This window comes from Bacillus sp. FSL K6-3149 (assembly GCF_038630515.1).
GTDB lineage: Bacteria > Bacillota > Bacilli > Bacillales > Bacillaceae > Bacillus > Bacillus pumilus.
In genome coordinates this window covers 1,210,456-1,268,126 of record NZ_CP152034.1, presented here as the reverse complement: position 1 = coordinate 1,268,126, position 57,671 = coordinate 1,210,456, and the positions used below count along the sequence as shown (strand labels likewise).

Genomic DNA, 57,671 nt, shown 5'->3' with positions numbered 1-57,671 from the left:
CATTCATGTGGTCACGATGCACACATGACAATGGCTCTCGGCACCTTCATGGCATTAAAAGAAAAGGAGCTCCCAAACGGCACCATCCGCTTCATTTTTCAGCCTGCTGAGGAAAAAGGCGGCGGTGCGCTGAAAATGATTGAAAAAGGTGTGCTAGCAGACGTTGATTACTTATACGGAGTGCATGTGCGCCCAATTCAAGAAACATTAAACGGACGCTGCGCACCTGCGATCTTACATGGATCGAGTAATCATTACATCGGCACAATTATTGGTGAGGAAGCCCACGGTGCACGCCCGCATCTAGGGGTCAACGTCATTGAAGTCGCTTCTACCCTCGTGCAAAGACTCGCGCATATTCATGTCGACCCAAGAGTTGCACATTCTGTGAAAATGACCAACCTACATGCTGGCGGAGGTAGTTCAAACATCATCCCTGGCAAAGCTTCTTTTACATTAGATGTCAGAGCACAAACAAATGAAGTGATGGATGAACTAGAAAAAGAAATTGAAAGAGCCGTACATGCTGTAGCGGATGCCTTTGGCGCTTCCATTACCCTTTCAACAGATCATCGTCTGCCTGCCGCTACCTTAAATGAGGAAGCCGTTCAGATGATGTCTCAAGCCATTGAAAAGATTTTAGGGAAAGAACAGCTTGATCCTCCGATCGTAACGACAGGCGGAGAGGATTTTCACTTTTATGCAGCAAAGGTTCCGCATATCAAATCCACGATGCTTGGTTTAGGCTGTGATCTAAAGCCGGGTCTACATCATCCGTATATGACATTCGACCGCTCTGCTATTTTTACAGGCATTGAGATTTTGACTGAAGCTGTTTATCAAACCCTTCAGCAGCATTCATCATAAAATCAAAAAACCACCCGTTTTTTCTTTAAACGGGTGGTCTGATTGTTTTACGCATTCAAATCTGTCATGGCTGGGACGTTGATTTCTTTTACACAGGATACCCTTGATAAATGAATCACACATCTCGCAAGCTCTACTATATCCTGTACAGGAATTCTCGTTTCATCATATAGAGCGATGGCTTTTTCGGCACCATCTTCATATGGTACCTCTGCCGCCAGCTCTCCTGGATTAATACAGGTGACAGATATTTTATCTTTTCTCACATGCTCTCTTAGTGCATTCACAATTCCGCGCAGGCCAAATTTAGATGCAACAAAAGAAACTTGCGGTAGGTTTGTATGATCAAGTCCCGCCGTTGAACCAATCACGATGATTTTTCCATTCTCCGATTTTCTTACGTGCGGAAGCAGTGCTTGGATGTAAGTAATCGTAGACGTGACGTTCACATTGATTAAATGAGCGATATCCTCTGGCTGATCGTGATCAAATGAATAATCATCTTCAAAGCCTCGTTTTTCCCATAAGCCGACGTTATAGATCAGGACATCAATGGTTTTGTCCCCCAATGCTTCGATCATGTATGGGATATGAGATTGGCTTGATAAATCAATTTTCAGCCAAATTCTATGTACACCGTCATCTAATTTCAAACTGCTCGGTTCACTTCGAGACACAATCCAAACTGTATCTCCGCTTGAAGGAAGACCTTTAACAAAAGCATCCCCTAATCCTTGACTTGCACCGAATATGATATAGTTTTTACTCATAGCTCCTCCTTCTACGTCTCATGAGCTTTCAGTCAGACAGTAGCTCATCTGTAAGCGTTTTATACCTTTATCATATAGGTTCTAAGATTTGGCTGCCTCTTTTATGCCTGTCTTTACTTTCGGTTACTTGATTTCCTTTAATTCCACTGGTAATGCCCGTTCCTCTATAAAGCATTGAACCATATCCATAAACAGTTCTTTCTTCTCAAACGTAAATGTATGTCCAATAGAGGGAACGACGACACCTGCTGCCTGCGGATGTGAATTCGTTATTTTCTTTGCTGACCGTTTCATGATGCCTTTTTCCTTTTCCCCCACTGTGACAAGAATTCGTGCCTTCGCTTGTTGAAACGTGTCTGGGAGCTTGTAATGGAGATTTTCTTGAAACATCGTCAGAAGGGTTTTCTTCTGCAAATTCTTCGAATCCGCCACATAGTGATTGAGTACATCGTTTGGAAGCCCCATTTTTTCAGCTTGGAGCTCGATAAACCAATCTTTCTTTAATAATGGATACGTAAGAGGTAAAAGAGGTCTCACCATCAAGTAAAGCCATGGCAGCGGCATTACAAGAGCACTATTGATGACGGCTATGTCTACGATGTCAGGCTCTTTTGATAACACCTCAACGGCAACCTGTGCACCTAGAGAGAAGCCAACGAGTATTACTTTATGTCCGTGCGTATGCTGCTTGATCCATGAGATGATTTCAAGAGCACTTTCTCGCATGGAAAAGGACTGTTCATCTGCTCTAGTCCCGTGACCAATGAGGTCAGGCGTATAGCATTCATACGCTTCTTTGAATGTTTTTATCTGCTCCTGCCACATCCAGCTACTTACTCCTCCGCCATGCAGGAAAATCATGATTGGCTTAACCATCATCGACAACTCGTCCACCTTCCTTATATATAAGAAAAAAGCAGCCGCTTTTTGAGCAGACTGCTTTTTCATATGCTCCCTTCTATTATAAGGGAACCTCATCATAATTGGCTATTTTTTCAAATCCTCAATCGAGTTGACGTTCTTCATATATGTCGGAACAACTAGACCCATGCGAAGACCTTTCATACTTGTGCCTAGATCATCATATTTCCCTTTAAACTTCGCTGCATACGTTTTATGCGTATTTGGCAGCCAAGCAGATAACGAGGCATCCGCACTTCCAGTTGCAATTGCTGTCCACATTGGACCTGCTTCCACCTGAGTCAAGGTCACTTTAAATCCGAGCTCACGCAGTACTTCTGCAGCAACATTGGTACTTGCAATCTCACTATCCCACGCAACGTAGGCAAGATTGACTTTGTCACCATCCGACTTTTTCACACCTTTTGTCCATTTCGCTACTTGGTCTTTATGTTTCTTCACATATTTAACGGCGGCATCCTTTGGATTGATACCATCTTGGATATCCATCATGACTTCGCCCATGTCATCTTGAGACCATTTAAACTGACCAAGCATTTTGGCTGCATCCGGCTGATCCTTTGCAAACCCTTTACGTGAAATCGTATGAATCTCTTCCGCTTCACCGTAAGATTTCTTTGGGTCCTCTAAATATTTTAAATCATATCGAGAAAACATCCAGTGTGGATTCCAGCCAGTGATGATGATTGGCTTTTTACGGTCGTAAGATTTCTTGAGTGTTGCAGTCATGGCTGCACTTGATGCAGACACAACCGTCCAATCCTCTAAGCCGTAATCCTTTTTCGCTTGATCCGTTAGCGCCATAATCCCTGAACCGGGATCAATACCGATAATGGTTTTATTCACCTGCTGTGCTGCACTCGCATTTGAGTCCGACTTTGCGCCACAAGCGGCTAGTAAAAAGACAAGCAGGGCGGTCATCCCAATGTAGATAGACTTTTTCCACATTAAGCATTCCCCCTGGTTTTTTTCGTTTTAATGTTTTGTGTAATACGGTCAAGTGTAATCGCCACAATGACAATGGCAATACCTGCTTCAAATCCAATTCCTGTTTTCAGCTGCGTTACCGCACTATATACTTCTGAACCAAGTCCTGGTGCACCTACCATTGCCGCAATGACGACCATTGATAGAGCAAGCATGATACTTTGGTTAATACCAGCTAGGATGGTTTTTGTTGCAAGTGGAAGCTGAACTTTGAACAAACGCTGGAATGTCGTTGAACCAAATGCTTCTGTTGCTTCAATTAAATCAGCTGGTACTTGTTTAATACCGAGAATCGTCATACGAATCGTTGGCGGCATAGAGAAAATAACCGATGCCACAACTCCAGGCACAACGCCAATGTTAAAGAAGAAGATGGCTGGTAATAGATAAACGAATGCAGGCATTGTCTGCATTAAATCTAAAATCGGTGTCACAATTTTACGCACAGTTTCCTTCTGTGATGCCCAAATACCGATCGGAACCCCGATTACGATGGAAATGACCACAGCTGTTAAAACGAGCGCAAGGGTTTGAAGCATTGGATGCCAGTAGCCTAAATAGTCAATCAGCAAGAATCCAATAAGTGTGAAAAGAGCAATTCCTCTTGTACTGATCCACCAAGCAATGCCGGCAAAAATAAGGGTTAAAATAATGGATGGAATCACACCAAGTACTGCCACAATTCCATTTACTGTACCTGCTAATCCATTTGTGATGCCATCAAAGAAACCGCCAAACGTTAATGTTAACCAGTCAACAAATTGATCGATGTAATCCGCGAACGGAATTCTAGGTAAATCACTCATACTAAACATCTTATTCTACCTCCTGTGCAGAAGGCTCTTGTGTTTTAATTTCCTCAAGCTTGTTAGAAGACATGTTGATATACTCATCATTACCTGATAACGCACCAATTAATGCACCTCTGACCACAATACCCTTCATTCTGTTTTTCTCATCGACAACGGCAATTGGAATGTTTGCCGCATCAGACACTGCATCAAAGATTTCTGTCAAATACGTAGATTCCAATACTGTCGTGAATTCTTTATCAAGAACAGTTTCAAGCGATGCTCCCATTTCTGCCGCCTTTTTCGCTGCTTGTGCAGAAATAACACCTAATAAATGCTTTTTCTTATCAACTGCATAGATTGACGAAATTCCAAGGTTTTTCATGAGCGTGAGCGCAACACGTGCCCCTTTGTCGAGCTGGACTGTTTCTGCACGTTTCATAATATGACCAGCGGTTAATACTTTAGAAAGGTCGACATCTTCAACGAAACGTTCAACATATTCATTCGATGGGTTCATCAAAATTTCTTCTGGTGTTCCGATTTGGACGATATTCCCGTCCTTCATGAGCACAATGCGGTCGCCAATCCGAAGCGCCTCATCTAAATCATGGGTAATGAAAATGATCGTTTTTCCTACAGATGTGTGAAGCTCAAGCAATTCATCCTGCATGTCTTTACGAATTAATGGATCGAGTGCGCTGAATGCTTCATCCATTAATAAGATGTCAGGGTCATTTGCTAATGCACGTGCCAATCCAACACGCTGCTGCATCCCACCACTTAATTGGTTTGGATATTGCTCTTCAAAGCCTTCAAGTCCAACAAGCTTTAAAGATTCAAGCGCTTTTGAGTGGCGCTCTTCTTTGTCTACACCTTGTAATTCAAGACCATACTCTGTGTTCTCAAGAATGGTGCGGTGCGGGAACAATGCGAAGTTTTGGAAGACCATGCTGATCTTTTTCCGTCTGACTTCACGCAATTGATCCTTTGACATATTTGTTATCATATCCCCATCAATATATATTTCGCCGGAGGTTGGTTCGATTAACCTATTTAGCAGCCGCACAAGTGTGGACTTTCCGCTCCCTGATAGCCCCATGATGACAAATATCTCGCCGTCATACACATCAAAATTTGCTCGATTGACACCAACTGTTGCGCCGGTCTCTTTTAGGATCTCTCTTTTTGTTTTTCCTTTTTCAAGCATTTGAGTTGCTTTTTTAGCATTTTTACCGAAAATTTTAGATACATTATTTATCTTGATTTTGATATTTCTCTCTTCAGAATTCATATTTTCCCTCCAAATTAGCATCTTTATAACCGTAACATAAGCGTTATGATGCGAACAATCTTTAGAATTCGCTTATTTCTGCACAATATGTATGAATTCCATATAAGAGGTCTAGTGATTAGAGTTTATACGCCGTATTACTCGTAAATCCTATAGAATGCTTCATAAACAACATATTTTACGGGGTATTTCCTCTCATCAGACAATATTTTACTTGAAATTCCTAATTGTGCTAAAAAATAACTCAAATCCTCACCATAGCGGACTTTTTCAAACATGGGTGAACCATTCCCCTGAACAGGATTTACCCGAAAATGGTCACATAGAAACCTTTTTCATTCAAATTTTAATTAAAATATTAAAAAACTGCCTGCAACTTTAGTTACAGACAGCTTATTTTTTAGGACTCTAGTGCAGCTCGCTTAATATTATCTTGCAATTCAAGCATACGCTTTGTTCCATCTTCGCGTAATCGTTTGTTTTCTTCTTCGATCTGTTTTGTCTCTTTCATCCCTTGTACAATCGTATTAAAGGAAGATTCGATCGTTTCAATGTCGATACTTGGACGTCCAGACAATTTGGCAATCTCTACACTTTGGCTTGAGATGTTTTCAGCATTTCGTTTCAGCATTTCATTTGTTCTTCTATCCAGCTCACTCATTGAATCAGCCACAAGCTTTTGTCTTTTCGCTGTCACAGCTTGAATGATGCCATTTTTAAAGATCGGAATCGTGATAATGAACGCTGAGTTGATTTTACCGATTAGTTTCGTATTCCCACGCTGCAGCAAACGAATTTGCGGTGCTGTTTGAAGAGCCACCATCCGTGCCATATCAAGGTCATATACACGCTCTTCCAACGCTTGAATGCCGTTACGAAGTGTATCAAGCTCCATTTGTGCGAGCTGGTTTCCACTAGCTGCTTTTTCTTCATAAGAAGGAACCAATTGCTTTAATTCCTCGATTTTCATTTGACCTGCAACGACATACTTTTCAAGCTCCATATAGTATTGAATGTTATGCTCATACATTTCTTCAAGCGTCACAGTCGATTTGGTCATTTCGTCTTTATATTTACTGATCTCTACATTAATTTTTTCAATCTCTGCACCGAGCGTTTGATATTTACTGAAAATCTTTTCAATCATGCTGCCGCCGCGTTTAAAGATTTTTGACAGTAAACCACCCTTTGGCTCGTCAAAATCATTTTTATCAAAACGATCCATAATTTTTCCAAGCTGCGTCAGCATCGTTCCTGAGTCAGTGACACTAGTTGAACGCATCATCGAAAGAATACGATCAGAGAACTTAGAGATTTCAACGGCCGGCTGTTTTCCGTATTCAAGCAGCTCCAGCTGATTTTTCGCATCGATCTGTCTCGCAATATTTTGCACTTCTGGTTCATTTCGAAGCTGAACGCGAATATCGTCTGCCTTCTCAATGGAGATTTCCTCTTTATCAATTGAAATGATGTCATTTCCGTTTGTATTTGTCATAAGCTTTGATCTCCTTATCTGTTTTTAATGGATTGAAATAATTTTCTAACGATGGACGGCTCTTTAAACTCCTGGTTCATAACCATCTCATCAAGCCAATGGGTATCAAATAATTGGTCATCTATATACCGCTCAATACACTGGTATCCCGCCGGATGATACACGAAGAGATCCACACCCATTTCATTTAGAAAAATCAGGGCAGCCGCATCAGAACGAGTCAGCTCACCATTATATTCCGTATGATATAAAATCACTTTCGGTACGGTTTGTGCATAATCAAAGGTTTGAATGAGTTCAATGAGCTCCTGGCCGATATGCAGTACCTGTTTGAATAAATAAATACGGACATCTAATTCAGTCTCATTGCCTTCTTTTAATAGCTTCGGATGCTGACAGATTCGAGATATCGCCTCTGCTATCGCACGCTGCGTCCCCTCATATAGATGAGAAAACTGCCACACGTTGCTTTTCATTAATAATTCAGGTTCAATCTCTCCAGCAGACGAAAGGGCATGCTGATAATGAAATTGATAATTCGAAGACACTTCTTTCGTAAAAGGAAAATGGCGAATGGTCTTCGTCTCTTTCCATTCCATTAACGTGTGGATACGATCCCAGTATTCACGCTTGTCTCGTGTGACTCCCATCATTTTCGCAAAGAGGTTCGGAATCTGTATCGTGTCGCGGTCTGCTTGAAAATTAGGGCGGATAAAGGAGCGTTCCTTTGCAATTAAAAACAGCTCATCATACGTTGTCTTCAGCGTAATAGAATGAGGAGTATGATCTCTGAATTGCCAAGGCTTATACAGCATTGAATCTTCCGTGTGGAGCACCTCTTCAAGCTCTCTTGTCGAGCGGTACGCCACCGTTGACTTCCTCTCAGGCTTTTCAGTAGGGAACGGTTCCAGCTTTGAAGTCCCCGGATACTGATCAATAAAAGTCAGCTTTTCTTCTGGATCTAGTTCGCGGAATGAATCCTCGCCCTCTGGATGAAATAGCACAACATCACAGCCAATCAGCATGACATAGTAAAGAAAATAAAGCTGACTTTTATTCGCCTCTCCATACCAAATGACAGCCGGCATTTTTTCTTCTATATTGACTTCCTTCAGCCATGGACCTAGATGATTATTTGAAAACTTCACTACATCCAGGAGTACCCGGCGGAAATCGGGATGCTGAAATCCCCCTTCATGCAGCTGTTTGAAATGCTCAAACACCTTGATCAATGAAAGGCGGATATGCCGGTTCATCACAGGGTTTGGATGGCGTACAATCAGCTGTTCACCATCTAAGAAAGCCACAAAGCGATTCACAGATAATCCTTTTTCTTCTTGGTTAATCAAATGAATGCGTTGAAGCGCTTGAAAATGCTCCGGCTCAATATGACGATTGAGCGTTTCACTTAAAATGTGAACGCCATCTGTTTCATATAATTCATGTAAATAAATAAAATAATCGGTTGCATCATGCGGAGTTCCAAGGACCCGGGCGGCGAGACGCGGCAAGGACAATGTATGCTCGTCCTTTACATAACCGTCTCTTTCAGGGAGCGGCTTTTTCAGCACGTTTTTCCAGGCTTCCTGCTCCGCCCGTGTTTGGTTAACATTGATTTCTTTATAACTCACGCCGCTCCTTCCTTTCTCCTATATTTTCTCGAAAGCTACTACTATCATATCATTCACCCTTCTACTTCTGCTATCGAATCGAAGGCTTTTTTGCGGTCGTCATCTGGTTCATGACACAAGCGGTGATTTCATCTGCTGCTGCCATGCCAGATGCTGCTGTCGGCTCAAGCAATGGATCAAAGTCGAGCACTTCTCCATGCCTTGGGGCAAAGCCCATATCTGCCTGACGAATGAGACCTACATCTAAGAGGGAATCACCCGCACCGTATACATATTCAAGCTCCAGCCGCTCCTTTAGAAAAGCAACAGCATCCCACTTATTGAGCGGTGACGGAATAAAGTAAAGCTTCCGTCCTTGTAGAGACACCTGCCAGCCTCTCTCCTCGCCCCACTGCTTCAATTCAGCAAGTGGAATGCGAGACAGATACTCATCTTTCATAATCAAATAAAGAAATCTTCCCTCTGCTGTCCGGGTACGCTTCACCCATGCGGCAACTGGAAGTTCGGAGATGGCTCTTAGCATCTCTCTGACTGACATACACGCTTTGAGCCTCTCATCAACGATGACCTGCCAATTCTCAAGCGGCTTGCCGTGATGAAGGATACAGCCCCCATTTGTCGTGATGGCATACTCCGGTTTGAGCTCTTGCTGAAAGAAGGTGATCCGTTCATACTGAGCGGTCGTTCTTGTCGTCACTGGAATGAACCAGCCTAACTGATGAATCATCTGCAAAGACTTCTTCGTTTCAACCGACATATAGGAAAGCGGACGTTCATCCAGCATCTCAACTAAATCATAATCTCCTTCATACTCATACTGTTCCAGCACTCGGTGTGAGTAAATCAGTGTCCGGTCTAAATCGCTGGCAAACGCACTTGTCTTCATGACGTCTGCTCCAGCGGACGAATGAGTCCACAGCACGTATAGGACATATTGGCATATTCAATGACAGGAACGCCTCTGTCCTCTGCCAAAAGCAAAATATGCTTTAGCTTCTCCTGAGACCCAGGCTGAATCAAGATTTTCCAAGGGATTCTTCTCAGCAGCACACGAGTCGTCTCACCAACACCCGGCTTAATCAAATGGGTGTTTTCAATTTGAAACTCCTGACCGATCGCTTCAATGGACGCCATCCCTCGCCAATCCGCAGGCATTCCGTGCGTGAGGATGGTTTCTGCTTTCTCTTCTACATTCGGTTCGAGGCTAGAAAATGCTTCTTCGATTGTATCCACATACAGATTGGATACATCCTCTTCAAGCAGCTCTTCATAATATTTTGCCCCATGGAAATCATCGGCATTGATCCAGCGGTTGTTTAGTACGGTACGACTAACAAGTCCAGATACAGTCGAATTCAGGCAAGCACTTGGAATGAGAAAGTCCTCTCTCGTTCCGTAGACATGTGTACAATAGCCAGGATCAGCGAGTACAGCTAGTTCACTAGAAAGACGAATACCGTACTTTCTTTCAAAATCAATCACCGCTTTTTGGAGCTCTCTCGAAATCGCACCTTTTCCGGTCCATCCATCAATAAAGGCAATCTCATAGCCCGGATGTTCCTTGAGCATATAATGCAGCGCATTCTCATCTATTCCTCGATCACGAATAATCGAGATGCTGTAATGAGGCAGTTCAAGACCATATGTCTTTCGAATATATCGTTTGATAAGTACCCCGATCGGCGTTCCCGCTCTAGCCAAACTGCAAAGCACCGTTTGGAAGCCTCGCTTTTTCACAATCTGTTCTGCTACAACAGCTACTGCTTCTGCTACCTTCTCCTTACTTTCTTTCAGAGATTCATAGAATAAATCCATATAAGATTCCGTTGGTTTATATTCAATCGGCAGCATTTCTGAATAATGCGCACCACTCTGAATCGAACGTTCCCGCTCCTCTGTACTTTTCTCCATCTCAATGGATGATAAATCTTTGAGTAAGAAGGTTACATCCTGCTCTGGATAGCTTCCCATCTTTGTATACACATTAGCCATTCACCTTCACCTCGTCTGATAAAGTCACAATATGCACATGCTTCACATGCCGCTCGGCAAATAAATGAACAAGCGGAAGCAATGCCTCCTGAGAAACTTTTTTCTCAAAGAAGAGAAATACATCATCGTATTGACCTTTTGGTATGTTGTACACGTAATGCTGGATTCGAGCATCCTCTGGACTCACAAAGGTGAACCCGTTTTGAACAGCGTATCCATCCTTTTCAACGGGATGAATTGGGCTTCTCGTCGTTGAATGAAAGAGAACACCTTCTCCCATATGTGCAGCCACTCTCATCGGCACATACATCAGCTCACCTGTTCCTAAACAAAGTGTCTGTTTTCCTTTGCGCTCCTGCTTTAGTTGAAGCCCAGCCTCTGCAGCTGCTTGGTCGATGACTGCCGTATCTGCTGCGTTTAAACCAAAACGACCCGTTTCATGTATATATGGCGAATGACCAGCCGAATTGGTTGCATGAGAACGTGCATATGGCTCTTGCTGAAAGAAAGATTGAAGGGAGTGAACAGAGAGACTTGGCAGATCCTTTTGCTCAGCTATCTCATACGAATAAGCTGGTTCATCTAGCGTTTTGCCTCGAAAAACCATTTGCCCTTTTAATAAAGACAGTGAGGTGATGTGAATACCAAGCTCCTTTTCAAGCTCACACATGGCTTTCTCGTGCTCCTCTGTCCGCCAGTCTAAAATAGAAAGAATCGTGTAAGAATGCCGTGGGTGCTTTGCATGAAGGTCCCGAATGATATTGATATTCGTACGGCCTGTCGTGACTTCATCATCTACTAGCACGATGGGACGGTTTGTGCGAAGTAATGCTTCGTCTGCATAACAAAGCTGATCCGTTGCATGCGAATGCTCTTCTTCAAATACCAATGAAGGATCAAGATCCAGCAGCTGTTCACGTGTCGTATGAATGTAAGATGCTCCTTCTAATACGTCATACACACCGTGACCAAGAGCTGTGGCTGTTTCTGCAAAGCCGATCACGATCGGCTGTTTTCCTGTTGAAAGCTTCTCTTTTTTGAGCGCTTCGTAGGCTTTAGTTAATACCGTGTGGTCATCCGTCTTGAGTGCTTCTACTAAAAGCTCTTGATATGGAGACGTCTTGCCTGTTTGCTCTTTGGCATACGCCATGGCTAAAAGTCCCGAGACAAGGAGCGGTTTTACTGGATGAACAGGAATGTGCTTACCGAGCACCTTACTAACGAATAAAAAGGCTCTTTTTTTGTTCACCCTTGCAGCCATGTCAAAAAGATGCTCTTTTTCTAGCTGAAGCGCACCTTCTTTGAGAACAAGCTCAACTTCCATATGTTCCAAGATGCTCAGCGTATGCGGCTTCTGTTTCTGTGAGTATGTCGATATAGCTTCTATTTTCATGAAACACCCCGTAAATATCTGACTTCATTAAAATGTGCTCTGCCCACCGGTAATGCGGCTTCGTTTCATTCATTTTATTAGAGAAGGTACTCTTCATTACGCCAACTGTGCCGTCTGCATGTTCCAGAATGCTTAATGCATCCATATACTCTTCCTTCGTCACAACATACATGCTTTGAACCGGCTTGAGATGTGTTGGATGAATGACCGTCTTTCCATGAATGCCGTTAGCCACATCGAGTTTTGTCTCCTTGAGTAAACCTTGTACGTCATCAAATTCAGATGAAGACGATTCGCCACTCTTATGAGAAAGTGCCCGGATGAATGGCTTTTGTTCCTTTCGTGCAGGGCCAAAATGCTCCCACACCGCACCTGATACCACAAAGGAACGGCCAAAATAATTGATGATATCTGTGATCAGATCAGCAATCAAATTAATTTCATAAATGGTCGTGTCACGATCACGGCGAATCCCGTACAAACCGCAAAGATCTGTTGCCCCAATGCGAATATTCAAAATATATTCCTCGTCATTCAGCAAGATCTGCTTTAACTCTGACAACACCGTATATCTTGTTTCTTTTTCTAGTAAATCAGGTGTTTCCAAAATGGGCATCCCATAAAGTGTTGTCTGCGTTTGGGACGATGCCTGTTTCAGACTGTCCAAATAATCCTTCGCATTATGAACCGAGTACTTCGGGAACACAAAACCGGTAAGTAATTGAAGAGAGGAACCGAGCAAGTCTGCCATTTTGAGCAGCTGTTTCGGCGAACGAACGCGAATAAATATAAGAGGCAAATGTTCAGCCGTTTCAGGCGCATGCGTGACTTTCTCTTTGAGACTGGCCAGTTGTGCCACTAGATTCTGTTCAGCCATGTCCACTTCTTGATCACCGATGGCATCCTCCAAGCAAAATACAACAGAGCAAAGCGCTTCATATTTCTGCGACAGCAGCATATCTGCTATATCTTGTCTTGTCGCAGGCATATACAAAGTAGCACCTAATGCATGCGCAAGTACATGCCTCGGTGTCAGTGAATGCATCGCCTCCGGCCGCTTGAAAAAAAGATCGTGCTGCCTCGCCTCTGATAAAAAACGAAAATACCGCATGCTGTGCCACCTCCTGTTGTTTAGAGAAAATCAATAACCTGATGATTCAAAAAAGATGGAGCCGCTAGTCAACTCCATTCCTTTTTGATCGTCCTATTCTATTCTTCTTTTGAAGCCGCAGCTTCGTTTGTCACATCTTGATGTTTCTTCTTATTGATTTTATGAACAATAAACGTTCCGATAAACGCTAGAATAATAATCGCAAAGAATGCAAGATGCGGAATTTCAATATGTGCAGCACTTAAGCCCATTTTGATAGCAATAATCCCGATGAGAATAAACGCGGTATTCTCAAGCTCTGGGATACGGTCAATGAGGACAAGGAATAACTGTGCCACTGTACGCATCATGAGAATGCCAAGCATTCCGCCTAATAGAAGAATCCATACTTCCTCAGATACAGCGAATGCCGCAAGAATACTGTCCACCGAGAAGGCAAGGTCCATAATTTCCACAGAAATAACGGTTGCCCAGAACACGCCAAATACGCGAATCATCCAGCCTTCTTTTTTCAATTCCTTCGCTTCGTCATCGCCGTCACCTAACCAGAAGTGCTTAATGACAAGCCATGCTAAATATGCAGCTCCGAGAACCTTAATCCACCAGAACTTAATAAGCAGCATCCCCACGCCAATGAATAGAAAACGGAAGAAATAAGCGCCAATTAATCCGTAGGTTAATGCCTTTTTACGCTGCTTTTCTGGTAAATGTTTCACCATGACAGCTAATACAAGTGCGTTATCTGCTGATAACAATCCTTCAAGCACAACAAGGGTCCCAATGAGCCCCCAAGAGACAGGGTTTGTTAATACCTCTGCCCACATATGCCAATCAAAAAACGAGGCATACGTGTCCAACATATGTTTCAAAATGTCCAACTGGTTTTCCTCCTATAAGTGTAGAAGCATCAGCAGGCTTTCGCCTGCTGTTATTCTTGATCGCTGTTTCTTTCTCACTTTGGAAAAGGCCCTCATATGAGTCATTGGCAGCGCCTCTTGAATTTTGTTTCTCTCGTTTATACTTCTAACCCATAATTTTGACAAAGAGCTGCAAGTCCGCCAGAGAATCCGCTTCCGATGGCGTTAAACTTCCAATCGCTTTCGTGTCGGTACAATTCACATACCACAACAGCTGTTTCGATTGAGAAGTCTTCCCCTAAATCAAAGCGAATCAATTCTTCCCCGCCCTCTTCATTTACAACACGAACAAACGCATTTGAGACTTGTCCAAAATTCTGGCTGCGCGTCTCTGCATCATGAATCGTCACTGTAATTCCGATACGATCAATGTTAGCAGGAATTTTTGAGAAATCAACGAGAATTTGCTCGTCATCTCCATCTCCTTCACCCGTCCGGTTATCACCTGTATGAGTGACACTGCCGCTTGGGTGCTGAAGGTTATTATAGAAAACAAAGTCTGTGTCTTGCTGACAACGATTGTTTGCATCCACTAAGAATGCCGAAGCGTCCAAATCAAATTCGGCTCCGCCAGAATATTTATTCGTATCCCAGCCAAGACCGATCATCACTTTCGTCAGTCCTGGGTTGGTTTTTGTTAAATCGACACGTTGTCCTTTTGAAAGCTGAATCGCCATATTCGTATCTCTCCTGTCTCCTGAAAATATGAAAACGGGTCGTTACCCGATATCTAAACCGAAGTCTGTTGCAATGCGGGCAAGTCCGCCTTGATAGCCCGATCCAACAGCCGAGAATTTCCATTCTCCGCCATGACGGTATAATTCACCTACAATAATCGCTGTTTCAATTGAAAAGTCCTCCGCCAAATCATAGCGAATGAGCTCTTCATTTGATGCTGCATTTAAAATGCGCACATATGCGTTCGTGACTTGTCCGAAATTTTGACTACGCGCTTCTGCATCATGAATCGTGATGACAAATGAAATCTTCTCAATACTCGCTGGTACAGCTGATAAGTCGATGTTGACCTGCTCGTCATCTCCGTCGCCTTCACCAGTGCGGTTATCGCCTGTATGAACGACACTGCCGCCACCGCCAGTTGTTTGATTGTAAAAGACAAAATCAGATGGTGAGCTTGCCTTACCTGCCGCATCTAAAAGAAATACACTTGCGTCTAGATCAAAGTCTTGTCCGCCGTCATACTTATTGACATCCCAGCCAAGACCAACGACCACTTTTGTTAAACCTGGATTTGTTTTTGTTAAATCAATTTTTTGACCTTTCGCTAAAGAAATTCCCACTAGGAACCTCTCCCTTCTAATTAAATGTAGTTTCTCGTAATATCGGCAAGCTTCGCATCATTTGTACCGTCCCCAACAGCCGCAAACTTCCACTCATTCTCGTGACGATAAAGCTCACCGACGATTAATGATGTTTTCCCTGCATACTCATCTTTTAAATTATACTTCACTAATTCTTGATTGTTTGAACGATCCACGATGCGAATGTACGCATTTTGAATCATACCAAAGTGTTGATTTCTTCTTAGTGCATCATAGATGTTCACAACAAACACCAATTTATTCACATTGCCCGGCACCTTGCTCAAGTTGACGAGGACTTGTTCATCATCTCCGTCTCCTTCACCAGTCAGGTTGTCACCTGTATGCTCGACACTGCCGCATTTGCTTTTCAAGTTGCCAAAATAAATCAAATCTTTATTTTCCGTAAACTTATCATTTTTCAGCATGAGCACTGAAGCATCACAATCAATATCAGCGCCGCCTCCGCCGCCAAACAGCTTTCCTAAAAATCCGCCGCCTTGTGATACAGGGTCCCAGCCAAGTCCAACTAGGATATTCGTTAGTCCTGCCTTCCCTTTTGTTAAATCAATACGTTGACCTTTTTCTAATGTAATCGCCAAATCAATCACTCCTCCAGCATAATAAAAATCTATTTATTAAGCGATGGACCCTATTAAAATCATCATACATGAAAATTCGACAAAATTCATGAAATGACATTGGAGCCTCTTACTCTTTTTTCTATTTACTAGTATATACGATCTACGTTCAAGATAGGTTTCAAACAGATGATATTTTTTTAACGAAAGATCCATGTTGAAAATGGTTCATGTCGTAAATGAAGTGTTTCATGTGAAACATTGTCGAAAATTCTTGTCCACAGCTCTTGCTGATAAATAGCGTATTGATGTGGTTTCATATGTTGATATAGAAAAGATAAAGCATGAGATCAAAGGATAAACCCTTTCGTTTCCTTCCATCCGTGGATTTCTTTATACTTATATCCAACGTATTATCGAAAGGATGTTGATGATGCCATCACTTCACATATTAGATCAAGTCGCTATTCCCAAAGGTCAGACAGCGCAAGAGACATTGATTCACACAACGCAGCTGGCTCAGCTTGCGGAAACGCTTGGGTATGAGCGTTATTGGTTTGCTGAACACCACAGCACAAGAGGGCTCGCTAGTACAGCACCTGAAATATTAATGGCACATATTGCTGCTCATACATCGACCTTACGTACCGGGTCTGGCGGCATTTTACTTCCGCAGTACAGCCCCTTGAAAGTAGCAGAGGTCACGCGGCAGCTTGAGGCTCTGTATCCTGGACGAATTGAAATCGGTGTCGGTAAATCTCCGGGCGGGATTGAAAGGACGAGACTTGCTTTGACAGACGGCGTGCATAAAGACCTGTCTCAGTTTGACCGCCAGCTGAAGGATCTTCTATTTTACTTATCAGACAGCCTGCCTTCTGGGCACCCGCATGCAGGGGTCAAGGCTTCTCCGCTTGTTGATGCTCGTCCGCCAGTTTGGCTGCTTGGTCTAGGAGAAAATAGCGCCATGCAGGCAGCGGAACTTGGGATCAACTATATTTTTGGTCACTTTATCCACCCTGCACGTGGCAAACAAGCATTTGAGACGTATCGGTTTCACTTTTCTCCATCTGTCTTTTCCACACAGCCGCACGCAATGTTTGCCGTGTTTGTCATTTGTGGTGAAACCGATGAAGAGGCCGAACGGATCGCCACCAGTACAGATTTATGGCTGCTGCGTGTTGAAAAAGGACTAGACAGCCGCGTACCTTCTATAGAAGAAGCCAGTACCTATCACTACACCTCGCAGGAAAAGAAAAAAGTGTTACTAAACCGCCAGCGGATGATCGTCGGCTCAAAGGCAACGGTGAAAGAGCAATTACTTAGCTTGATGGACCGCTATCAAACGGATGACATCATGATTTTAAACAATTCATTTGATCCGATCGAAAAACAGCGCTCCTTCAAACGAATTGCCGAATTATTTTGAAGACAAAGGGCTGAAATAAAATCATTTTAGCCCTTTGTCAACGATCTGAAATGTGAAATGTAACATCAAGATGTCAAAATCCTTCCGCCTGTCATCTGATCGCAAATGTGTCTTCTAATCGTTAGCGAACTGTAAACGCATAAGGCGTGTACCTTTTATATAGTAGAGGTACATATGAAAGACACGTTTACGACGCTAGAAGGAAGGAGATGACAGGCCATGAATAAGAGACTCGAATGGGTCGATGCAGCTAAGGGGATTGGTATTCTGCTCGTAGTCATGGCACATGTGCCCATTCTAGATCCGCTCAAGCAATTCATTTACTCTTTTCATATGCCGCTTTTCTTTTTACTATCAGGCATGATGTTTCGATCATCCTCACGCCCTGCTCTGTCATTTATTCAGAAGAAAGCCAAGAGCTTACTCTTGCCCTATCTCTATTTCTCCATCATTACGTATGTTTTCTGGTTCACCGTTACTCGTTTTTTTGCCTTTAAGGGACAAACGGATATTGACCCTTTCGTTCCGTTTACAGGTATTTTTATATCCAATGCAGATGAAGCTAGACTCACGCATAACCCAGCCATCTGGTTTTTAACGACGCTCTTTTTAGTGGAAATGATCTTTTTCTTTATGCACCGTCTGACAAAAGGGAAACCTGCTGTCTTGATTTTACTGACCGTCCTTTGCGGAGGTGCTGGATATGCCTCAACCTTGCTTTTAGACCAAAGTCTGCCGTGGAATGCCAATGTCGCCTTGACGGCTGTTGTGTTTTATTCAATCGGATTTTTGGCAAAGCAATGGTTTGTGGAATTAAAAACAGACCCAACCCTTCTTCTATGTACAGGCCTGCTTGTACTGACGGCTTACATGCAAAGCTTTAATTCACGGATCGATATGCGCGTGAATGACTATGGTGATCTCTTTCTTTTCTATGCATGTGCACTGCTCGGTTCAGCTGCCGTGATTTATTTAAGTTTCAAATTCAAGTCGTCCCCAATTTTGACGTATCTCGGACGAAATTCCATTGTCATTCTTGTCTTGCAGTTTGCCGGCATCGATATCATGAAAGCATTTGTTTATTATGGACTTGGCATCAATATTGCAGATACAGCGCAGCTCTCTTGGACTCTCTTTTACACGATTGGGACATTGCTGCTTATGGTGCCGTGTATCTCCTTCCTGAGCAAGTACCCGATGCTGCTCGGCAAACCAGCCAAAGCCGCACACCGCTACGAACAAAAAACATCCGCCGGCTAATTGGGCGGATGTTTTTTTGGATTAATCATTGATTTGAGAAGGGTAAAGCGTCATTCCTCCATCTACAAATAAAGTGGTGCCTGTGATATACGAAGCTTCCTTAGATACGAGGAATGCAGCAGCGGACCCAATCTCCTTCGGTTCGCCAAATGCTCTCATCGGAATCTTTTCAAGCTGCTTTTGTTTTTTCTGTTCATCCTGCAAATCATCATTTGATTCGGTCGCCATTGTACCTGGTGCAATTGCATTGATCCGAATCCCTGCTTCTGCATAATCAAGAGCCAGCGTTTTTGTCATCATGTTCATTCCGCCTTTGGAAGTGGAATAGTGAACATTGAACGGGCGCGGTATTTCCTGATGGACACTGGATATATTTAAAATAGACCCTTTGATGTCATGCTCCATCATATAGGCAATTGCGACCTTTGCCCCTAAAAAGGCGCCTGTGATATTGACATCAATGACTTTTTGCCATTGCTTGAGCGTCATCTCATGCGGCATCGCTTCTTCACCATTAAAGCCTGAATTATTGACGAACACATCGACTGTTCCGAAATGCTCCAGTGCTGTATCCATGATGGATTGAATTCCTTCCTCTTTGGAGACATCTGCGTGTACTTTCACCGCCCTACCTCCGCGCTGCTGAATGGCTTGGACCGTTTCTTCAGCACCCTCTTCATCACCTTTATAGTTCACAACCACATTCATCTGCTCTTGTCCAAATCGTAATGCGATGGCTTGTCCGATTCCTTTTGAAGAACCTGTGACAATGGCTGTTTTCCCTTTTAAATCTTGATACATCTGTATTTCCTCCTATCACGTGCTTCATCTTGTTGATACACAATGGTTACCCATTTTGAAAAAAAGAAAAACACAATCCTCTACAATCGTTGACTAAGAGGATTGTGCTGTTCATCAAGCTAAAAGGTGTTATAGACATTTTCACAAGTTTCAGCGGTTGGCTGATAAAAGCAATGAGACTTATACCTTGCCACAAACGGCTGATTGTACCATGTCGGTGGACAATTACCAGGCGGCTTAAAATACCAAAGGCTGAATTTTGCTGGCCAAAATCGTTCTCCGTTAATATTCCTCCGTGCAAGTGTTTTTTCTGTTTCTCGTGCTCGTTGATAAAAATAACCATGCGTGACTGCTTCAAATGCATGCTCCTGATAAATCATTTGTGGAATCGTACGCAGCCCTTTAAAGTCAGAGCAGTTGGCACGCAACCGGTTGATGCCCACATTCCCTACAAGCAGCATCCCTTGCTTCCCTTCACCTTCTGCCTCCGCTCTCAGCAGTCTGGCCATGAGATCAATATCAGAGCTTGTCGCTCTTACCACTGCCATACATCCACCTCCATTCGTTTCTCTTTTATTTTATGTAGGGTTTCTGTGTAGATGACTGCCATTTTGAAGGGAAAAGACACATTCCGTGTCGAGAGCCTGTCTAAACACCTCAACATTTTGCTGGACATGTGTCTCTCTGCCAACAACACACAAACCTAGTGATCATGCACATTACAGGAAAAAATATTCATTACTATAGACTCACTTACAAGTCATAAAAATCCTTCTAATTGCGACACCAGCATCAAAAACAGTCATTTGAACCTATTCAACAATCCGACTCAAAACCTTAAAATATAAAATATTGAGTTTTTACAGGAGACATCAAATCATATTTTACAAGTTTCTCCTTTCAACTTAGTGTCATTTTTACTACTTGAAGCTGTGCGACCTTAGAAACGCACTGAAGTATTGACAGTACTTTCGCTTCATTCTACAGTAAAAAACATACAGTATTTTTCTTTTTGTGCAAAAAGAATGATATGAACTAAAGCTTTTCAATAATATTCATCATAAACCCGAGGAGGAAAACACGTCATGTTTAAAAAGAAATTATCCCTGTTTCTTCTGATCTTATGTGTCACTGTTGTCGCTGCTGCTTGCAGTGGTGGAAAAGAAAAGTCAGCTGCAAAGGAAAAAGATACAAAATCTCTTGATGCAGCAGAGGTAAAGGTAGAAAGTGCTGAGTACACATTACCACCTCAATACGATACATCTGTACAGGATGATCAGTATGTACTAAAAGTGAACGTATCTGTAAAAAATATCAGCAAAGAGCCTCTAAATGTTGATAAAAGCAACTTTACGCTTTACCAAGATGACTCACAGGTGTCTACGATCTCTCCAGATGACTACAATGAAGTATTATCTTCAAGCTCTCTAAATGCAGACAAAGTATCAAAAGGCGGTCTTTTCTTTGTTGTTGATAAAGACAAAGACTATCAGCTTGTGTACAATGAGCCAGGTAGTGGTTCTAAAAAAGATGACAAAACACTAGAATTCGATATTAAAGGTAAGGACTTAATGAAAAAAGCAGATACACTTCAAGCATCTGCAAAAGCTCTTTCTTCTTATATTGATGTGATGATTTTCGGTAAGAATAACGACGAGTTTGAAAAACTAACAGGTGATAACAAATCAACTGTAGTCAACCAATTTGATAAATCATTCAAACAAGGCTACATCACGTCATCAGGTATTTCTTCTAGCTCAGCGAAGGACGAAAACCTTGATAAGCTTCTAAAAGCTGTAAAAGAAACATTAGCTGAAAAATCAAAAGTATCAACAAAAACAAAAGCGATCAGTGGTGATAAAGCTGTTGTGACTGTAACTCTTACACCAATTGATGCAAGCCCGCTTGTCGATCGTTTAAAAGAAAAAGCGACTGAGTTCTACAGCAAAAACCGTTCAGCTTCTTACGATGAAGCTCAAAAATACCTACTCTCGATCTACCCAGAAGAGTTCAAAAAATTAGGACCATCATCTTCTGAAGAAACAGTAGAAGTCAACATGAAGAAAAATGACATCGACCAATGGAAACTTGATTTGAACGATTACAAAACAAGCTCATTAGTTGAAAAGTTCATCAAGAACTAATGAAAAACCCCCGATGCCGGGGGTTTTTTCTTATCGTTTTTCGTTTGATAATTACAGCCAAGAAAGTAAGATACGGTCTATTACGAGGGATTTTCTTTTGCTGCTTCATACTCTTTTATCACCTCAACCGGATCAACCGCATCCTCCTCTTGTGCGTATTCCTCTACATAAGGATCCATTAATTTCTCAAACTTTTGCTCATCGTCTACTAAAGCAACATACGTTTCATATCCTTCAAAATCAGATGGATATAAATGTGCAACGGAACTACCCGTTTCTAATGCCTCATCTATCGCTTTTCTTAATTCCAATAACCCTTTCCTGTTTCCCAAAATAAAAGCTTCAAAATGGTGTGTTTGTTGAGCATATATATTACATAGCTCTAGCACATCATCGTCTTCTGTTTGATAAGACATAAACGAATCACCTCTTTAAATAAATTAGGATAATAATGTAAGTTCCCCCTTCCATTATGCCATTCCTTTCACCCGATCGTGAATCTCTTTTATATAAATCTCTGGATATAAAAAACTTGCAGATAAAATCTACAAGTTTTTACTTTCTTTATTTTGCAAGCATCCATTTTTCTTTCATAAACAAGCTTCTCACGATGACAAACAAGATGACGACTGCGAGGGCTGAGGAGCCGAGTGTCAGAGTGACGGCCATCGGATCAATGATCCCAAACATCAATTGCTTACAGAGCGCATGAATATTGAGGAATGGGACAGCAAAGTAATACGTATCTAGCTGCGTAGCACCTGCTCTCATGGTAAAGAACATTGGGATCACACCTAATGTAATGATCATGGACATGTACGATTGCGCTTCTTTCACTGAGCTTGAAACGACACTGAGTAGCAGTTCAATCATCGATACCATGAAGGAGAAGATGATGAGCGCCGCAAACATGACGCCGATAATACTCCACATTTGATCACCAAAGTTCAGTGCTTGTTTTAGCTTTTCTGTAAAGAGCAGCGTGGATAAAAGCAGCATGCCGATCGCCACAATTCCACTTAAAATCCCGAACATGGAGACAGCCAGCCATTTTCCGATGAGAATTTGGAGTCTGCTGGCAGGTGTCAGGAACAACGCTTCAATGGATTTTCGGTCTTTTTCACCCGCTACAATATCAAGCGCAGCTGGCAAAGCACCTGAGATGACGGAGGTCACCAAAATCATTGGAAGAAGAATCGACAAAAGCATAGAGGTCATGCCATTTTCTCCTTCATCGCCCTCTTCTACATCAACAGCCTGCACCTGAAATGGATGAACAACAGATGTATTGATTTGATCAGCGGCTAAACGCTTTTCTACGACTTGGTTTTGATACTGCTCCAGTAAGGATTGCAGCATTTGAACCGTTATCACCGAATCATCATCTGTTGTGTACCCATGAATTTTAATCGCAAATGATTGTTGATGCTGAAGCATGTCGTCTGCCTCTTTCGGCATTTCCAGATAAGCATTCGCCTTTCCATCTTTGACAGCTTGCTGCGGGTCATCAAATGTTTCAAGTGTGAGGTTTTTGACCTCTTTGATCATTTGATTCATTTCAGTTGGAAGCTGTTCATTCACTGCGACCGTATAGGTTTCATTTCCTGGATCTGCAATCATGCTTTCATAAAAGAACACCAATCCAAGCATCGTCAAAAGAGGTATCAGCACTGTTAAGAGTAGCGTTTTTCGGTCTCTTAGCGCATCTGTCATTTCTTTTAAAAATACGGTTTTCCACATTATGAAATCCCCCTAGCGAGCTTCGACATAAAGATATAGTTCAAGTCATCACTTTGTTCTTGTGTATATAATTCTGGAAGTGTCCCTTTATACACAAGCTCTCCTTGATGAATCATCATGACACTGTCACAAAGCTGGCTGACTTCTTCCATGATGTGGCTTGAAAAAAGGATGGTTTTATTTTGCTGCTTGAGCTGATGAATAAAGTCTCTGAAAATATTACTTGATGTAATATCCAAGCCTGTTGTCGGCTCATCAAATAAAATAATGTCAGGATCATGAATCAAGGTTCTGGCAATCGCCACCTTTTGTTTCATTCCTCTTGAGAATCCTTTCACCTTTCGATCCATATATTGTCTCATCCCAAAACGCTTTGCCAAATCCTCTATTCTTGCTTTGATTTCATGCTGATCTAAGCCATACAATTTGCCAAAGTATTCAAGGTTTTCTCGTGCCGTTAAACGATCGTAAAGCCCCGTCTCACCGCCAAACAAGACACCAATTCGCTTTTTCACTTCCGTTGATTCTTTCACCGTATCAAAGCCTGCGACAGTGACTGATCCGTGCGTAGGTTCTAACAATGTAGCTACGGCGCGTAATAATGTGGTTTTCCCTGCACCATTTTCTCCTAGGATGCCAACGACTTCCCCTTCCTTCACGGAGAACGTCATATGTTTCATCGCTTTCACGACTTTTTTCTTATCTTTAAACCAGCAGCTGCAATCGCTGAGAGTAATCATGTGGTTCGCCCCTTTCAACTTTCTAAGTCTATGATAGAAAAAATAACGCTTCCCTGACATAAAAATGTCGCGAAACGTCCTTTTTCTGTCTTGAAATGATCTATTTTAAAAAACAAATGATAAAATAGACAAATAATACGATGAGTCATAGGTGATTTTTATGATAAAAGTAGGTCTCGTTGACGATTACCGAGTAGATTTAGAAAAACTGCATGCCATTGTAGGCAGAATGGAGGCTGTGGAGATTGTCTTTGTCACGCAGTCAGCAGAGGATGCTTACGAGAAGGTCAAAAAAGGAGATATTGATCTGTTGTTCGCAGACATTGAAATGCCCGGAATGTCCGGTTATGAATTAGCGGATCTCATTCACTCTCATGCACTGAATGTCGATGTTGTCTTTGTGACAGGAAACAGCGGATATGCGGTCCATGCGTTTGATTTAAATGTTCACGATTATATTATGAAGCCCTACCAAGCCGATCGAATTGCCAAATCCTTAGAACGCTACATGTCCACCAAGCAGGAGAAAAGCATTCATGGACGGCTTCTCATTAAACAGCAGTCAGATATTCATGTGCTGCAAAAGAAGGATGTCATTTTTGTTGAGCGAACAGGCCGGTCAACCACCATTGTCACAACAACAGGAGATATCCAAACATATCAGACATTAAACGAGTTAAAGGGCGATCTGGCTGAAAAAGATTTTATCCGCTCTCACCGATCGTTCATCATCAATATTCATTACATTAAGAACTTCTCGGCGTATGCCAAAAATTCATTTATCGTGTCTTTTGAAGGTACAGATAAAAAAGCCATGATGACCAAGCAGCAATTAGAATACTTTAAGAAATATTATTTTTAAGGAGAACGAACGTGAACGCTTTCTATCTTGGATTCCGCATGTATGCTCTCATATGGCTAGGTCTTGCGTTTCATGCGGCAGCTGAAGCTTTTCTGCCGCTATCATCAGGAGTGCTGTGGCTCCTCACTTTTTGTGTGATTTGTCTTTATACATTTTTCATATACAAAAGGTTTTTGCCTCATGTGAGTGGTTATGTGATGTTGGGCGCTTTTGTGCTCTTTACCTGTGCAGGTCTATCCCTTATTCTGACGCAAGAAAATGGATTAAGCTTTCTTTTAGTTTTGATCATCCTCATGACAACAGATATCCTTTCATTGAAGATGATGCAGACGGAGAGACGATTAAACGGGCGGCTTCAAGAGCTGATCAATGCAGAATCAAGAACCAATGAATTGCTGCTTGAGCTGCGCAGTAAACATCATGAAACAGCTAGACATTTAAATGCCTTTTCCGCGTCGAACGACGAGCACGAGATCAAGGATTTGATTCAGCAATACGTAAAACATTTCCCTTGGATGAAAGGAGAAAATGCTTATTTGGCCTCAACCCTGCATTCCTTTTTTAAACGGGCTGAAAAAGAGGACATTGACCTTTCTCTAGATTTTCAAGCACCTTTTTCATCGCTTCCCTTTTCTAAGGCGGAGCAGGTTAGTTTTACTGGAAACTTGCTTGATAATGCCCTAGACGCAGCGATTGAAGCTAAGCAAGCCGGGAAAGAGGGCAGCATCTCGATTGCGACCTCTATTCGGAGCGGGCTCTTTTTAATCCATTGTGAGAACAGCACAAAAGGAATGGAAAAACACGTGTTAGACCATTTGTTTAAAAACTTTGGCCGCTCGACAAAAGGCGGGGATCATCAAGGAATGGGGACGTATATCATTCATCAGCTTGTTGAAAAGGCAGACGGTACTCTTGATTTCACTTACCGGTCTCCACATTTGCGGCTTGTCATCAAAATCCCTCTCACGATGTCATAAAAAAAAGGTGCAGCTAAGCACCTTTTTTGATTAAGAGAAAATGTGGTCAATTTGATTGATTTCCTCTTTTGTTAATTGAACTTCGTTTGTTTTTAGGTTTTGCTGAACTTGCTCAGCTCGTTTTGCACCTGGAATAATGGCGTCGATGCCGTCCTGTGCTAAAAGCCAAGCGAGTGCAACGTGTGCCGTTTCGGCGTTCTTTGATTGTGCAATTGCCTTCAGCTTGTCTACTTTTTCGAGGTTTTGAAGGAACGCCTCGCCTTGGAAAAGCGGATCTTTTGCTCGAATATCATCAAATGTCGCATCCTTCGTAAATTTACCAGTCAACAAACCTGACGCCAACGGGAAATACGGAATAAAGGAAATACGATGCTCGACGCAGTATGGGAGAAGATCCTGCTCTGCCTCACGTTTCAGCAAAGAATACTCTGACTGAAGCACATCTAAGTAGCCATCTCGATTAAAGGCTTGAAGCTGTTCAAAATCAAGGTTAGATGCACCAATGGCCCTGATTTTCCCTTCATCCTTCAATTCCTTTAATGTGCCTGCTACTTCTTCCAGCGGCGTCCGGCCGTCCGGGAAATGCATATAGTATAAATCAATATAATCTGTTTGCAGTCGTTTCAGGCTATGTTCGACCTGCTCTCTTAAAAAGTCCCGGCTGTTATCCAATTCAATTTGTCCGTTTACTTCTTTATGAGCCCCCTTTGTCGCAAGGACAAGGTTTTCTCTACCGCCTCTTTTGGCAATAATCTCACCGATCAATTCCTCTGAACGGCCCAGCCCATAAATAAAAGCAGAATCTAAGAAATTGACACCTTGATCAAGAGCTGTCTCCACAAGCTCTCGTCCGGCATCTTCACTCAGGTTCGGGAACAAATTATGTCCACCTACCGCATTCGTACCAAGCCCTATCGGATTCACCTGTAAATTAGTTCGTCCAAGCGTTACCTTTTTCAAAAGCTCATCTCCCTTATCTGCTTAATCATCCTTATTTTCCCATGAATCCTTTCCAACATTCAAGTATCCTGCTCTCTGAAGCACCAACACCCTCACTTCAAGATTTTTACGTAAAAAACATTTAAAACCGATAATAAATCTACAAATTAATTCTTATTAACCGGTATATTAGACTTACGCATTTCCTTTTATTATTGGCTTTTGTGTAAATTCCTTTCAAAGATAGGGACTAAAACCTATTCCTCATCATGATTGAATTTCGATAGAATGAAAAGTGCAAATCGTCATAAGGAGATTTTCCCCTGTAACACCCGAATATACCATCCTATCTGTTTCTTTTTTCATAGTCAGATAGCGGGAATGAAATGACGAAAGAAAAGCAAAGGAGCATCAACTGTGAATCTTAAAAAAATAAGTGCACTCCTCATGATTTCGTTCGTGATGATCATCTCTGCAGCTTGCCAGAGCTCAGCAAAATCAAGTAACGCTGATCAAAAATCAACAAAAACAGCAGAGGTAAAAGTCGATAGCTACGAATATACGTTACCAGAAGACTCAACAACTACGCTAAGAGACAATGAATTGGTGCTAAAAGTCAACCTGACGATTACAAACAAAGGTGACAAAGCTCTATCATTATATAGCTCTGACTTCTCCCTTTATCAGGACGATGCCAAAGTATCTGATTTAAAATTTTACGGCAGTAAAGACCGTCTTGACCTCGGTTCATTGAACAAAGGAAAATCTCAAACAGGTGCTCTTTATTTCCTAGTAGACAAAGGGAAAAAATATCAGTTCGTGTACCAAGACAGCATCAAGAAAAACAGTGATTCGATTGAAATCAACCTAGATGGAAACAAAATATTGGATACAGCGAAAAAGCTGGATAACCCTGCAAAAGCGCTATCCGCTTATACGGATATCATTGTATTTGACAAAAAGAACGATCAATTTGCAGATTTAACAGGTGACAACCAATCCGACGTCGTGAATAAATACCACGATATGTTCGTAAAAGACTTCAAAAGAACTGCCGGCATGTACGGCAATGAAGTAAGTGACCGTGATATTCTGTCGATGTACAAACGGATTCAAGACACCATGAAGGATAAAACCAAAGTAGAAACAAGTGTAAAAACCATCTCTAATGACGAGGCGAAGGTTGTCGCTCAAGTAACAGGTATTGATGCCTCTAACTTAAAAGACAAGCTAGACAAGCAAAGAGATGAGTTTTACAACGGCAAGATCCGCTCTAAAGAAGAATTGTATAAGAAAAGCTTAAACTTGTACGCATCTGAATTCGAAAAGCTTCCCCCAGTCTCCAGCCCGGCTGAATACGAAGTGAAAATGAAACGTAATGGGGATGGTCAGTGGAAAATTGACCTTAACGATTATAATACATCACAGTACATGAGCGGTTTTATTAAAACAAGATAATCTTGAACTAAAAAAAGACGCTGGCCCAATGAAGGTGCCGCGTCTTTTCTTATGCTATACCGTCGCCTCTTGTTCTTCTTTCACCGCTTTTTCAATATCTTTAAAACGGCTCGATACAGTAGACGCACTAATGCCATACTTTTTCGCTATTTGTGCTTGAGAAAGCGGGGCATCGCTTGCAAGTGAATGAATGTAATATTCGATTCCCGCAGCAAATGATGCTGCTTTACGGATCACAGGTGATTTCTGATCACAATAGGCTTTCCACACAGTTAACGCGCCATCAGTCAAGCTTTGGTCCCCGTGTTCCTTCATTCCGTCTTCAATCAGCTTAGCTGTTTCCAGTTGAACGTCATTTGCCCAGTCCATTCGATCTGCTGTTAGACCTGTATCGCCTTCTGTTTCAGCAGATGTTTCTGATTCTTCTACTTCTTGCTTTGCAAACATGCACTTCAACACGTCAGGGAATGATTCTCTCATAAATGTGCTGCGCGTTCCTCCATTTGCCTCATATGCTTCAACAAGCTGACGTACTTGAAGAAGAAGCGTATCTGTAAACTCTTTCGCAAACATCGTATATTGAATGAAAAACTCTGCTTTTTCTTCAAATTGAACAGGGAATCCAAGCACGAGACTTCCCTTTTCAGGCAGCACTGTTTGATCCGGTTTTACATCTACTTCAACCTTTTCAGCTGTCACCATATTCTCAAAGTAAAGAGACTCGTCCGTTTTTTCATTTAATAAAAGCAATGATGGCTCCATGTCTGTCCATGATTGAACCACTTGTTTTGTTTTCGGACGGGTAATATCCTCCGCTTTCTTTGTCAGGAATTCTTGGAAGATGGTTTCTTTCTGATCCGTTAATGGACGGAAGAAGATGCCCCATACACTCAAATGAAAGACTGAGATTTGTTGCGTTTCTTTATCCATATCTGCAAGAAAAGAAAACTCATTAATGAATTGATTGATGGCTTTCTGATGTTTAGAGAATGCGTAATTCATTAAATCCTTTTGAACTTGTACAGCTTCCTTAAACACAAGCTCAGACGTTTGTTCTCCGCCTGACTTTTGACCACAGCAATGTTTATATTTTTTTCCGCTTCCGCAAGGGCAGAGCGCATTTCGTTTAATTTTTCCCAAAATAAAACCTCCGACATTCTAGTCTAACCTCACTATTTTAACAAACGATTGCACAAGAGAGTTTTATTTTCAAGAAAAAAGAAAAATCAGAATGATCAGTTAAATAATAAAGACACTTGAAGATCACGACAGATCATAGGAATAGCGGTCTTTTTCTGTTTATTTTCTCCAATCATTCCAATAGATTTTCTTCAGCTCATTCCCTCAAATAACTGTTTTGCTTCAAAATAAAAGATTTGAACAAACTTCTTCGTATTGACTCTGCCAGTTGATCCTGCGGATGAAGAGGTTTTCTGCATTTCTTTCATTCTTTGGCTGACATCGGTAAAGTCAAAAAACTTCGACGCATAGTGCTCAAACTTAGGATTCGAGAAATCTGTTAATCCTAGTGAAGCAAAATGATTCAAGGAATGATGAATAGCGCGTCTAATCCGCTGCTCTGCCGCTTTCACTTCCCTCATCACTTCTACATCGGTCGCCCCATGATCCAGCTTCCTCTCCGCTGTTTTGATAAAGAGCTGCTTTAGCGGCGGGAAATTGACCTCATGAGAATTGGCTGACTGTGTTTCATGTAAGTAGATCAGGATCTCAAGTAAATCCTTAGAACCACTCTCTCCGACAATTCCTAGTTCGGATAAGAGAAATTCCCCCGCCTCTTTCATCGTCCTTTTCTTCAACCCATTGCCCGTTGTATCATGAGAAATCACAGGCTCTAGTGGCAGCACATGGCGAAGGGAAGCTTGAATATCGTAAATCGATTTCTCGAGTTTGATCCGCTCTATGACTTTTCGAATCACACTGACGATCTCAATTCGATTGACAGGTTTATGAATATAATATTCGATCCCTAATTCATAGGCTTCTGCCATCATCTCTTTCGCCTCTACTTGGGAAATCATCATGATTTTACCTTTGAATTCAGGGTGAATATGACGAATCGTTTGAATGCCATCTCTAGCAGGCATTAAAAGGTCTATCAGAAGGATGTCTATTTTTTTTAGGTTCAATGAATGTGCTTCTAATCCCACTCCGTCATCGGCTTCATCCACGACCTCTCCCAAATCTTCATCTTCTATGATTTGACCTAAAATCGAGCGTATTGCACGATCATCATCTGCAATGAAAAATCGCATACACTCACCCTCTCTGTATTAAATTTTGTATAGGAAGGAGTAGCTGAAAAGCTGTTCCCTTTGTTTCTCTTTGTTCGATTTTAATTGTACCGCCAAGCTCTTTAACCAGCTCTTTCACATAGGATAAGCCAATCCCAGTTGATGGTGTTCCATATGCATCAAATTTAGAAGTATAGCCTGGATCAAATACTATTTCTCTCATTTTTTCAGGAATCCCCGGGCCATCATCTTCAATCCGAATCTCTATTTTATCATGACTTCCTTTCAATACGAGTGAGATCATTCCGTCATCCTTTATGGCTTCAACCGCATTTGCCATTAAATTATTAATGAGCGATAAGAAAATGAACACATGATAATCATGCAAATGAATGCCTCTTATATCAGATGTAAAGGAGATGTTTTTCCCTAGAGAGAGCGCATACTTTTCTTGAATGCGAAGGACAATTTGAACGAGCTCTTCCGCCTTCATATAGTCTTGCATATTTTCCTTAGAAATCAGCTTCGAAAGCCCAGCATAAATACGTTGATTGTCCTTTTTCACCTCATGGATTTCTCCTGCGAGCTTCAACAGCTCCTGACTCACTTTCTTCCCTGCTTCGTGTTCATGCAAGAGACGATAAAGCCTGTATGATTCTTGCGTAATATGCTCTGTATGTTTTAACGTTTTCTTTAAATGAACCGTTTCTTCATATAAATTTGAAATGACCATCATCATATGCTCATTTTGTTTCATGATCTGCTTCTCTCTTGATTGTGCCTCATACAGCTTCATCATATTAAAAAAGCTGATTACGACAAAGCTGTGAGCAAACGCAATGAGAAACATATCACTCAGCTTTGATAGCGTCATCGTCGTATCAAACACTAAAAATTGTACAAACAGCTCAACAAAATCAGCCACTAATTCAATCATGAGACCAATGATCCCAATAAAAATAGAACGCTGTTTAAAACGTCCCGTACGGACGGCAAAGAACAGGAATGCATATGTAAAATAGAAAAAGAAACTTGGGAATTGCTGATAAAATGATGCAGCGAGATCAGCATGATGCTGCATCAGATCTAAACCTACTCGAAAAAGCACAATGGCTGCGCCTGTTAAAAACCCGGGCAAGAACGGTCTAGATTTCCTTAAGAGTAATAAACAAAAGAAAAACGCAGGTGCCCCAAAGCTGATCCGGAACGTTTCATTCACAGGATAAAACTTCAGTTCTCCTGCAAGCGGCACAATAACCACCATAAAAATTAATATGAATGCGTCTTTTTTAACAAGCTGGTTTAAACTCAAATGACTGACATCCCTTCCCCTTTTTGCATAGCCACAGTATACAAGGAGACTCTTTTCTTCACAACGTACAAAAAAATAATTTTCACGGCTCCTTCTTTCCTCAAAATCCTTTTTTATGACTATTCACCGAGGCGCCATGGTGACCTTTCAGCTATTCAGCATTTTGGTGATTGTCTACAATAATGGGAATTGTTTAGACAATGATCGACAAACCGATTTTTATTTGTAAGTTTTTCTGTAGATTTTCGTCAGATTGTGTAGTTTCCAAGATAAATTGAATGAACAATTTTAGTGAAACTATATGTAAGCGTTTTCTGAATTTTCACTAAAAACCCTTTTTGTTTTTTCGCCGCCAAAGCCTTCATTTCAACATATATTTAGGTGTAAAGGAGTGGTACAAGCAGCGCATGACAAGTTCTTTGAAGATGTGTAACATGTTTTCGTGCCTATTTGATCGCATTTTTTGTCATCCGCCAATTCAATAGGGTACTTTTTGATTTTTGATTGGAGGAATCGTATGAAAACAGCAATTTCTAATAATACACAACACGCATGCCAGTCTTCTGTTGATCAATGGGCAGAAGAAATACGTCCGTATTACAAAAATGGACAGAATGCTGGCTACATTCCAGCACTCGGAAAAGTGAATTCCTCTCAACTTGGTATCAGCGTGATAGGCCCAGATGGATCATCTGTACGATATGGTGATTGGGACGTTCCCTTTACCCTGCAAAGTATCTCAAAAGTCATCAGCTTTATAGCTGCCTGTTTAGGAAGAGGCGTACCATACGTCTTGGATCGGGTAGATGTAGAGCCAACTGGTGATGCATTTAATTCCATCTACCGTCTTGAGATGCATAAACCAGGGAAGCCCTTTAATCCAATGATTAATGCTGGAGCTATTACCGTATCCTCCATCCTTCCCGGAAAGACTTCTACAGAAAAGCTAGCATATATTTTCGATTTAATCGAAAACTTAATAGGTAAGCGTCCCTCTGTTAATGAAGAGGTTTATCAATCAGAATGGGCAACTGCGCACCGCAACCGTGCTCTTGCTTATTACTTAAAAGAAACCAATTACTTAGAATCAGATGTCGAGGACACATTAGAAGTGTACTTAAAGCAATGTTCCATCGAGGTTACAACAGAGGACATCGCCTTGATTGGGCTGATTATATCAAGTGATGGCTATCATCCCTTTAAACAGGTCCAAGTCATTCCAAAGGATATCGCAAGACTAACAAAGGCATTGATGCTGACATGCGGCATGTATAATGCGTCTGGTAATTTTGCTGCTTTCGTAGGCGTACCAGCCAAAAGTGGTGTGTCTGGAGGAATTATGGCTTGCGTTCCGCCAAGCGCAAGAAGAGAATTCCCGTTTCAGACAGGCTGTGGAATCGGTATTTATGGTCCCGCCATTGATGATTGTGGTAATAGCATTACCGGTGTCATGATGCTGAAAAAGCTCGCAAAAGAGTGGGATCTCAGTATTTTTTAAAATGAACAGTCATGAATTCGAAGAGGTGATGTTATGAACGAAAAAGCTTTGCTATCTTATTTAACACATACAAATGATTTTATTTGGACTTATATTGTCATTGCTCTGTTACTTGGAGTTGGTGTCTACTTCACATATAGAACACGCTTCCTGCAAGTGAGAATGATTAAAGAAATGGTGCGTGTCCTGAAAGAAGGAAGAAAAGAAAAAGAAGGGATATCACCGTTCCAAGCATTTGCCATCAGTATGGCGGCACGTGTAGGAACAGGGAATATTACAGGGATTGCCATCGCCATTGCAATTGGTGGACCTGGCGCAATCTTCTGGATGTGGATCGTAGCCATTATCGGTTCTGCCTCAAGCTTTGTTGAAAGTACATTAGCCCAAGTGTATAAAGTGAAAGATAAAACAGGATTCCGCGGTGGACCTGCTTATTACATGGAAAAAGGGTTAAACAAGCGCTGGATGGGAATTTTATTTGCGATTCTGATTACAATTTCTTTTGGAATCGTCTTTAATGCGGTGCAATCAAATACAATTACTGTCGCTTTTGAAAACTCCTTTGGATTAGACCGTTTAACAGTCGGTATTGTGATGGCTGTTATTTTTGCAGCAATTATTTTCAAGGGAATCCAAGCCATTGCAAAAGCTTCTGAATACATTGTCGTTGTGCTGGCTCTAGCCTATATCGGAATTGCATTCTTTGTTATTGTGACAAATATCACTGAACTTCCTGGTGTCATCAGTACGATTGTGAAACACGCCTTCGGGTTTGAACAGTTTGCTGGTGGAACATTAGGCGGCGCATTATTACAAGGGATTAAACGCGGTCTTTTCTCGAATGAGGCTGGTATGGGTAGTGCACCTAACGCAGCAGCAACAGCTGTGACAAGTCACCCTGTAAAACAAGGATTAATTCAGGCGTTTGGCGTGTTAACAGATACATTAATTATTTGTACAAGCACAGCCTTCCTTGTCCTGTTCTCTGATGCATACAAAACAACGAACCTGCAAGGAATTGAATTAACACAGGCTTCACTCAGTCAGCACATTGGACCATGGGCCTCTGGATTCCTTGCTATCATGATTTTCCTATTCGCCTTTAGTACATTAATCGGTAACTATTACTACGGCGAAACGAACATTGAATTCCTTGGAGCCAACAAAGTTTGGCTTAACATTTATCGAATTGCCGTTATTGGAATGGTTCTTTTCGGTGCAGTTGCTACTGTTCCTCTCGTGTGGGGTCTAGCCGATCTCTTCATGGGACTCATGGTCATCGTCAACCTCATCGCCATCACCATGCTGTCTAAGGTCGCCTTTGCAGCATTGAAGGATTATACGAGACAGAAAAAAGAAGGCAAGGATCCTGTCTTCTATAAAAATGTCGTTCCAAACAATGAGAAAATTGAATGCTGGGACGACGAACCTGCTTCGTTGAAAAAGAATCGAATCGGTTAAATCAAAAAAGCTCTGGTCCTCTTGGGACTGACCCCATAAGATGAGACAAATAAAAAACACCTTCAAGTTTGAAAACGGATCGTTGTGATCCGAAAAAACATGGAGGTGTTTTTTCTATGGGGACAAGAGTGAGTTTCCCCCTCTGATCAGAGCTTCTTTCTTTAGTTCAAAAATTCGAGTATGAGTTTGTTCACCACTTCTGGTTTTTCATGATTGATCCAATGAGAAGCATCATCAACAAAAATTAGTTGTCCATTTGGGCAAATCTTCATCGTTTCCTTCGCCAGCTTTCTGCTTAAAAACTTGTCCTCCATCCCCCAGATCATGCGAACAGGTACTAAAATGCGCTTTGATATCGGCTTTTCAAAGCCGCCCTTTTTGATGGCGCGGTACCAATTCAGCATTGAGGTCATGGCACCTGGCTGCGTCCAAGCCAGCTTATAGCTTGATACATCTTCCTTCGTGAACAAATGGGGTCTTGCAGTCAGCCCAATGGCTTCATCCAGCTTTTGAAAGTGATTTTCCTGAAGAGCTGCCTCTGGCACATTCGGAAGCTGAAAGAATGCGATATAGGAGCTCTTCTTCCACTGCGGAGGATAAAATGGAAGAACCTTCATCATCACCCGCGGATGCGGCATGTTGACAATGATTAGTTTCTCTACATATTGAGAACGTGTGGATGCCAAATGCCAAGCAACTGCTCCGCCCCAATCATGACCACCCACAATCGCCTTTTGATTCGGACTAAGCGTCTTAATCAGCCCTACGATATCATCTCTCAGTTGATCTAATACATAGGATTCAATTCCTTCTGGCTTATCACTTAGATGGTAGCCCCTTTGATCAGGAACGACGACACGATAACCTGCCTCGGCTAGGGGCATAATTTGATTCTTCCAGCCGTACCAGAACTCAGGAAATCCATGTAGCAGTATAAGCAGCGGGCCATCCTCAGGTCCAGCCATTGCTGTGTGAAGTGTTACACCATTTGTTTGGATTGATTGAAATTCAATTTGCTCCATCCCTTTGCCACCTTTCTCCTTGTTCTTTATTCTTCCAACATAGCATATTTCCCATTTTTCAGAAAATAAAAGCACTCCCAAAAAAACCTTCACGAAGGTGAAGGTCTTGGTTTATTTCATATAATTCAGCACCCAGATCAACCCATTTTTGCGGTCCTGTACTTGCCCGTGAAGGGCGCCAAAGAACGTATCCTGTAATTCGACCAGTACATCTCCATCAGCTTCTAGCGCTTCATATACAGCCTTTAGTTCTTCTTCATTGTCAAACTGCATAATCAATCTGAGATTCTCGGGCTTTGGTGTGCGGTCAAACGTATCTGAAAAGTGAAGCAGCGATTCTCCAAGGTGCAGTTCTGCATGCAGCACACGGTCTTGATGTTCATTTAAAATATGAATATCACCGCCAAAAATCCCTTGATAATATTGAAGAGATTCCTTCACATCGTCTACCACAATATAAGGACTAACACTAATCATACCCCTCATCCTCCTCTTGTTCCGTCCATCTTCTCTTTTATAGCTTATCCCAAATCGTATGAAAAAAGGCACAAATCGTCAACGGATTTGCACCTTTTTCTCATGAAGATTTCGCTAATTCACTATGTTTGTTTGAATACGCTGCGTACATGACAACACCGATTAACAGCCAAACACCAAAGTAAAGCCACGTCCGGCCTGGTAAGTTGAACATAAGGAACAAGCAGCAGCCCATTGAAATAATCGGCAAGACCGGCACAAATGGAACCCGGAATCCCCTCTCAAGCTGCTGATGTGTCTTTCTCAAAATGAGGACAGATAAACTCACCATTGCAAACGTCAATAAAGCACCGATATTCGCTAAATTGGACAAGTCCTTTAAATCAATAAACCCTGAAATAACAGCTGTCATGCCGCCAATCATCCATATGCTTGCAACAGGCGTATCGCTTTTGTTTGTTTTCGAAAACACTTTCGGCAAAAGACCATCTCGTCCCATCGCATAGGCAATTCGAGTTGCTGCATAATTATTGGCGAAAATCACAGCCATCAATCCAATGACCGCACCGACAGAAATAATACCGGCTACACTATTTTGATGTACACTTTGCAAGACATAGGACATCGCCTCTGTGACATTCAGTTTTGTATAGTGCACCATACCTGTCATAATCAAACAAACGACAATGTAAATGATCGTGCAAATGAGTAATGAGCCAATAATGCCAATTGGCAGGTTCCGCTGCGGATTTTTCACCTCTTCTGCAGAAGCAGAAATCGCATCAAACCCTAAGAAGGCAAAAAACACAGCAGCAGCACCAGCAATGACGCCTTCTGCACCAAACGGCATGAACGGCTGCCAATTGGATGGCTGTACATAAAACCCGCCTACTACAATGAAAAGAACAATAATACCGAGTTTCACAAACACCATGATATTATTGAATTTTTTACTTTCCTTCGTTCCTCTAGATAAGATCCACGCAATCAGTAAGGCAATGATAATGGCTGGCAGATTCATATATCCGCCTTGTTCAGGTCCCGCTAAAAATTGATGGGGAATCGAAATTCCAAACCCCTCAAGCAAGCTGTTGAAATAGCTCGACCAGCCACTGGCGACAGCTGAAGCAGTCAGCATATAAACGGACAATAACGTCCATCCCATTAGATGCCCGACAAGCTCACCCATCGTTGTATATGAATAAATGTACGCACTGCCGAATACAGGCAGTGCTGAAGCCATTTCTGCATAGCAAAGTGCTGCCAAACTGCACACAATCGCTGCGATGGCAAAGGAAAAAATGACAGCCGGCCCTGCATCCTTAGCCGCTGTAATTCCGGTTAACACCATGACCCCCGTGCCGATCACTGCCCCTATACCAAGGAGCGTGAGATCGAGCCCGCCTAGCGTTTTCTTTACCTTTTGCTGCCTGCTCTGTTCTAACAAATCGTGAATGTGTTTCTTACGTAGAATATGTCGCAAACCCTTTCCCTCCAAAACGTTAGAAAAACAAAAAATCATTCAAATTTCATTATAGCAGAATAGGTACTACGCATTCACAACCAATTCACGTAAATCTTTCTTCATGATTTTACCAAGCTTGTTTTTTGGCAGCTCCTGTGTGAAATGAATGGAGGGCACTTTGTAATCTGCCAAACGTTCCTGGCAATAGTTCACCACATCTTCTTCGCAAAAATCGACAGAATCGTCTTTTACGATATACGCACTTGGCACTTCACCATATAATTCGTCTGGCACCCCAATGACAGCTGATTCAATCACACCTGGAATTTGATCAATGACCTCTTCTACTTGGTCAGGGTAGATATTATCCCCACCGTACAGAATCACATCTTTGTATCTCCCTGTGATGAAAAGAAAACCGTCTTCATCTAGATAGCCTGCATCTCCCATATGGAACCAGCCATCTTTCAGCACCTTCTCTGTAGCGTCAGGCTGATGATAGTAGCCTAGAAAATAGAATGGGCTTCTCATAACGACTTCGCCAATTTCTCCATCTGGCAATGTCTCCTCTGTCTCAGGGTGCATGATTTTCACTTCTACATCCGGATCCACTTTACCTGCAGAGCCCATTTTATCCTCGCCCATCGCTGGATGCCACGCACTCACAACCCATGCTTCGGTACTTCCATAGCCATGCATCATCTGAATGCCTACTTCTTTGTAATCTTTAATTAAGCGTACCGGTACCTTCGTACCGCCAGAAATCGCAATTTCAAAAGATGAGAGATCGTACGAACCGCGTTTCATTTCTTCTAGCATGTACGTGTAAGCTGATGGGAAAGCCATCATGAACGTAATTCTTTCTTTCTCAATCGTTTCTAAAATGCGCTTCGGTGTTGCATCATGTAAGAAGACAAGCGTATATCCTTCAATTGCAGCTGCGATCAGGTGATTAATCGAACTCATATGATACAGAGGGTGACTCGCCAAGTACCGTTTTCCTTTCAGATCGAATCCTCGATTCCCATGTCTTGTTAAAAATTGATAGATTCGTCCATGTCCGACCATACAGCCCTTTGGATTTCCCGTTGTCCCAGAGGTGAATAAAATCATCGCTAGATCCTCTTCTGATACCTCTTCAGCAAGGTTACTTCCATCATTTGAAGCCAACATGTCTTCAAACAGCTGTGTTGTATTCGCATTGGCACCGGATTCCACCATCAGACAATCTTCTAAAGACACATTCACTGCCGCAATGATGTCACGGAATTCACGGTCAAAAAATAAAGCCTTTGGCTCTGCTTTTTTCAAAATACCTTCCAGCTCAAAAGAAGTAAGCTGCCAGCTAAGCGGAACTGCGACTGCACCTGCTTTAATGGCTGCCAGCATAATTGTTGAAAAGTGATGATGGTTTTGACAAATAAAGCAAACACGGTCCCCTTTTCGAATCCCCTTTTGATGTAAATAATGAGCGAGCTGGTCAATACGCTTTGCATATTCTTCAAATGTATAAGACACACCCCCGCCAGTTACCGCTTCAATTTGTGAAGAGCGTTCCATTCTGTCGTTAAGTAATGCCTGTAATGTATTCAATATCTTCATCTCCAAACGTTTGATTTACAATAGCCAATTTCCAGTGAATGGGTTGGCAGATTTTATCTCATTCACATTCTAAAATAAAACCAGCTGAAAGTAAAATCATTTCAATTTGGAATTGTTCTTTATATTAATTGATAATATAGGTAATTTTATAGCCGTCTTCCATTTTGGTTTAAATGATGATAACTATTATGATAAGATAGACCTAGTAATTGATCGGAAAATGCGAATGCAATAGGAAAAGAGGTATGGAGAATGCAACATTTCGAGCTAGAGGCAAGTTTATTAGACCATGCGCTGACAAAGTATTTAAAGGCGACGAAACAAATAGATGAAGAGAACATTCCGAAAAACGTCACGAATGTGAAAGGGTTTATTTTACGCATCATTTATCGTCATCAATCATGTACTGTGAAAAATATTCTGCAGGAAGTTTCATTATCTCCCTCTGCAACAACAACCGCTCTCAATCACTTAGAAGATGAAGGGATGATTATCCGCTCTCGAAATAATAATGACCGCCGCACTGTATGGATTGAACTCTCTGAATCAGGTGAACAAATTGCAAAACAAATGATCGACAACCGCCAGCTGCTTGTCAATCAGCTGTTCAACCACCTTTCAGAAGAAGATAAAAAAACATTTTTTGAATTAATCGAAAAAATGATGGACGAGCCATTAAAGGCTTAGGAACATTCCTAAGCCTTTGTCCTCTTTTCAACCTTTGCAGTCTAGGAAGGACGAGTACCGGAGCGGAGCGAATTTAGATTCGTGAGCACCGGAACGCAGACCTGACACCGAATGCGAGGGTTTGTCTACACGCTGAGGCTTAGGAGAATTCCTAAGCCTTCTTTTTTATGGCTTTAAGATGACCTTTATACAATCATCCTTCTTATCATTAAATATGTGATACGCATGAGCGGCATCATCTAACGGCAATTGGTGTGTGATGATCGCTTTAGGATCAATTTCACCGGTTGTCACTTTTTGATAGAGCTTTGACATGTAGCCTCTCGCCGGGGCCTGCCCCATTTTCAGGGTGACGTTTCTTGCGAAAAAGGCACCTAATGGGAACATATTATATAGGCCGCCGTACACACCCGTCATCTGCACCGTTCCACATTTACGGACGGCTTTTGTGGCAATTTGAATCGGTCCGATCGTTCCACCTTGTAGCTTAAGTTTCTGCTCAATTTTTTCAAGCGGCGACTTCTTCCCGTCCATTCCCACACAATCGATCACAACATCGGCTCCACCTTTGGTCAGCTCCTTTAACGTTTCTCCCATGTCGGGATCTTCTGTAAAATCAAATACTTCTACGCCGCTCATCCGTTTTGCATGTCGCAGACGGTAATCAATGTAATCGACCGCAATCACACGGTCTGCCCCTTTTTGCCATGCAAATTGCTGTGCCATTAACCCAACAGGTCCACAGCCTAACACAATGACCGTATCACCTTTTTTCACACCGGCGTGCTCCACGCTCCAATAAGCAGTTGGAAGAACATCCGATAAGAACAGCAATTGTTCATCCTCCAGCTCACAATCATCTGGGATCTTAAACGGAGTGTAGTTCCCAAAAGGCACGCGTAAATATTCTGCCTGTCCTCCAGGGTAGTTCCCATATTTCTCACTATATCCAAAAAGTCCACCCGAATCATAGTGCGGGTTTGAGTTGTCGCATTGGCTTTCTAAGTGGTGATGACAATATTGGCATTGACCACATGCAACGGTAAATGGAATAACGACACGGTCTCCCTTTTTTACTGCCGTGACATCCGGGCCAACTTCCTCCACAATCCCCATTGGCTCATGCCCAATCACATAGCCGATTGGAAGCGGGAAATTCCCCTGATACAAATGTAAATCAGATCCACAAATTGCTGTTGATGTAATTCGGATGATCACATCTTCCCGATCTTGAATAGATGGCGCATCTACTTTCTTCACTGCAATGCTATTTTTCCCCTGATAAGTAACAGCTCTCACATGCATTTCCTCCTTTAGCGAAAATCATCTGTAGATAGCTTCACCTTGAATGGATGGTTCATGCATCAGATCAGGATTATTAAAAAACAAAAAAGCCCGTCGATCGGTTCGACAGGCACTTATACAATCATGTGTAACGCGTTACCTATTTATCCTTTTTCAATAAAGACCAAATCATATTGAGAGGAAGTCTCTCGATCAATCATCAAGTTCCCTTCTTGAATAAAATAAGGACATATACTCGGGCTTTGTGATTCTTCAAACTGCTCATACAACTGCTCAATCTTTCCAGGAAGCAGCAATAGCAAAAATTTATTAGAATGGGACACGAGTTCAGAAGAGTGAATTGTATCCGGCGGTATATAGGCAAAGTCACCCGGCATCAGGCATATATCTTCTCCGTTCAATTGCAGATTCATTTTTCCCTCAACGCAATAGAGTGCTTCTGTATGTACTTGATGATAATGCGGAGGAAAATACTTTCCCTTCGCGCCTTCAATCACAAAATGACTGAACCCGCCTCCAGTTGTTTCTGTTGTTGCGATCAGCTCATGAAGCTGACCATCAATAATGTATTGCTTCCCTTCACCAGCCTCTAATACGTAGGGCTGCACCGCCTGAGGGAGCTGACTATGAAATAAAACGGAGGGCTTAGTTGTATTTGACAGCTGCCGGATACCATGCATCAATATGAGATCGCTTTCTTTTTCAGCTTGTTCAAAGCTGTCTGCATCGAAAGCATGATCGGTCATCGGCCATTCGTTCCGCTGAAGCCTTTTCCCAATTTGCTGATAGACATCTGTCATTTGTCCGCCCAACGTATATGAAATAAATCTTGTTTTGTGACTATGCATTCTGTAGCCATGGATCGTTTTGGGTGGGATATGAATATAATCGAAGGCTGTGACCATATATTTTTTACCGTCCAAGATCACTTCAAGCTTTCCTTCCAGCACAAAAATGGTTTCAAATAAGTGCTCATGACAGTGAAGTGGAAAATAAGCTCCTTTCCCACCTGTGATTAAGACAAGCTCAAACAGCTGATTCGTTTGATTTACTTCTGCCAGCACATGAACAAGCTGATTTTCCAGCCCATACAGCTTCCCTGAACCAGACACGGTATAAAAAGAGGTTCCTTCGGATTGCTTGATCGATTGCGGTTGCTCCGACATCCCATCACTCCTCATGACTAATTGACTATCTTTATTATATAGACCAATTGATATAATAGATAGACAATATGCGAGAGATTTTACTCTTCTCGCATAAATAAGTGTCTAAGGTAACATTTCACATGTTCTAACGGGGTCGTTTGTTTGAGTGCGGTGGTCATCGATAGACCCCCAATCACCATTGAATGAAGGAGAGAAGCCAGCTCATCCGCTTTGTTTTCTTCATATCCGCTGTTCATGAGCTTTTCTTTCACAAGCTTTTGCCAGCGGATCATTTCTTGTTTACATGCAGTATGAAGCTGCGTATGTTCTGGCTTGGATTCTGCCGCCAGCAAGACAATCGGAATGCCTCTTTCATTTTCCTGTTCCATAAATCCCTGAATGATGTTTGTCATAAAGCGGTCGATGGCGATATAAGGATCATCCGAATAGGCAAAGCTTTCTTCAATTCGATGGATGACCTTTTGACTAATATATTCAACGGCTGCTATGGCTAGCTCTTCTTTTCCGTTTGGAAAATAATAATAAAGAGATCCTTTAGGCGTGCCGCTCTCTCTAATGATTTGATTCAATCCTGTCGCATGATACCCCTGTTTGCGTAAAAGAAGTGCGGCCGTTTGAATAATTCTATCCTTCGTACTCACGTGTGACACTCCTTTCCCTCCATAGACAAATGTCGTTTCAACGTATGAGTTGATTTGTTCCTTTCCAAATCGAGGATGTCTCCATCTCTGCTGCAAGCCGAAGCAGCCAATCCTCTTTCCCCTTAGGTGCTGTGACCTGTACCCCTAAAGGCATGCCCGCCTTAGTGAGATGAACAGGAACGCTCATAGAAGGCTGACCCGTTAAGTTGGCAAGCTGTGTAAATGGTGTGTAGGTCAGACTCTTTAAGAACATGTCATAAATGAGATCCTGCTGCGCTTGCATTGAGAGAGATGACACACGTAAAAGTTCTGTGATTTCTTCTTTCGAATGCATCAACTCACCAACCTTAGGAGCTGAATAGGCAGTCGCTGGTGTCACAAAGAGATCATAGGTTTGATGAAATGACGCCATTTGTGCAGCCGCCATATCCCATGCATCAAGACTTTCTGTGTAAGCAGCAGCGGTTACATTCTTGCCAGCCTCTGCCAACACCCATGCCACGATGTCTGTTTCCTCCGGATTGACTGGACGTCCTAATGAACGATTCAAGGACGTGAATAGTGCAGACATTTCTCCGCTGTTCATGACGTAGTATTGCTGCATCAGATGAATTCCATCGATTGCAGGCCCTGCTTCTTCTACTTGGTGCCCTTGATCACTCAGCCATTTCACTGTTTGCTGCACCGCCTGCTTCGCTTCCTCACTGACCTTCGTACCAACTGGAGATTCTACACTGTAAGCAATTCGCATAGAAGATGTACGTTTCTCTAGATCTTCTTGATAGCTGCCGTCGTATAATGGCGTTTGGAAAGCCGCTTCAGGCTGAATGACTTGAAGTAGATCAAGAAGGGCTGCACTGTCCCGCACTGTTTTTGTAAGTGTAAAGTCAATGGATGCCCCTTGCCACTGCCTTCCTGCGCCTGGTCCTACCGGCGTTCTTCCTCTTGTTGGTTTGAGACCGAACAAACCTGTAAAGGATGCTGGAATCCGAATGGACCCTCCACCATCACTTGCTCCACCAGCAGGTACGATGCCGCTCGCAACAGCTGCTGCCGTCCCGCCGCTTGAACCGCCAGGAGAATAGTCAGGATGCCAAGGGTTCCTCGTTGGACCATGTAAAGCAGGTTCTGTTACATTTCTTAATCCGAATTCTGGTGTGTTTGTATGTCCCATCATGAGAAATCCAGCCTGCTTCAATCGCTGGACAAAGTGGGAGTCCGTTTTTGCCTTTACATCCTTTAATAATGCAGCTCCTGCTGTCAGCGGTTCATTTTCCAGCCCTTGCGATATATTTTTCAGTACAAATGGAACGCCCGCAAACGGCTGATTCATATGTAATGTCTTGATTTCTTTTAATAATTGATCTTGTCTTGTCTGAATCAACGCATTTAGTTCAGGATTGACCTCATTCAATCTAGCAAATGCAGCTTGTACAAGCTCGTCTGGCGTTACCTGCTTATTCCGTACAAGTGCCGCCAAGCCAATCGCATCATACGTCATATACTCTTTTACGTTCATCAGCATATCCTACTTTCTCTTATTATGTTCTCTCTATTGTCTACTAGATTTGTATGAATTTCAATTTCAGGTTACTTGTAAAAAAAACTTTCTGACAAACAATATGATTCTTCTAACCATCCTTCTCATTTCTCCGATATAATAGAGAAAAAAAGACGGAGGTCATCGTATGCAAGGGGCTATCGCCTTGAAAAAGAAAATATTCGTAGTCATCGCGTTTCTTCTTGCGTTGACAACTGCCTTGCCTTACCATTCGCAGGCAGCTGCACCGCCAAAAGAAACAGATGTCATCATCGTCTATAAAAACCAAAAAGGAAAGCAAACAGCGATTGAAGAAAGTGAAAAAGTGAACGCACAGTACATACATCTTCCCGCTGTCGCTGTGACAGCAGATGAACAAGCGGTCACGTCACTCAAAAAAGACCCTAACATCGCGTATGTCTCAAAAAACATAAAGGTCAAACTCGCTTCTTCTACGATGAAAAAAACCGCTGCCTCTACGAATCAGGATGCATTGGTTCAAAAATCTTACAACTTGCAAAAACTGAATGTAAAGCAAGCGATAAAAGAAGGCGTCACGGGGAAAAATGTGAAGGTAGCCGTTTTGGATACTGGTATTTCTCCACATGAGGATTTAAAGATATCCGGCGGTAAATCATTCGTGAACTACACTTCCTCCTATAAAGATGATGAAGGACACGGCACACATGTCGCAGGAACGATTGGTGCCCTCAATAACGATTACGGCACAGTCGGCGTCGCTTCTGGCGCGAAGCTGTATGCTGTGAAAGTGTTAGATAAAAAGGGAGAAGGCGACTTGTACAGTCTGCTTCGAGGAATTGATTGGGCCATTAGCAACAAGATGGATATTATGAATTTAAGTCTAGGTTTTGAAGACAATATCCCTATTTTGCGTTCAGCAGTGGATGAAGCATACAAAAGAGGACTGCTTGTGGTCGCTGCAAGCGGGAATGATGGGAAGAAGAATCATATCAGCTATCCTGCCGCCTACAATAGCGTCATTGCCGTTTCTGCAACGACGGACAAAGACAAACTCGCTTCTATCTCAAATACAGGGAAAGGTATTGAATTTTCTGCCCCTGGTCAGAACGTCATCAGCACTTATTTAAAAAATGAATATTGGTATGCAACAGGTACATCACAAGCCGCACCGCATGTCACAGGCATGCTGGCACTGTTGAAGCAGCTTCATCCGAAGAAAACAAATGTTCAGCTTCGCACCTTATTGCGCAGCTATACAGTGGATCTTGGCGCAAAAGGAAAAGATCCACAATTCGGCTATGGCCGCGTGCAATATATACCACAATCAAGCTTTTTGAAGGCTGCGACTAGCGCTGTCAAAACAGCCGAAACTTCTAAAAAGCAGGCAGATGTCAATCAAGCCAAAACGAGAATTGGCCGACTCACTGCAAGTAAGCAAAAAACAGCACTCACTGAACGGGTGAAAAAGGTACAAGGAACCATTGATATCCGCTTGGCACGTGCAAAGGTTCAAACAGCCGAAAAAAGCAAAACACAAGGCGCCATTAAAAGCGCACAAGCGGCCATCAAAAAGTTAAACAAAGGCAAAGAAAAAACAAGCCTGCAAAATCGGCTCGACAAAGTCAAAAAACAGGTCGCCTATCAAAAGAAAGTGACAGACGCCAAACAAAAGGTCAAAAAAGCGGAAACCAAACGAACGAAGAAAACAAAAGCAGTAGCGCAAACCGCTGTCAAACAGCTAAAAGCTTCTAAAACGAAAACCAGTTTACAAAAACGATTAAACCGTATCAAGGTATAACAGAAAAAACGATTCCTCGCTGAAAGGAATCGTTTTTTTCTATTTTAACAGCGGTGCAAACAAGCTGTGATGATATTTCCCATCAACATCTGCCCTCACTTGATCAAGTATGTTTTCTAACGAAGCCATCACACTCTCTAATGCTCGGTGCACTGAACCTTGTTCAAAATCCACTAAACTCTCTGGCAACTCATCTTCATCCAATACAAAAAAATCACCATTCGGAAGAACGAGAAGATCAACAATGAGGTCTTCAAACATGACCAGCTGGCCGTTGAACGATGTATTCCCCACAATATTAAAATAAGAACCCAGTTCCTTCCCTTGATCATCTCTCCAGAAATACATATTGTAAGGACGATCCTTCCAATAATAAGCGGTCGTATAGCTCCCTTTTGGAATCGTCAGAGCACGATCACCTGCCCTCATCGTAAACGTGTCTTCAATCTTGTGAAACAGCACAGCCTGCTGTCCCTGTGCGTCTAACAGCTGACAAGTATGTTCCACAATCTTCTGATCGTATTTGATTTTTCTCTCGATTACTTCATCCCACCGATCCGCATGTAGCGAAAACACCATGTCACAACTCCCTCTTGCATCTAGATTCTCTCTTTCCAGTATACACCGATTTTTTTTGAAAAAATAAAGGGTTGCTGCATTCACATATGGAAGACCTATTGATGAGGTGAAATAAATGAACGGAATCACGATTCTTGAAAACCTTACACAGCTTGGACAAATCATCCTCATTTTTTGCGGCTTTGCCCTATATAGGCGGCTGGTGAAAACGAAGAGAGAACGAAGGCTATCTCCTTATGAGCACATGTTAAAATTCTTTGTTATGTTCGGTTTAATCTCGTGGGGGATATCATATTGGGCGCTTATACTGTGGGCGTAAATAAAAAAAGAAGAGCTGTCCATCGAGGACGTGCTCTTCCTTTTATTATGCGTGATGTGATGAACCAGCTGGTTGTTCTTTCTGGATGACATATTGATAGCTTTTAACATGCGTCCCGTTTTGATTCACAAATTCTTTATCTAGTGCACGCTCAAAGCCCATTCTTTCATAAAGACGAATGGCAGCCTGCATTTTATCAGAGGTATGAAGGTACAGAACATTTTCGCCCCATGATTGCGTGAGCTCAATACTTTTACGTAACAATGACTCTGCAATTCCTTTTCCTCTGACATCGGGATCTACTCCTAAAAACCGGACGATGGCTGATGTAATGCCCATTTCGGGTTTGTCATACGCTTGCTCTGATGATCGGAACATTTGAAGCGTCCCTACGACCTGACCTTCAAGCTCCGCCACAAGCATCAGCTCCATGTTTGGATTATCTACAGCTGCTGCAAGCGCAGCAGAATAATTTTGCCAGCCTTCCTCTGTAAATTGAGGCTCATACTGTGAATAGGATTTGATTAGTACGTGTCTAATGGCCTCATGATCTTCTTTGACTGCTTGACGAATGATCAGCTCTTGCTGCTCCATGTCAGCACCTCCTGTTGTTTAATTGCCAGATATACGTATCATGCAAATACTGCATGTCGATGACCTTGTTCTTTTCTCTACTCATTCAATGTAAAGAGTCTCCTTCGAAAGATCAATTATTTTGCACGGAATCCTCTTTGAAAATTTCCATTGAAAAGGGACGCTCGATTCATTATGCTGTTTTGAGGAAGTATACGAGGAGTGTAATGTCATATGAGTTCTTTATCTTATCCCCAAGAATCGAAAAAAAACCGATTTCTCCTTGCTGCATTGCTTGGTTCTTTAACCGCCCTTGCACCGCTTGCAATGGATATGTATTTACCTGCATTGCCTCATATTGCGCGAGATTTTGAAGCAAGCACTGCTTTGTCCCAATTAAGTCTGATGGCTTGTCTGATTGGACTCGCGCTTGGACAACTGATTGCAGGTCCTATTAGTGATACGATCGGCAGAAGAAAACCGCTGATGATCGGCTTAATCATTTTTATCGCCGCATCTCTTTTATGTACAGTGGTCTCGTCGATTTGGATGTTCATCCTCTTAAGATTGATTCAAGGACTCGCTGGTTCAGCAGGCATTGTCATTGCACGAGCCATTGTGCGAGATCATTATGAAGGCTCAGAAATGACGAAATTCTTTGCACTGCTCATGTTGGTCAACGGGGTTGCTCCGGCAGCGGCACCTATTGTGGGCGGACAGATGTTACGCTTCACCACATGGCAGGGTGTATTTGTTCTATTAGGCATCCTCGGGGCCTTGATGCTGCTGAGATCTATTTTTTCACTTCAAGAAAGTTTACCTGCGGAGCGCAGACAGACAGGAGGCTTTCAACAGATTGTAAGTGCCATGAAAATTTTAGCGAGTGATCGTCTCTTTGTTGGGTATGCCCTCTCGCAAGGTCTTGTATTCGCAGCGATGTTTGCTTATATTTCTGGCTCACCGTTTGTGCTTCAGGAGCTTTTTCACCTTTCTCCACAAGGATTCAGTGCTGCCTTTGCAGTGAATAGTCTTGGGATCATCACAGCTGGACAAGTATTTGCCCGCGTCGCTGCTAAAATCGGCGAAGAGAAGGTTCTTCGCATTGGATTGCTGACAGCTGCCTTAGGCGGCATCACCTTATTTTTGATGATCTCCATTGATGCTGGATTATACGGCATTCTCATTCCGCTCTTTTTTGTGGTCTCAAGCGTTGGAATTGTCGGCACCTCTGCCCCGTCTCTTGCGATGCAGCATCACGGCGCACATGCAGGAAGTGCGGCTGCCCTGATCGGTGTGGCACAAATGCTGCTAGGCGCCTGCATGACACCTCTTGTCGGACTAGCCGGAAGCCAAACAGCCTTTCCAATGGGCCTGATCATTATGCTTTGTGAACTAGGTGCACTTTGCTGTTATTTCTTCTTTGTAGCCAGAGCAAAAAAACCCGCATAAGCGGGTTTTTCAGATTGTCGACAAAGGGCTAAAATGATCTTGATTTTAGCCCTTTGTCTTCTTTTCAGCGTGATAGAAAACCTTTGAAGTCTAGGAAGGACGAGTACTGGCGCGGAGCGAATTTGACATTCGTGAGCACCAGCACGCAGGACTGACACCGAATGCGAGGGTTTGTCTACACGCTGAACCCGCATAAGCGGGTTTTTCATTTATGGCTTGCTCCAATTGATAGTGCGGAACACATTGTTCTGGTCATTGTTGTGATATGCATCTAGGTCAAAGCCCGATAGTCCAAAACCAATTGCCATGATCATTCCTCCGGCAACGGTGAAGATGATCCCCCATTTGATGCATTGCTTTTTTAAATCATTCACATTCATATTCTCACGACCTTCTTTTTAAACATTCCCATGAATGCCTTAGTGGTTTGAACAGTCATTTGAACAAATAGCTTTGTCAAATACACCGTGGCCATGCCGCATAATAATCCGACACCTAATAGAAGAATACCAACGCCAATTTGCGTCACCACCACATGCAAACCGTCCTGAAAGATAAATGGAGAACCAATGATGCTCCAAAAACCTCCGAGCAGACCAACTAGCGTCACTGTACCTGTCACGAGCGGAATGCACCAAATCACCATATACACAGAAAGAATCAGTAGGAAGACTGTTGCTAGAATACTGCCCCATAATGGAAAGCCTAAAATGAGGATGGAGAGCCTTGTGGCTTTTTCTCCAAACGTCGGCACCTGAACGGTTTTAATTCCTTGTTCCTTCAAAATCCCTTCAGCGATGATAGCAGGCTGCCCGACTTGATCGACCGCTTCCTGTTCACTGTATCCATCTTCTTGATAATCCTCGATCATTTCATCGTAATACTCGATGAACCGGTCACTTTCTTTTTCGCCTAGACGATGCAGGTGCTTCTCTAAGCTGGCTAAAAATTCTTTTTTATTCATTGCCCTGTCCTCCAGAAATAAAGTCGTAAATCGCCATCACTTGATCCCATTCCGCTAAAAACTGCGCCATATGCTCACGGCCGCTTTTTGTCATCCGGTAGTATTTTCTTAATCGACTATTATGTTCTTGGGAATAGGTCTCCACATAATTGTTTTGCTCTAATCGCTTTAATATCGGATATAATGTCGATTCTGAAATCTCAATACAATGGGACATATCTTTAATCATTTGATAACCATAGGAATCGCCTTTCTTTAATACCGCCAGTACACAGAATTCCAGTAAACCTTTTTTTAATTGTGCATTCATGATTACAACTCCTAACCATTTATACTATACATTACATAGTATCATGTGACAAGAGGTATAAATATAAAAAAAAAGACCCTTTTGGGATCCTTTCGTTTTTATATATTCACAAATCCTTCTCCGAACACATCACGCACGTCATGGACAACAACGAATGCGTCTCGATCAATTTTCTTAATGATTTTCTTTAGACGCATAAGCTCTTGTTTTTGAATGACTGCATAGAGAATTTCCTTCGATTCCTTTGAATAATGACCGCGTCCGTTTAAAATCGTCACGCCTCGATCCAAGGTGTGATTGATTTCTTCGGCAATATCATCTTTGCATGAAGAAATGATCGTCACTGCCTTTTTCGTGTTAAGCCCTTCTATCACGAAGTCCATCACCTTTGTCGCCACGTACAGCATCACAATCGTGAACATTAATTTTTCCGCACCAATAATAAAGTAGGAAGCAAATACGACGATCAGATCAAAGAACAAGATGGCGTAGCTCACGTTCCAGTCTAAATACTTGTTGGCAATTCTTCCGAGTATGGCAGAACCCGCCGTTGTACCGCCTGCTCTTAGCACAAGACCAATCCCAATTCCGATAATGATTCCTGCGAAAATGGCCCCAATGATCAATTCGTGAACATTCACGACCCATGTTGTGGTCAAGTGTAAAAATAGGGAGTTACTTGCGACGGCAACCACAGTATAAATCGTCGTCTTCTTGTCCAAATATTTATACCCCACAAGCAGCAGAATGGCATTAAACACTAGGTTCGTCAGCCATGGTGCAATTTCAAACAAATAATAGAAAATGATGGACAGCCCCGTTACACCGCCTTCACCAAATTCAAGCGGAATGACAAACATGTTCACTGCGGCGGCAAATAAAAAAGAACCAATTAGAATCATTGCGATATCTTTTACACATTTTTTCAATTTCTTCTTTCCTCCTTTTTTAAGCATATAAAAAACCCTCTTTCTGCACGAAAGAAGACAGTCGTTGAACAAAAAAAATCAAAAGACAGCGCCTTTTGACGAAGCTTTCTGAAATGAACCTTTCCATAATATATATCTCTTTTTAGAGGCTGTCAATGACTTGGTTTTCTATTATTTTGACTGCATGTTTATGCATGGAAACCCGCATGTTTTCAGGGTTTTTCCGCGGTCACATGCTTTTTCCTCTCCTTGACAAAAACACTTTAGTCATTTAAACTACTGCCTCATATCATATCCATCATTTCCGACTAAAAAGGAGGGTGTTCCATTCGATGAATCCTATTCAAAGCCGTTTACAGGCTCACGCACCTTTAATTTTAGACGGTGCACTTGCAACAGAGCTTGAACGAAAGGGCTGCAATTTAAACGACAGTTTATGGTCAGCCAAAATACTGATTGAACAGCCAGAATTGATTCAGCAAGTACACTTGGATTACTTCCAAGCCGGAGCTGACTGTGCCACAACAGCGAGCTACCAAACAACGATTGATGGCTTCGCTGAAAAAGGCTATTCAAAAGAAGAAGCCATTGAACTAATGAAACGATCTGTCAATTTAGCAAAAGAGGCACGCGATCTTTTTTGGCAGGATGAAGCGCGTCGCAAAGGGCGGACAAAACCATTTGTCGCAGGATCTGTGGGGCCATTCGGCGCTTATTTGTCTGATGGTTCAGAATATAAAGGAAATTACGGACTCACAGAGCAGGCACTCATTGATTTTCATAGACCAAGGATTCAGGCATTAGTAGAAGCTGGTGCAGATATTCTTGCGTGTGAAACGATCCCTTGTCTCATTGAAGCAACGGCCATTGCAAAGCTGCTGCAAGATGAATTCAGTGGTGTATCTGCTTGGATTACATTCAGCGCGAAGGACGACCTTCATATTAGTGAAGGAGATTTGCTCAGAGAATGTGTACAAGCACTGGAACCTTATGAACAGATCGCTGCTGTGGGTGTAAACTGTACGCCGCCGCAATTTATCTCTTCTCTCATTCAAGAGATGAAAAAGGGGACGAGCAAACCGATTGTCGTGTATCCAAACTCAGGGGAATTATATGATCCTGAAGAAAAGGTATGGAGCGGAGATACGCCTCAGCATACATTTGGTGAATGTGCGCATCAATGGTATCAAGACGGCGCGCATATCATCGGCGGCTGCTGCAGGACAACCCCAGAAGATATCACGGACATCTTAAAACTTACCACAGCATAGCACCATGAATCATCACACATACTTCTAAGCAAAAGGGCGGGAAGACATGGAACAAGCAAAAGATCAGTCACAACAATATCAACGAAAAATGACGAGCCGCCACCTGTTCATGCTTTCTCTAGGCGGCGTCATTGGAACAGGGCTCTTTTTAAGCTCTGGGTATACCATCAATCAAGCAGGACCCGCGGGGACGATCCTTGCCTATCTTGTCGGGGCATTAATTGTGTATCTCGTGATGCTCTGTTTAGGTGAGCTGTCTGTGGCAATGCCGGTTACAGGGGCCTTTCATACGTATGCAACAAAGTATATTGGACCCGGCACAGGCTATACAGTCGCTTGGCTCTACTGGCTGACATGGACAGTCGCGCTCGGATCGGAATTTACAGCGGCAGGGCTTTTAATGCAGCGCTGGTTCCCGGACACATCGGTTTGGATGTGGAGCGGTGTCTTTGCTCTTCTTATCTTTTTACTCAATGCGTTTACAGTGAAATTTTTTGCAGAATCAGAGTTTTGGTTTTCCAGCATTAAAGTAATGGCTATTATTCTCTTTATTATTCTTGGCGGAGCTGCGATGTTTGGCTTGATTCCGTTAAAAGGCGGTGAGGCCGCTCCGTTCCTTTCTAACTTCACCGGGGAAGGCGGTCTTTTCCCAAACGGCTTTTTACCGATTTTAATGACGATGCTTGCCGTCAATTTCGCTTTTTCAGGTACGGAGTTAATTGGGATTGCTGCGGGTGAAAGCGTCAATCCTGACGAGACCATTCCAAGAGCGATTCGCACAACCGTACTGCGTCTTGTCTTGTTTTTCGTTGGAACGATCGTGGTCTTAGCCGGCTTGATCCCAGTGGAAGAAGCCGGGGTGATCAAAAGTCCATTTGTTGTGGTGTTTGATCGCATCGGGATTCCATATGCCGCAGATTTCATGAATTTTGTCATTTTGACAGCGATCTTATCTGCCGCAAACTCTGGACTATACGCGTCATCCCGTATGCTCTGGTCACTTTCTGAGGAACGGACACTGCCTAAGAAACTGGCGAAGCTGACATCTAAAGGAATTCCTTTGAACGCACTGATTTTAAGTATGATCGGTGGGATTCTTTCTTTGTTCTCAAGTGTCATCGCACCAGAAACGGTATACCTTGTCCTTGTTTCGATCTCTGGACTGGCCGTTGTGATCGTGTGGATGGGGATTGCTGCCTCACAATTTATGTTTCGGAAACGTTTTTTACAGGAAGGCGGACAGCTCCATGATCTTTCCTTTCGAACCCCGCTCTATCCAGTGGTTCCGATTGCTGCCTTCTTCCTGTGTCTTGCCTCTGTGATTGGCATTGCCTTTGATCCAAATCAGCGGATTGCCCTTATCTGCGGCATTCCTTTCATCGCGCTCTGCTATGCTGCCTATTATGTGACAGCTTGGATTCAGAAAAAACGTGAAGAACCTGGTGTATAACGCCAGGTTTTTTTCTATCAAAAACAATTTGACAAAAAAGGATATCGCTAGTAAAAGAAGCGCACTTTGGTATATGATAGGAATCTATGATTTTCAGGATGAATCAAGGGAGTTGTCACTAATATGGAAATGACCATTACAAGAGCATTAAGTGAACTGAAAATGTTAGATAAGAGAATCAACCGAACCATTGATGAAGCCGTACTTGGTGGATTGATGATCGGGAAACATATACAGCACGGGTTTCAACATCAAGAAGAAATCGAAAAGAAGGCGAAGGCTGATGACCAATCGATTCAAGCATTAATCAAACGCCGGAATGCCATTAAATCAGCCATCGTTGTGTCGAATGCGACGACAACGATTGATGTAGCGGGTGTCAGCATGACGGTGGCAGAAGCGATTGAACGGAAGACATCGATAGAATACGATATTCGTTATTTACGGAAATTGAAAAAGGTGTACACAGAGCTAGTAGATAAAGCAGAACAGACCAATGAAGAGGTAAAGAAGAGGCTCGACCAGCATTTAGAAACCTTGTTTGGGAAAGACGGAAAAACACAAGCAGCTGCCAACCAAGAGATCGTCAAGTCGTTCCTCGCTGAAAATGAGGCGACGATCATCGATCCGCTTCGTCTTCGAGTGAAGATTGAAAAGCTTTCGACCGAGATTGAGGATTTTCAAATGGAAGTTGATTTTTCCTTGTCAGAGAGCAATACACTAACGAAAATACAGATCGATTAATCAATTTTGTTAGTGAGCCGAAAATCGATAGAACTAAACACCTCCGAGGGAAAGGTCATTCCCTCCTCATCTGATCATCTCTGGATGATCCTTGATAAAAGCTCAAAGCTGAACGTTCAAGGATCAACGTTCAAGTGTAAAAGTTCTTATCCATCAAAGCTCAGAATTAAAAGGTAAACGCTCGATCGAATCTGGGAGTCACGGCTCATGAGTGTTTGTTTATCGACTCTTTCGGTTGCCGCCCAGCAGGTTTGCTAACAAAAAGAAAAGGATGTCACATGAAGACATCCTTTTTTCTATGAAAAAAAACGACAAGGCTTTCGCCAAGTCGCTTCTTCCAGCAGATTAGTAACGGGATGTATATGCCAAATGGTACACACTTGTGACATTTGAAGATAGCTTGATGTCGTTTGAAGTGAACGTCACTGGAACGATATCGTAGTAATGTGTAGACCAGCCTGCATTATTGTATGTTTGGTAGCCTGCACCTGCAGGAACTTGAAACGTCAGTGAAAATTGTCCATTTACGTCTGTTGTGCCTGTCGCTGTTTGAGCATATGATTTAATTGCTGCTTCAAAATAAAGCTGAATCGGCTGATTAGGCATGAGATTTCCACTTGTATCTTTTAGTGTTCCTTTAAACGTAGCTGGATAATAAGAACCCACGCGATATTTACTGCCATAGCCGTAATTCACTAATCCACTATCGGCTGCGGTGACACTTGTTACTTGAACGGAAGCTGGTACTGCCCCTGTTTCCTCTGCATGTGCAAAGGTTGGGAATACGAGAAGCAATGATAGAAAGAAAGCAAACATGATTTTTTTCATCGATAAATCCTCCTTTTTTTTCCTGCTATATTACTATCGACATTAATTGGTATTTTTCCAGTAACAAGCAAAAAAACTTCCCTTTTTTAGAAAGGGAAGTTCCAGATTGTTGACAAAGGGCTAAAATGATCTTCATTTTAGCCCTTTGTCTTCTTTTCAGCGTGATAGAAAACCTTTGAAGTCTAGGAAGGGCGAGCACAGGAGCGGAGCGAATTTGACATTCGTGAGCACCGGAGCACAGTCCTGACAAAGAATGCGAGGGTTTGTCTACACGCTGAAACTTCCCTTTTTTAGAAAGGGAAGCTCTCCTCTTACTTTTTCACAACAACAACCTTCACCGCTTTGCTTTCTCTTTTTCTCACATCTGAAGCAGTCACATACAAGACCGTTTTGGCTTTTTGCGGTTTTATTTGGGCAGTAAATGCGCCCTTGTTATTCGTTTTCACCGTTTGGATGACTTTCTTAGATTTGTTTTTCACTTTAATGGTCAATCCTGCACCCGCAGTCCCTTTGACGGTTTTACTTTTGACCGTTACTTTGCCCACTTTCGGCTTAGCTGGTGCTTTGCCTTTTTTGACGACTGTTTTGAGCGTTGTAGCGGCCTTTCCTTTTGAAATCTTAATGTGAAGGACTTTGTTTTTGTTCTGATGCTTGATCTTCACGCTAAAGGTTCCATTTTTGCCTGCTGTGCCTTTTCCAAGCAGTGTTTTGCCTCTATACACAGAAATAGCAGCGCCAGCCTTTGCTTTACCTGTCACCTTTTGATGCTGATCCTCCACTTTGCTCACAGATGCGTTCAGTTCGACAGCACTTAAAGCAGCAAATGCATTCAGTCTGCCATGTCCTGTCATCCAATCGATCCCTGGAATTTTCGGATCGACAATTGGCTCATCGTTTTCATCATAGAAAACGTCATCTGTTCCATCAACAGAAGTAAAGGAGATGCTATCGGCTGTGCTTTGCAAGATATTCCTTACTTGATTCGGCTTCAAGGTTGGATTTTTAGAAAGAAGTAATCCTGCTGCCGCGGCCACATATGGTGTCGCCATTGATGTCCCGCTCAGGTATGAGACATTCCCATCTGGCATTAAGCTTGGAATATCAGATCCTGGTGCAGACATGCTCAGTCCTTTACCAAAGCTTGAGAATTCAGCGGCAATATCCATACGGTTGCTTGCGCCAATGGCCATTGCGTATTTTGATGTCGCAGGATAGCCCATTTCTGGAACGCCATCATTTCCACTCGCCACGACCACTAGTACATTTCTTTGAGCCGCGTAGTTCATTGCATATTCAATCACTCTGCTGTAGTAGCCGCCAAGGCTCATGTTGATGACCTTTGCGCCTTTGTCCACTGCATGCTTGATTCCAAGTGCAATATGCTCTGTATCGCCAAAGCCATAGGCATCCAGTACCTTCACTGGAATGATGCCCGTATGTTGGTTAAGACCTGCCATCGAGTAATGATTATCGGCTTTTGCGGCAATGATGCCCGCCACATGCGTACCGTGTCCATTATCATCAATCGCATCTTTGTTTCGTCCAATGAGATTCGCACCTAAGTCCGTACGAACAGTCCCGCTTAAATCAGTCAAACGGCTGTCTACACCTGTATCCACAACAGC

Annotated in this window: 56 protein-coding genes (2 of these 56 only partly in view); 16 read left to right on the top strand and 40 right to left on the bottom strand. The window is 42.5% G+C overall.

Annotated elements, in window-relative coordinates:
* On the top strand, positions 1-867 hold the 3' portion of the coding sequence (locus MHB83_RS06665) for a M20 peptidase aminoacylase family protein (protein WP_106032920.1). 261 nt of this gene lie to the left of the window's left edge; the window shows 867 of its 1,128 coding nt (coding positions 262-1,128); its start codon lies off the left edge, out of view; it ends in the stop codon at positions 865-867.
* Between the two features lie 47 nt (positions 868-914).
* Here MHB83_RS06665 and MHB83_RS06660 read toward each other — a convergent pair whose 3' ends face one another.
* The 15 genes from MHB83_RS06660 to MHB83_RS06590 all read right to left on the bottom strand — a co-directional run bounded on the left by MHB83_RS06660 (position 915) and on the right by MHB83_RS06590 (position 16,093).
* Positions 915-1,637 carry an SDR family oxidoreductase gene (locus MHB83_RS06660; protein ID WP_050943293.1) on the bottom strand — a complete coding sequence of 241 codons (723 nt, stop codon included), beginning with the start codon at positions 1,635-1,637 and terminating at the stop codon, positions 915-917.
* Between the two features lie 123 nt (positions 1,638-1,760).
* Positions 1,761-2,585, bottom strand: a complete 825-nt coding sequence (locus MHB83_RS06655) for an alpha/beta hydrolase (RefSeq protein WP_342496743.1) — start codon at positions 2,583-2,585, stop codon at positions 1,761-1,763.
* Between the two features lie 39 nt (positions 2,586-2,624).
* Entirely contained in the window at positions 2,625-3,506 is an 882-nt protein-coding gene (locus tag MHB83_RS06650) for a glycine betaine ABC transporter substrate-binding protein (protein WP_342496742.1), read from the bottom strand.
* Positions 3,506-4,351: a glycine/proline betaine ABC transporter permease subunit OpuAB gene (gene opuAB / locus MHB83_RS06645; RefSeq protein WP_034620780.1), complete on the bottom strand. Its 846-nt coding sequence runs from the start codon at positions 4,349-4,351 to the stop codon at positions 3,506-3,508. The genes MHB83_RS06650 and opuAB overlap by 1 nt, the downstream gene beginning before the upstream one ends.
* A gap of 10 nt (positions 4,352-4,361) precedes the next feature.
* Entirely contained in the window at positions 4,362-5,630 is a 1,269-nt protein-coding gene (gene opuAA, locus MHB83_RS06640) for a glycine/proline betaine ABC transporter ATP-binding protein OpuAA (protein WP_003216978.1), read from the bottom strand.
* 400 nt (positions 5,631-6,030) lie between these two features.
* Positions 6,031-7,125: a toxic anion resistance protein gene (locus tag MHB83_RS06635; RefSeq protein WP_003217200.1), complete on the bottom strand. Its 1,095-nt coding sequence runs from the start codon at positions 7,123-7,125 to the stop codon at positions 6,031-6,033.
* Between the two features lie 14 nt (positions 7,126-7,139).
* Positions 7,140-8,756, bottom strand: coding sequence for a YceG family protein (locus MHB83_RS06630; RefSeq protein ID WP_050943297.1), 1,617 nt, complete (start codon positions 8,754-8,756; stop codon positions 7,140-7,142).
* Between the two features lie 70 nt (positions 8,757-8,826).
* Positions 8,827-9,642, bottom strand: coding sequence for an HAD family hydrolase (locus MHB83_RS06625; RefSeq protein ID WP_342496741.1), 816 nt, complete (start codon positions 9,640-9,642; stop codon positions 8,827-8,829).
* Complete coding sequence (locus MHB83_RS06620; protein ID WP_212046241.1) at positions 9,639-10,748, bottom strand: cysteine protease StiP family protein; 1,110 nt, start codon at positions 10,746-10,748, stop codon at positions 9,639-9,641. The genes MHB83_RS06625 and MHB83_RS06620 overlap by 4 nt, the downstream gene beginning before the upstream one ends.
* On the bottom strand, positions 10,741-12,072 hold the full coding sequence (locus tag MHB83_RS06615) for a phosphoribosyltransferase family protein (RefSeq protein WP_137055285.1): 1,332 nt from the start codon (positions 12,070-12,072) through the stop codon (positions 10,741-10,743). Before MHB83_RS06615 ends, MHB83_RS06620 begins: the two co-directional genes overlap by 8 nt.
* A complete protein-coding gene (locus MHB83_RS06610; RefSeq protein ID WP_322000220.1) occupies positions 12,062-13,252 on the bottom strand; it encodes an HpcH/HpaI aldolase/citrate lyase family protein in 1,191 nt (396 codons plus the stop codon). The genes MHB83_RS06615 and MHB83_RS06610 overlap by 11 nt, the downstream gene beginning before the upstream one ends.
* Positions 13,253-13,350: 98 nt before the next feature.
* Positions 13,351-14,130: a TerC family protein gene (locus MHB83_RS06605; RefSeq protein ID WP_012008834.1), complete on the bottom strand. Its 780-nt coding sequence runs from the start codon at positions 14,128-14,130 to the stop codon at positions 13,351-13,353.
* A gap of 137 nt (positions 14,131-14,267) precedes the next feature.
* Positions 14,268-14,846 (bottom strand): TerD family protein, encoded by a 579-nt coding sequence (locus tag MHB83_RS06600; RefSeq protein WP_003216935.1) that lies wholly within the window; start codon positions 14,844-14,846, stop codon positions 14,268-14,270.
* A gap of 42 nt (positions 14,847-14,888) precedes the next feature.
* Positions 14,889-15,470, bottom strand: a complete 582-nt coding sequence (locus MHB83_RS06595; RefSeq protein WP_003217119.1) for a TerD family protein — start codon at positions 15,468-15,470, stop codon at positions 14,889-14,891.
* A gap of 20 nt (positions 15,471-15,490) precedes the next feature.
* The gene (locus MHB83_RS06590; protein WP_044139240.1) at positions 15,491-16,093 is read right to left on the bottom strand and encodes a TerD family protein; all 603 of its coding nucleotides are present in this window, start codon (positions 16,091-16,093) and stop codon (positions 15,491-15,493) included.
* Between the two features lie 412 nt (positions 16,094-16,505).
* On the opposite strand from MHB83_RS06590, the gene MHB83_RS06585 reads away from it, so the two are divergent.
* Complete coding sequence (locus MHB83_RS06585) at positions 16,506-17,498, top strand: LLM class flavin-dependent oxidoreductase (protein ID WP_342496740.1); 993 nt, start codon at positions 16,506-16,508, stop codon at positions 17,496-17,498.
* A 219-nt stretch (positions 17,499-17,717) separates the two neighbouring features.
* Positions 17,718-18,758 (top strand): acyltransferase family protein, encoded by a 1,041-nt coding sequence (locus tag MHB83_RS06580; RefSeq protein ID WP_342496739.1) that lies wholly within the window; start codon positions 17,718-17,720, stop codon positions 18,756-18,758.
* Between the two features lie 21 nt (positions 18,759-18,779).
* Here MHB83_RS06580 and MHB83_RS06575 read toward each other — a convergent pair whose 3' ends face one another.
* Together MHB83_RS06575 and MHB83_RS06570 are read right to left on the bottom strand one after the other, a co-directional pair.
* Entirely contained in the window at positions 18,780-19,559 is a 780-nt protein-coding gene (locus tag MHB83_RS06575; RefSeq protein WP_335365101.1) for a glucose 1-dehydrogenase, read from the bottom strand.
* Between the two features lie 119 nt (positions 19,560-19,678).
* Entirely contained in the window at positions 19,679-20,107 is a 429-nt protein-coding gene (locus tag MHB83_RS06570; RefSeq protein WP_003217242.1) for a cell wall hydrolase, read from the bottom strand.
* A gap of 537 nt (positions 20,108-20,644) precedes the next feature.
* On the opposite strand from MHB83_RS06570, the gene MHB83_RS06565 reads away from it, so the two are divergent.
* A complete protein-coding gene (locus tag MHB83_RS06565; RefSeq protein ID WP_003217128.1) occupies positions 20,645-21,703 on the top strand; it encodes a DUF4352 domain-containing protein in 1,059 nt (352 codons plus the stop codon).
* Between the two features lie 80 nt (positions 21,704-21,783).
* Here MHB83_RS06565 and MHB83_RS06560 read toward each other — a convergent pair whose 3' ends face one another.
* From MHB83_RS06560 to MHB83_RS06550, 3 genes are all read right to left on the bottom strand, one after another.
* Positions 21,784-22,119 (bottom strand): hypothetical protein, encoded by a 336-nt coding sequence (locus MHB83_RS06560; RefSeq protein WP_050943313.1) that lies wholly within the window; start codon positions 22,117-22,119, stop codon positions 21,784-21,786.
* Between the two features lie 148 nt (positions 22,120-22,267).
* A complete protein-coding gene (locus tag MHB83_RS06555) occupies positions 22,268-23,443 on the bottom strand; it encodes an ABC transporter permease (protein WP_253621887.1) in 1,176 nt (391 codons plus the stop codon).
* A complete protein-coding gene (locus MHB83_RS06550) occupies positions 23,443-24,183 on the bottom strand; it encodes an ATP-binding cassette domain-containing protein (protein WP_003217123.1) in 741 nt (246 codons plus the stop codon). Before MHB83_RS06550 ends, MHB83_RS06555 begins: the two co-directional genes overlap by 1 nt.
* Before the next feature lie 160 nt (positions 24,184-24,343).
* Between MHB83_RS06550 and MHB83_RS06545 the strand changes: the two genes are divergently transcribed.
* Together MHB83_RS06545 and MHB83_RS06540 are read left to right on the top strand one after the other, a co-directional pair.
* Positions 24,344-25,045 carry a LytTR family DNA-binding domain-containing protein gene (locus MHB83_RS06545; protein ID WP_012008825.1) on the top strand — a complete coding sequence of 234 codons (702 nt, stop codon included), beginning with the start codon at positions 24,344-24,346 and terminating at the stop codon, positions 25,043-25,045.
* 11 nt (positions 25,046-25,056) lie between these two features.
* Positions 25,057-26,022, top strand: coding sequence for a GHKL domain-containing protein (locus tag MHB83_RS06540; protein WP_050943320.1), 966 nt, complete (start codon positions 25,057-25,059; stop codon positions 26,020-26,022).
* Between the two features lie 30 nt (positions 26,023-26,052).
* Here the strand turns inward: MHB83_RS06540 and MHB83_RS06535 are convergent, their stop codons facing one another.
* Entirely contained in the window at positions 26,053-26,982 is a 930-nt protein-coding gene (locus MHB83_RS06535; protein WP_044139230.1) for an aldo/keto reductase, read from the bottom strand.
* Between the two features lie 396 nt (positions 26,983-27,378).
* Between MHB83_RS06535 and MHB83_RS06530 the strand changes: the two genes are divergently transcribed.
* Complete coding sequence (locus tag MHB83_RS06530; protein ID WP_058015225.1) at positions 27,379-28,419, top strand: DUF4352 domain-containing protein; 1,041 nt, start codon at positions 27,379-27,381, stop codon at positions 28,417-28,419.
* A gap of 54 nt (positions 28,420-28,473) precedes the next feature.
* Here the strand turns inward: MHB83_RS06530 and MHB83_RS06525 are convergent, their stop codons facing one another.
* From MHB83_RS06525 to MHB83_RS06515, 3 genes are all read right to left on the bottom strand, one after another.
* Positions 28,474-29,559 carry an SEC-C metal-binding domain-containing protein gene (locus MHB83_RS06525; RefSeq protein ID WP_335355822.1) on the bottom strand — a complete coding sequence of 362 codons (1,086 nt, stop codon included), beginning with the start codon at positions 29,557-29,559 and terminating at the stop codon, positions 28,474-28,476.
* 191 nt (positions 29,560-29,750) lie between these two features.
* The gene (locus MHB83_RS06520; protein WP_137055203.1) at positions 29,751-30,692 is read right to left on the bottom strand and encodes a response regulator; all 942 of its coding nucleotides are present in this window, start codon (positions 30,690-30,692) and stop codon (positions 29,751-29,753) included.
* 4 nt (positions 30,693-30,696) lie between these two features.
* Entirely contained in the window at positions 30,697-31,983 is a 1,287-nt protein-coding gene (locus MHB83_RS06515) for a sensor histidine kinase (RefSeq protein ID WP_050943328.1), read from the bottom strand.
* A 517-nt stretch (positions 31,984-32,500) separates the two neighbouring features.
* Between MHB83_RS06515 and MHB83_RS06510 the strand changes: the two genes are divergently transcribed.
* Positions 32,501-33,481: a glutaminase gene (locus MHB83_RS06510; RefSeq protein ID WP_008342152.1), complete on the top strand. Its 981-nt coding sequence runs from the start codon at positions 32,501-32,503 to the stop codon at positions 33,479-33,481.
* Positions 33,482-33,514: 33 nt separating this feature from the next.
* Positions 33,515-34,942 carry an alanine/glycine:cation symporter family protein gene (locus MHB83_RS06505; RefSeq protein ID WP_003216901.1) on the top strand — a complete coding sequence of 476 codons (1,428 nt, stop codon included), beginning with the start codon at positions 33,515-33,517 and terminating at the stop codon, positions 34,940-34,942.
* A 161-nt stretch (positions 34,943-35,103) separates the two neighbouring features.
* Here the strand turns inward: MHB83_RS06505 and MHB83_RS06500 are convergent, their stop codons facing one another.
* The 4 genes from MHB83_RS06500 to MHB83_RS06485 form a co-directional block, all read right to left on the bottom strand.
* Positions 35,104-35,964: an alpha/beta hydrolase gene (locus MHB83_RS06500; protein ID WP_106029660.1), complete on the bottom strand. Its 861-nt coding sequence runs from the start codon at positions 35,962-35,964 to the stop codon at positions 35,104-35,106.
* 111 nt (positions 35,965-36,075) lie between these two features.
* Positions 36,076-36,441 carry a VOC family protein gene (locus tag MHB83_RS06495; protein ID WP_003217104.1) on the bottom strand — a complete coding sequence of 122 codons (366 nt, stop codon included), beginning with the start codon at positions 36,439-36,441 and terminating at the stop codon, positions 36,076-36,078.
* Positions 36,442-36,541: 100 nt separating this feature from the next.
* The gene (locus MHB83_RS06490) at positions 36,542-37,924 is read right to left on the bottom strand and encodes an amino acid permease (protein ID WP_137055199.1); all 1,383 of its coding nucleotides are present in this window, start codon (positions 37,922-37,924) and stop codon (positions 36,542-36,544) included.
* A gap of 66 nt (positions 37,925-37,990) precedes the next feature.
* Positions 37,991-39,499 carry an AMP-binding protein gene (locus MHB83_RS06485; RefSeq protein WP_342496738.1) on the bottom strand — a complete coding sequence of 503 codons (1,509 nt, stop codon included), beginning with the start codon at positions 39,497-39,499 and terminating at the stop codon, positions 37,991-37,993.
* A 261-nt stretch (positions 39,500-39,760) separates the two neighbouring features.
* Between MHB83_RS06485 and MHB83_RS06480 the strand changes: the two genes are divergently transcribed.
* Entirely contained in the window at positions 39,761-40,195 is a 435-nt protein-coding gene (locus tag MHB83_RS06480; RefSeq protein ID WP_050943332.1) for a MarR family transcriptional regulator, read from the top strand.
* Positions 40,196-40,360: 165 nt separating this feature from the next.
* Here MHB83_RS06480 and MHB83_RS06475 read toward each other — a convergent pair whose 3' ends face one another.
* The 4 genes from MHB83_RS06475 to MHB83_RS06460 form a co-directional block, all read right to left on the bottom strand.
* Positions 40,361-41,494, bottom strand: a complete 1,134-nt coding sequence (locus MHB83_RS06475) for a zinc-dependent alcohol dehydrogenase (protein WP_050943334.1) — start codon at positions 41,492-41,494, stop codon at positions 40,361-40,363.
* A 149-nt stretch (positions 41,495-41,643) separates the two neighbouring features.
* Positions 41,644-42,666, bottom strand: coding sequence for a quercetin 2,3-dioxygenase (locus MHB83_RS06470; RefSeq protein WP_310427407.1), 1,023 nt, complete (start codon positions 42,664-42,666; stop codon positions 41,644-41,646).
* Positions 42,667-42,746: 80 nt separating this feature from the next.
* Complete coding sequence (locus MHB83_RS06465) at positions 42,747-43,310, bottom strand: TetR/AcrR family transcriptional regulator (protein WP_342496737.1); 564 nt, start codon at positions 43,308-43,310, stop codon at positions 42,747-42,749.
* Positions 43,311-43,347: 37 nt separating this feature from the next.
* Positions 43,348-44,829, bottom strand: coding sequence for an amidase (locus tag MHB83_RS06460; protein WP_310026218.1), 1,482 nt, complete (start codon positions 44,827-44,829; stop codon positions 43,348-43,350).
* Between the two features lie 187 nt (positions 44,830-45,016).
* Between MHB83_RS06460 and MHB83_RS06455 the strand changes: the two genes are divergently transcribed.
* Positions 45,017-46,630, top strand: coding sequence for a S8 family peptidase (locus MHB83_RS06455; protein ID WP_240792667.1), 1,614 nt, complete (start codon positions 45,017-45,019; stop codon positions 46,628-46,630).
* Positions 46,631-46,669: 39 nt separating this feature from the next.
* Here the strand turns inward: MHB83_RS06455 and MHB83_RS06450 are convergent, their stop codons facing one another.
* Positions 46,670-47,209, bottom strand: a complete 540-nt coding sequence (locus tag MHB83_RS06450; protein WP_342496736.1) for a DUF402 domain-containing protein — start codon at positions 47,207-47,209, stop codon at positions 46,670-46,672.
* Between the two features lie 115 nt (positions 47,210-47,324).
* On the opposite strand from MHB83_RS06450, the gene MHB83_RS06445 reads away from it, so the two are divergent.
* Positions 47,325-47,528 carry a hypothetical protein gene (locus MHB83_RS06445; RefSeq protein ID WP_342496735.1) on the top strand — a complete coding sequence of 68 codons (204 nt, stop codon included), beginning with the start codon at positions 47,325-47,327 and terminating at the stop codon, positions 47,526-47,528.
* A gap of 45 nt (positions 47,529-47,573) precedes the next feature.
* On the opposite strand, the gene MHB83_RS06440 is transcribed toward MHB83_RS06445, so the two are convergent.
* Entirely contained in the window at positions 47,574-48,122 is a 549-nt protein-coding gene (locus MHB83_RS06440) for a GNAT family N-acetyltransferase (RefSeq protein WP_050943341.1), read from the bottom strand.
* A 213-nt stretch (positions 48,123-48,335) separates the two neighbouring features.
* Here MHB83_RS06440 and MHB83_RS06435 point away from each other — a divergent pair, with 213 nt between their 5' ends.
* The gene (locus MHB83_RS06435) at positions 48,336-49,550 is read left to right on the top strand and encodes a multidrug effflux MFS transporter (protein ID WP_253621894.1); all 1,215 of its coding nucleotides are present in this window, start codon (positions 48,336-48,338) and stop codon (positions 49,548-49,550) included.
* 209 nt (positions 49,551-49,759) lie between these two features.
* On the opposite strand, the gene MHB83_RS06430 is transcribed toward MHB83_RS06435, so the two are convergent.
* The 4 genes from MHB83_RS06430 to MHB83_RS06415 all read right to left on the bottom strand — a co-directional run bounded on the left by MHB83_RS06430 (position 49,760) and on the right by MHB83_RS06415 (position 51,753).
* On the bottom strand, positions 49,760-49,930 hold the full coding sequence (locus tag MHB83_RS06430; RefSeq protein ID WP_170966021.1) for a hypothetical protein: 171 nt from the start codon (positions 49,928-49,930) through the stop codon (positions 49,760-49,762).
* Positions 49,927-50,514, bottom strand: coding sequence for a DUF1700 domain-containing protein (locus MHB83_RS06425; RefSeq protein WP_050943346.1), 588 nt, complete (start codon positions 50,512-50,514; stop codon positions 49,927-49,929). The genes MHB83_RS06430 and MHB83_RS06425 overlap by 4 nt, the downstream gene beginning before the upstream one ends.
* Positions 50,507-50,824, bottom strand: a complete 318-nt coding sequence (locus tag MHB83_RS06420) for a PadR family transcriptional regulator (protein ID WP_003217253.1) — start codon at positions 50,822-50,824, stop codon at positions 50,507-50,509. The genes MHB83_RS06425 and MHB83_RS06420 overlap by 8 nt, the downstream gene beginning before the upstream one ends.
* A 98-nt stretch (positions 50,825-50,922) precedes the next feature.
* A complete protein-coding gene (locus MHB83_RS06415) occupies positions 50,923-51,753 on the bottom strand; it encodes a YitT family protein (protein WP_034320763.1) in 831 nt (276 codons plus the stop codon).
* A gap of 332 nt (positions 51,754-52,085) precedes the next feature.
* On the opposite strand from MHB83_RS06415, the gene mmuM reads away from it, so the two are divergent.
* From mmuM to MHB83_RS06400, 3 genes are all read left to right on the top strand, one after another.
* On the top strand, positions 52,086-53,024 hold the full coding sequence (mmuM, locus tag MHB83_RS06410) for a homocysteine S-methyltransferase (protein WP_310427398.1): 939 nt from the start codon (positions 52,086-52,088) through the stop codon (positions 53,022-53,024).
* Between the two features lie 46 nt (positions 53,025-53,070).
* Positions 53,071-54,474 carry an S-methylmethionine permease gene (mmuP, locus tag MHB83_RS06405; RefSeq protein ID WP_050943350.1) on the top strand — a complete coding sequence of 468 codons (1,404 nt, stop codon included), beginning with the start codon at positions 53,071-53,073 and terminating at the stop codon, positions 54,472-54,474.
* Between the two features lie 123 nt (positions 54,475-54,597).
* A complete protein-coding gene (locus MHB83_RS06400) occupies positions 54,598-55,218 on the top strand; it encodes a hypothetical protein (RefSeq protein WP_342496734.1) in 621 nt (206 codons plus the stop codon).
* A gap of 345 nt (positions 55,219-55,563) precedes the next feature.
* Here MHB83_RS06400 and MHB83_RS06395 read toward each other — a convergent pair whose 3' ends face one another.
* Both MHB83_RS06395 and MHB83_RS06390 read right to left on the bottom strand, forming a co-directional pair.
* Positions 55,564-56,046 carry a hypothetical protein gene (locus MHB83_RS06395; protein ID WP_003217020.1) on the bottom strand — a complete coding sequence of 161 codons (483 nt, stop codon included), beginning with the start codon at positions 56,044-56,046 and terminating at the stop codon, positions 55,564-55,566.
* A 311-nt stretch (positions 56,047-56,357) separates the two neighbouring features.
* Positions 56,358-57,671: the 3' portion of a S8 family serine peptidase gene (locus MHB83_RS06390; protein ID WP_342496733.1), read on the bottom strand. It continues 1,356 nt past the right edge of the window; 1,314 of the gene's 2,670 nt are visible here — the last part of the coding sequence; the start codon falls outside the window, past its right edge; it ends in the stop codon at positions 56,358-56,360.

What these genes read in the sequence shown, in the direction of transcription:
- MHB83_RS06420 (WP_003217253.1), bottom strand. Translation starts at nt 50,824, where the DNA reads ATGAATGCACAATTAAAAAAAGGTTTACTGGAATTCTGTGTACTGGCG.
- MHB83_RS06470 (WP_310427407.1), bottom strand. Translation starts at nt 42,666, where the DNA reads ATGTCGGAGCAACCGCAATCGATCAAGCAATCCGAAGGAACCTCTTTT.
- MHB83_RS06615 (WP_137055285.1), bottom strand. Translation starts at nt 12,072, where the DNA reads ATGGAAGTTGAGCTTGTTCTCAAAGAAGGTGCGCTTCAGCTAGAAAAA.
- MHB83_RS06620 (WP_212046241.1), bottom strand. Translation starts at nt 10,748, where the DNA reads ATGGCTAATGTGTATACAAAGATGGGAAGCTATCCAGAGCAGGATGTA.
- MHB83_RS06585 (WP_342496740.1), top strand. Translation starts at nt 16,506, where the DNA reads ATGCCATCACTTCACATATTAGATCAAGTCGCTATTCCCAAAGGTCAG.
- MHB83_RS06495 (WP_003217104.1), bottom strand. Translation starts at nt 36,441, where the DNA reads ATGATTAGTGTTAGTCCTTATATTGTGGTAGACGATGTGAAGGAATCT.
- MHB83_RS06600 (WP_003216935.1), bottom strand. Translation starts at nt 14,846, where the DNA reads ATGGCGATTCAGCTTTCAAAAGGACAACGTGTCGATTTAACAAAAACC.
- MHB83_RS06500 (WP_106029660.1), bottom strand. Translation starts at nt 35,964, where the DNA reads ATGGAGCAAATTGAATTTCAATCAATCCAAACAAATGGTGTAACACTT.
- mmuP (WP_050943350.1), top strand. Translation starts at nt 53,071, where the DNA reads ATGGAACAAGCAAAAGATCAGTCACAACAATATCAACGAAAAATGACG.
- opuAB (WP_034620780.1), bottom strand. Translation starts at nt 4,351, where the DNA reads ATGAGTGATTTACCTAGAATTCCGTTCGCGGATTACATCGATCAATTT.
- MHB83_RS06555 (WP_253621887.1), bottom strand. Translation starts at nt 23,443, where the DNA reads ATGTGGAAAACCGTATTTTTAAAAGAAATGACAGATGCGCTAAGAGAC.
- MHB83_RS06425 (WP_050943346.1), bottom strand. Translation starts at nt 50,514, where the DNA reads ATGAATAAAAAAGAATTTTTAGCCAGCTTAGAGAAGCACCTGCATCGT.
- MHB83_RS06575 (WP_335365101.1), bottom strand. Translation starts at nt 19,559, where the DNA reads ATGTATCAAGATTTAAAAGGGAAAACAGCCATTGTCACAGGTTCTTCA.
- MHB83_RS06655 (WP_342496743.1), bottom strand. Translation starts at nt 2,585, where the DNA reads ATGAAAAAGCAGTCTGCTCAAAAAGCGGCTGCTTTTTTCTTATATATA.
- MHB83_RS06570 (WP_003217242.1), bottom strand. Translation starts at nt 20,107, where the DNA reads ATGGCAGTGGTAAGAGCGACAAGCTCTGATATTGATCTCATGGCCAGA.
- MHB83_RS06660 (WP_050943293.1), bottom strand. Translation starts at nt 1,637, where the DNA reads ATGAGTAAAAACTATATCATATTCGGTGCAAGTCAAGGATTAGGGGAT.
- MHB83_RS06505 (WP_003216901.1), top strand. Translation starts at nt 33,515, where the DNA reads ATGAACGAAAAAGCTTTGCTATCTTATTTAACACATACAAATGATTTT.
- MHB83_RS06445 (WP_342496735.1), top strand. Translation starts at nt 47,325, where the DNA reads ATGAACGGAATCACGATTCTTGAAAACCTTACACAGCTTGGACAAATC.
- MHB83_RS06510 (WP_008342152.1), top strand. Translation starts at nt 32,501, where the DNA reads ATGAAAACAGCAATTTCTAATAATACACAACACGCATGCCAGTCTTCT.
- MHB83_RS06635 (WP_003217200.1), bottom strand. Translation starts at nt 7,125, where the DNA reads ATGACAAATACAAACGGAAATGACATCATTTCAATTGATAAAGAGGAA.
- MHB83_RS06650 (WP_342496742.1), bottom strand. Translation starts at nt 3,506, where the DNA reads ATGTGGAAAAAGTCTATCTACATTGGGATGACCGCCCTGCTTGTCTTT.
- MHB83_RS06550 (WP_003217123.1), bottom strand. Translation starts at nt 24,183, where the DNA reads ATGATTACTCTCAGCGATTGCAGCTGCTGGTTTAAAGATAAGAAAAAA.
- MHB83_RS06450 (WP_342496736.1), bottom strand. Translation starts at nt 47,209, where the DNA reads ATGGTGTTTTCGCTACATGCGGATCGGTGGGATGAAGTAATCGAGAGA.
- MHB83_RS06545 (WP_012008825.1), top strand. Translation starts at nt 24,344, where the DNA reads ATGATAAAAGTAGGTCTCGTTGACGATTACCGAGTAGATTTAGAAAAA.
- MHB83_RS06460 (WP_310026218.1), bottom strand. Translation starts at nt 44,829, where the DNA reads ATGAACGTAAAAGAGTATATGACGTATGATGCGATTGGCTTGGCGGCA.
- MHB83_RS06580 (WP_342496739.1), top strand. Translation starts at nt 17,718, where the DNA reads ATGAATAAGAGACTCGAATGGGTCGATGCAGCTAAGGGGATTGGTATT.
- opuAA (WP_003216978.1), bottom strand. Translation starts at nt 5,630, where the DNA reads ATGAATTCTGAAGAGAGAAATATCAAAATCAAGATAAATAATGTATCT.
- MHB83_RS06440 (WP_050943341.1), bottom strand. Translation starts at nt 48,122, where the DNA reads ATGGAGCAGCAAGAGCTGATCATTCGTCAAGCAGTCAAAGAAGATCAT.
- MHB83_RS06520 (WP_137055203.1), bottom strand. Translation starts at nt 30,692, where the DNA reads ATGCGATTTTTCATTGCAGATGATGATCGTGCAATACGCTCGATTTTA.
- MHB83_RS06395 (WP_003217020.1), bottom strand. Translation starts at nt 56,046, where the DNA reads ATGAAAAAAATCATGTTTGCTTTCTTTCTATCATTGCTTCTCGTATTC.
- mmuM (WP_310427398.1), top strand. Translation starts at nt 52,086, where the DNA reads ATGAATCCTATTCAAAGCCGTTTACAGGCTCACGCACCTTTAATTTTA.
- MHB83_RS06625 (WP_342496741.1), bottom strand. Translation starts at nt 9,642, where the DNA reads ATGAAGACAAGTGCGTTTGCCAGCGATTTAGACCGGACACTGATTTAC.
- MHB83_RS06610 (WP_322000220.1), bottom strand. Translation starts at nt 13,252, where the DNA reads ATGCGGTATTTTCGTTTTTTATCAGAGGCGAGGCAGCACGATCTTTTT.
- MHB83_RS06565 (WP_003217128.1), top strand. Translation starts at nt 20,645, where the DNA reads ATGTTTAAAAAGAAATTATCCCTGTTTCTTCTGATCTTATGTGTCACT.
- MHB83_RS06435 (WP_253621894.1), top strand. Translation starts at nt 48,336, where the DNA reads ATGAGTTCTTTATCTTATCCCCAAGAATCGAAAAAAAACCGATTTCTC.
- MHB83_RS06560 (WP_050943313.1), bottom strand. Translation starts at nt 22,119, where the DNA reads ATGTCTTATCAAACAGAAGACGATGATGTGCTAGAGCTATGTAATATA.
- MHB83_RS06480 (WP_050943332.1), top strand. Translation starts at nt 39,761, where the DNA reads ATGCAACATTTCGAGCTAGAGGCAAGTTTATTAGACCATGCGCTGACA.
- MHB83_RS06400 (WP_342496734.1), top strand. Translation starts at nt 54,598, where the DNA reads ATGGAAATGACCATTACAAGAGCATTAAGTGAACTGAAAATGTTAGAT.
- MHB83_RS06430 (WP_170966021.1), bottom strand. Translation starts at nt 49,930, where the DNA reads ATGAATGTGAATGATTTAAAAAAGCAATGCATCAAATGGGGGATCATC.